This window comes from Frigoribacterium sp. PhB160 (genome assembly GCF_003751785.1).
In the GTDB taxonomy this organism is placed as follows: domain Bacteria; phylum Actinomycetota; class Actinomycetes; order Actinomycetales; family Microbacteriaceae; genus Frigoribacterium.
In genome coordinates, this window is record NZ_RKIE01000001.1 from 170,077 (window position 1) to 226,216 (window position 56,140).

At 71.0% G+C, this 56,140-nt stretch carries 51 protein-coding genes, 2 tRNA genes and 1 pseudogene (2 of these 54 running past the window's edge); 31 read left to right on the forward strand and 23 right to left on the reverse strand.

Features of this window, described 5'->3' with window-relative positions; genetic code table 11:
- Positions 1 to 91, forward strand: partial view of a hypothetical protein gene (locus EDF38_RS00770; protein WP_123353512.1) — the 3' end only. Its footprint begins 1,631 nt before the window's first position; 91 of the gene's 1,722 nt are visible here — the last part of the coding sequence; the start codon falls outside the window, past its left edge; the stop codon is at positions 89 to 91.
- A gap of 118 nt (positions 92 to 209) precedes the next feature.
- Positions 210 to 800: a hypothetical protein gene (locus EDF38_RS00775; protein ID WP_123353513.1), complete on the forward strand. Its 591-nt coding sequence runs from the start codon at positions 210 to 212 to the stop codon at positions 798 to 800.
- A gap of 290 nt (positions 801 to 1,090) precedes the next feature.
- Here the strand turns inward: EDF38_RS00775 and EDF38_RS00780 are convergent, their stop codons facing one another.
- Positions 1,091 to 1,675 carry a GntR family transcriptional regulator gene (locus tag EDF38_RS00780; RefSeq protein WP_123353514.1) on the reverse strand — a complete coding sequence of 195 codons (585 nt, stop codon included), beginning with the start codon at positions 1,673 to 1,675 and terminating at the stop codon, positions 1,091 to 1,093.
- A gap of 52 nt (positions 1,676 to 1,727) precedes the next feature.
- On the reverse strand, positions 1,728 to 2,213 hold the full coding sequence (locus EDF38_RS00785; RefSeq protein WP_123353515.1) for a hypothetical protein: 486 nt from the start codon (positions 2,211 to 2,213) through the stop codon (positions 1,728 to 1,730).
- Between the two features lie 351 nt (positions 2,214 to 2,564).
- Here EDF38_RS00785 and EDF38_RS15685 point away from each other — a divergent pair, with 351 nt between their 5' ends.
- Positions 2,565 to 3,854, forward strand: coding sequence for a hypothetical protein (locus EDF38_RS15685; RefSeq protein WP_148061415.1), 1,290 nt, complete (start codon positions 2,565 to 2,567; stop codon positions 3,852 to 3,854).
- Positions 3,855 to 4,038: 184 nt separating this feature from the next.
- On the opposite strand, the gene arfB is transcribed toward EDF38_RS15685, so the two are convergent.
- Positions 4,039 to 4,461, reverse strand: a complete 423-nt coding sequence (arfB, locus tag EDF38_RS00795; protein WP_123353517.1) for an alternative ribosome rescue aminoacyl-tRNA hydrolase ArfB — start codon at positions 4,459 to 4,461, stop codon at positions 4,039 to 4,041.
- A 159-nt stretch (positions 4,462 to 4,620) separates the two neighbouring features.
- Between arfB and EDF38_RS00800 the strand changes: the two genes are divergently transcribed.
- The 3 genes from EDF38_RS00800 to EDF38_RS00810 all read left to right on the forward strand — a co-directional run bounded on the left by EDF38_RS00800 (position 4,621) and on the right by EDF38_RS00810 (position 6,933).
- Positions 4,621 to 5,307: a histidine phosphatase family protein gene (locus tag EDF38_RS00800; protein ID WP_123353518.1), complete on the forward strand. Its 687-nt coding sequence runs from the start codon at positions 4,621 to 4,623 to the stop codon at positions 5,305 to 5,307.
- Positions 5,308 to 5,408: 101 nt separating this feature from the next.
- Positions 5,409 to 6,077 carry a DUF3090 domain-containing protein gene (locus EDF38_RS00805; RefSeq protein WP_123354925.1) on the forward strand — a complete coding sequence of 223 codons (669 nt, stop codon included), beginning with the start codon at positions 5,409 to 5,411 and terminating at the stop codon, positions 6,075 to 6,077.
- Between the two features lie 67 nt (positions 6,078 to 6,144).
- On the forward strand, positions 6,145 to 6,933 hold the full coding sequence (locus EDF38_RS00810) for an SCO1664 family protein (protein ID WP_123354926.1): 789 nt from the start codon (positions 6,145 to 6,147) through the stop codon (positions 6,931 to 6,933).
- A gap of 34 nt (positions 6,934 to 6,967) precedes the next feature.
- Here the strand turns inward: EDF38_RS00810 and EDF38_RS00815 are convergent, their stop codons facing one another.
- On the reverse strand, positions 6,968 to 9,061 hold the full coding sequence (locus tag EDF38_RS00815; protein ID WP_123353519.1) for a VWA domain-containing protein: 2,094 nt from the start codon (positions 9,059 to 9,061) through the stop codon (positions 6,968 to 6,970).
- Complete coding sequence (locus tag EDF38_RS00820) at positions 9,054 to 10,439, reverse strand: sigma 54-interacting transcriptional regulator (RefSeq protein ID WP_123353520.1); 1,386 nt, start codon at positions 10,437 to 10,439, stop codon at positions 9,054 to 9,056. Before EDF38_RS00820 ends, EDF38_RS00815 begins: the two co-directional genes overlap by 8 nt.
- 63 nt (positions 10,440 to 10,502) lie before the next feature.
- Between EDF38_RS00820 and EDF38_RS00825 the strand changes: the two genes are divergently transcribed.
- The 3 genes from EDF38_RS00825 to EDF38_RS00835 all read left to right on the forward strand — a co-directional run bounded on the left by EDF38_RS00825 (position 10,503) and on the right by EDF38_RS00835 (position 13,977).
- Positions 10,503 to 11,696, forward strand: a complete 1,194-nt coding sequence (locus tag EDF38_RS00825; RefSeq protein WP_123353521.1) for a mannosyltransferase family protein — start codon at positions 10,503 to 10,505, stop codon at positions 11,694 to 11,696.
- A 181-nt stretch (positions 11,697 to 11,877) separates the two neighbouring features.
- Positions 11,878 to 13,347 carry an LCP family protein gene (locus EDF38_RS00830; protein ID WP_233572095.1) on the forward strand — a complete coding sequence of 490 codons (1,470 nt, stop codon included), beginning with the start codon at positions 11,878 to 11,880 and terminating at the stop codon, positions 13,345 to 13,347.
- A 540-nt stretch (positions 13,348 to 13,887) separates the two neighbouring features.
- Positions 13,888 to 13,977: transfer RNA gene (locus tag EDF38_RS00835), tRNA-Ser, on the forward strand.
- Positions 13,978 to 14,054: 77 nt separating this feature from the next.
- Here the strand turns inward: EDF38_RS00835 and EDF38_RS00840 are convergent.
- A complete protein-coding gene (locus EDF38_RS00840) occupies positions 14,055 to 14,714 on the reverse strand; it encodes a Pr6Pr family membrane protein (RefSeq protein WP_148061416.1) in 660 nt (219 codons plus the stop codon).
- Between the two features lie 132 nt (positions 14,715 to 14,846).
- On the opposite strand from EDF38_RS00840, the gene EDF38_RS00845 reads away from it, so the two are divergent.
- The 5 genes from EDF38_RS00845 (at position 14,847) to glgX (ending at position 23,684) form a co-directional block, all read left to right on the forward strand.
- Complete coding sequence (locus EDF38_RS00845) at positions 14,847 to 17,318, forward strand: ATP-binding protein (protein WP_123354928.1); 2,472 nt, start codon at positions 14,847 to 14,849, stop codon at positions 17,316 to 17,318.
- An 81-nt stretch (positions 17,319 to 17,399) separates the two neighbouring features.
- Positions 17,400 to 18,131 carry a response regulator gene (locus EDF38_RS00850; RefSeq protein WP_123354929.1) on the forward strand — a complete coding sequence of 244 codons (732 nt, stop codon included), beginning with the start codon at positions 17,400 to 17,402 and terminating at the stop codon, positions 18,129 to 18,131.
- A 100-nt stretch (positions 18,132 to 18,231) separates the two neighbouring features.
- Positions 18,232 to 20,220 (forward strand): amino acid transporter, encoded by a 1,989-nt coding sequence (locus EDF38_RS00855; protein ID WP_370275472.1) that lies wholly within the window; start codon positions 18,232 to 18,234, stop codon positions 20,218 to 20,220.
- Positions 20,221 to 20,395: 175 nt separating this feature from the next.
- Positions 20,396 to 21,436 carry a hypothetical protein gene (locus EDF38_RS00860; RefSeq protein WP_123353523.1) on the forward strand — a complete coding sequence of 347 codons (1,041 nt, stop codon included), beginning with the start codon at positions 20,396 to 20,398 and terminating at the stop codon, positions 21,434 to 21,436.
- A 199-nt stretch (positions 21,437 to 21,635) separates the two neighbouring features.
- Complete coding sequence (glgX, locus tag EDF38_RS00865) at positions 21,636 to 23,684, forward strand: glycogen debranching protein GlgX (protein WP_123353524.1); 2,049 nt, start codon at positions 21,636 to 21,638, stop codon at positions 23,682 to 23,684.
- Between the two features lie 135 nt (positions 23,685 to 23,819).
- Here glgX and EDF38_RS00870 read toward each other — a convergent pair whose 3' ends face one another.
- The 5 genes from EDF38_RS00870 to EDF38_RS00890 form a co-directional block, all read right to left on the reverse strand.
- Positions 23,820 to 24,116, reverse strand: coding sequence for a hypothetical protein (locus EDF38_RS00870; protein ID WP_123353525.1), 297 nt, complete (start codon positions 24,114 to 24,116; stop codon positions 23,820 to 23,822).
- Positions 24,117 to 24,271: 155 nt separating this feature from the next.
- Entirely contained in the window at positions 24,272 to 25,186 is a 915-nt protein-coding gene (locus EDF38_RS00875) for an aminotransferase class IV (protein ID WP_233572098.1), read from the reverse strand.
- Positions 25,187 to 25,525: 339 nt separating this feature from the next.
- Entirely contained in the window at positions 25,526 to 26,542 is a 1,017-nt protein-coding gene (locus EDF38_RS00880) for an NAD-dependent epimerase/dehydratase family protein (protein WP_123353526.1), read from the reverse strand.
- Between the two features lie 86 nt (positions 26,543 to 26,628).
- Positions 26,629 to 27,597: a metallophosphoesterase gene (locus EDF38_RS00885; RefSeq protein ID WP_123353527.1), complete on the reverse strand. Its 969-nt coding sequence runs from the start codon at positions 27,595 to 27,597 to the stop codon at positions 26,629 to 26,631.
- A 175-nt stretch (positions 27,598 to 27,772) separates the two neighbouring features.
- Positions 27,773 to 28,210, reverse strand: coding sequence for a hypothetical protein (locus EDF38_RS00890; protein ID WP_123353528.1), 438 nt, complete (start codon positions 28,208 to 28,210; stop codon positions 27,773 to 27,775).
- Between the two features lie 241 nt (positions 28,211 to 28,451).
- Here EDF38_RS00890 and EDF38_RS00895 point away from each other — a divergent pair, with 241 nt between their 5' ends.
- Together EDF38_RS00895 and EDF38_RS00900 are read left to right on the forward strand one after the other, a co-directional pair.
- Positions 28,452 to 28,871, forward strand: coding sequence for a VOC family protein (locus EDF38_RS00895; RefSeq protein ID WP_123353529.1), 420 nt, complete (start codon positions 28,452 to 28,454; stop codon positions 28,869 to 28,871).
- Between the two features lie 109 nt (positions 28,872 to 28,980).
- Positions 28,981 to 29,392: pseudogene (locus EDF38_RS00900) on the forward strand (YchJ family protein).
- Here the strand turns inward: EDF38_RS00900 and EDF38_RS00905 are convergent.
- The 4 genes from EDF38_RS00905 to EDF38_RS00920 form a co-directional block, all read right to left on the reverse strand.
- Positions 29,368 to 29,823 (reverse strand): hypothetical protein, encoded by a 456-nt coding sequence (locus EDF38_RS00905; protein ID WP_123353530.1) that lies wholly within the window; start codon positions 29,821 to 29,823, stop codon positions 29,368 to 29,370. The pseudogene EDF38_RS00900 and the gene EDF38_RS00905 sit on opposite strands and share 25 nt — an antisense overlap.
- 40 nt (positions 29,824 to 29,863) lie before the next feature.
- Positions 29,864 to 30,376, reverse strand: a complete 513-nt coding sequence (locus EDF38_RS00910) for a GNAT family N-acetyltransferase (protein WP_123353531.1) — start codon at positions 30,374 to 30,376, stop codon at positions 29,864 to 29,866.
- Positions 30,377 to 30,464: 88 nt separating this feature from the next.
- Complete coding sequence (locus tag EDF38_RS00915; RefSeq protein WP_233572100.1) at positions 30,465 to 31,358, reverse strand: DUF429 domain-containing protein; 894 nt, start codon at positions 31,356 to 31,358, stop codon at positions 30,465 to 30,467.
- Positions 31,355 to 32,065, reverse strand: a complete 711-nt coding sequence (locus EDF38_RS00920) for a response regulator transcription factor (protein ID WP_123353532.1) — start codon at positions 32,063 to 32,065, stop codon at positions 31,355 to 31,357. The genes EDF38_RS00915 and EDF38_RS00920 overlap by 4 nt, the downstream gene beginning before the upstream one ends.
- Before the next feature lie 114 nt (positions 32,066 to 32,179).
- Between EDF38_RS00920 and EDF38_RS00925 the strand changes: the two genes are divergently transcribed.
- The gene (locus EDF38_RS00925) at positions 32,180 to 32,458 is read left to right on the forward strand and encodes a GlsB/YeaQ/YmgE family stress response membrane protein (RefSeq protein WP_123353533.1); all 279 of its coding nucleotides are present in this window, start codon (positions 32,180 to 32,182) and stop codon (positions 32,456 to 32,458) included.
- A 59-nt stretch (positions 32,459 to 32,517) separates the two neighbouring features.
- Here EDF38_RS00925 and EDF38_RS00930 read toward each other — a convergent pair whose 3' ends face one another.
- The 3 genes from EDF38_RS00930 to EDF38_RS00940 are packed head-to-tail and all read right to left on the reverse strand — an operon-like array spanning position 32,518 to position 35,408.
- Positions 32,518 to 33,381: a phosphatase PAP2 family protein gene (locus tag EDF38_RS00930; protein ID WP_123353534.1), complete on the reverse strand. Its 864-nt coding sequence runs from the start codon at positions 33,379 to 33,381 to the stop codon at positions 32,518 to 32,520.
- A 10-nt stretch (positions 33,382 to 33,391) separates the two neighbouring features.
- The gene (locus tag EDF38_RS00935; RefSeq protein WP_233572102.1) at positions 33,392 to 34,813 is read right to left on the reverse strand and encodes an MFS transporter; all 1,422 of its coding nucleotides are present in this window, start codon (positions 34,811 to 34,813) and stop codon (positions 33,392 to 33,394) included.
- A 1-nt stretch (position 34,814) separates the two neighbouring features.
- A complete protein-coding gene (locus tag EDF38_RS00940) occupies positions 34,815 to 35,408 on the reverse strand; it encodes a helix-turn-helix domain-containing protein (protein WP_123353535.1) in 594 nt (197 codons plus the stop codon).
- Positions 35,409 to 35,576: 168 nt separating this feature from the next.
- Here EDF38_RS00940 and EDF38_RS00945 point away from each other — a divergent pair, with 168 nt between their 5' ends.
- The 3 genes from EDF38_RS00945 to EDF38_RS00955 all read left to right on the forward strand — a co-directional run bounded on the left by EDF38_RS00945 (position 35,577) and on the right by EDF38_RS00955 (position 38,087).
- Positions 35,577 to 35,864, forward strand: coding sequence for a hypothetical protein (locus EDF38_RS00945; RefSeq protein ID WP_123353536.1), 288 nt, complete (start codon positions 35,577 to 35,579; stop codon positions 35,862 to 35,864).
- 182 nt (positions 35,865 to 36,046) lie between these two features.
- Positions 36,047 to 36,119: transfer RNA gene (locus tag EDF38_RS00950), tRNA-Arg, on the forward strand.
- A 93-nt stretch (positions 36,120 to 36,212) separates the two neighbouring features.
- Positions 36,213 to 38,087 (forward strand): ATP-binding protein, encoded by a 1,875-nt coding sequence (locus tag EDF38_RS00955; protein WP_255409849.1) that lies wholly within the window; start codon positions 36,213 to 36,215, stop codon positions 38,085 to 38,087.
- A gap of 9 nt (positions 38,088 to 38,096) precedes the next feature.
- Here the strand turns inward: EDF38_RS00955 and EDF38_RS00960 are convergent, their stop codons facing one another.
- Both EDF38_RS00960 and EDF38_RS00965 read right to left on the reverse strand, forming a co-directional pair.
- Entirely contained in the window at positions 38,097 to 39,365 is a 1,269-nt protein-coding gene (locus tag EDF38_RS00960) for a site-specific integrase (protein WP_123353537.1), read from the reverse strand.
- Complete coding sequence (locus EDF38_RS00965; protein ID WP_123353538.1) at positions 39,365 to 39,586, reverse strand: hypothetical protein; 222 nt, start codon at positions 39,584 to 39,586, stop codon at positions 39,365 to 39,367. Before EDF38_RS00965 ends, EDF38_RS00960 begins: the two co-directional genes overlap by 1 nt.
- 135 nt (positions 39,587 to 39,721) lie before the next feature.
- Between EDF38_RS00965 and EDF38_RS00970 the strand changes: the two genes are divergently transcribed.
- Positions 39,722 to 40,168, forward strand: coding sequence for a hypothetical protein (locus EDF38_RS00970; RefSeq protein WP_123353539.1), 447 nt, complete (start codon positions 39,722 to 39,724; stop codon positions 40,166 to 40,168).
- 20 nt (positions 40,169 to 40,188) lie between these two features.
- On the opposite strand, the gene EDF38_RS00975 is transcribed toward EDF38_RS00970, so the two are convergent.
- Positions 40,189 to 40,461: a hypothetical protein gene (locus tag EDF38_RS00975; RefSeq protein WP_123353540.1), complete on the reverse strand. Its 273-nt coding sequence runs from the start codon at positions 40,459 to 40,461 to the stop codon at positions 40,189 to 40,191.
- Positions 40,462 to 40,951: 490 nt separating this feature from the next.
- On the opposite strand from EDF38_RS00975, the gene EDF38_RS00980 reads away from it, so the two are divergent.
- The 4 genes from EDF38_RS00980 (at position 40,952) to EDF38_RS00995 (ending at position 45,942) form a co-directional block, all read left to right on the forward strand.
- Positions 40,952 to 44,266, forward strand: coding sequence for a hypothetical protein (locus EDF38_RS00980; protein WP_123353541.1), 3,315 nt, complete (start codon positions 40,952 to 40,954; stop codon positions 44,264 to 44,266).
- Positions 44,267 to 44,488: 222 nt separating this feature from the next.
- A complete protein-coding gene (locus tag EDF38_RS00985; RefSeq protein ID WP_123353542.1) occupies positions 44,489 to 45,178 on the forward strand; it encodes a sigma-70 family RNA polymerase sigma factor in 690 nt (229 codons plus the stop codon).
- 90 nt (positions 45,179 to 45,268) lie between these two features.
- Positions 45,269 to 45,487 carry a hypothetical protein gene (locus EDF38_RS00990; protein ID WP_123353543.1) on the forward strand — a complete coding sequence of 73 codons (219 nt, stop codon included), beginning with the start codon at positions 45,269 to 45,271 and terminating at the stop codon, positions 45,485 to 45,487.
- Between the two features lie 212 nt (positions 45,488 to 45,699).
- Positions 45,700 to 45,942, forward strand: a complete 243-nt coding sequence (locus tag EDF38_RS00995) for a hypothetical protein (protein WP_123353544.1) — start codon at positions 45,700 to 45,702, stop codon at positions 45,940 to 45,942.
- 508 nt (positions 45,943 to 46,450) lie between these two features.
- On the opposite strand, the gene EDF38_RS01000 is transcribed toward EDF38_RS00995, so the two are convergent.
- Positions 46,451 to 46,945: a hypothetical protein gene (locus EDF38_RS01000; RefSeq protein WP_123353545.1), complete on the reverse strand. Its 495-nt coding sequence runs from the start codon at positions 46,943 to 46,945 to the stop codon at positions 46,451 to 46,453.
- Between the two features lie 564 nt (positions 46,946 to 47,509).
- Here EDF38_RS01000 and EDF38_RS01005 point away from each other — a divergent pair.
- From EDF38_RS01005 to EDF38_RS01025, 5 genes are all read left to right on the forward strand, one after another.
- Complete coding sequence (locus EDF38_RS01005) at positions 47,510 to 47,797, forward strand: hypothetical protein (protein WP_148050059.1); 288 nt, start codon at positions 47,510 to 47,512, stop codon at positions 47,795 to 47,797.
- Positions 47,798 to 47,799: 2 nt separating this feature from the next.
- Complete coding sequence (locus EDF38_RS01010; RefSeq protein ID WP_123353547.1) at positions 47,800 to 48,315, forward strand: response regulator; 516 nt, start codon at positions 47,800 to 47,802, stop codon at positions 48,313 to 48,315.
- A 469-nt stretch (positions 48,316 to 48,784) separates the two neighbouring features.
- Positions 48,785 to 51,007 (forward strand): MMPL family transporter, encoded by a 2,223-nt coding sequence (locus EDF38_RS01015; protein ID WP_123353548.1) that lies wholly within the window; start codon positions 48,785 to 48,787, stop codon positions 51,005 to 51,007.
- A 101-nt stretch (positions 51,008 to 51,108) separates the two neighbouring features.
- Positions 51,109 to 52,287, forward strand: a complete 1,179-nt coding sequence (locus EDF38_RS01020; protein WP_233569066.1) for a sensor histidine kinase — start codon at positions 51,109 to 51,111, stop codon at positions 52,285 to 52,287.
- Positions 52,284 to 52,979: a response regulator transcription factor gene (locus EDF38_RS01025; RefSeq protein ID WP_233572106.1), complete on the forward strand. Its 696-nt coding sequence runs from the start codon at positions 52,284 to 52,286 to the stop codon at positions 52,977 to 52,979. The genes EDF38_RS01020 and EDF38_RS01025 overlap by 4 nt, the downstream gene beginning before the upstream one ends.
- Before the next feature lie 85 nt (positions 52,980 to 53,064).
- Here EDF38_RS01025 and EDF38_RS01030 read toward each other — a convergent pair whose 3' ends face one another.
- The gene (locus EDF38_RS01030; RefSeq protein ID WP_123353550.1) at positions 53,065 to 54,027 is read right to left on the reverse strand and encodes a LacI family DNA-binding transcriptional regulator; all 963 of its coding nucleotides are present in this window, start codon (positions 54,025 to 54,027) and stop codon (positions 53,065 to 53,067) included.
- 128 nt (positions 54,028 to 54,155) lie between these two features.
- Here EDF38_RS01030 and EDF38_RS01035 point away from each other — a divergent pair, with 128 nt between their 5' ends.
- Positions 54,156 to 56,140, forward strand: partial view of a glycoside hydrolase family 2 TIM barrel-domain containing protein gene (locus EDF38_RS01035; RefSeq protein ID WP_123353551.1) — the 5' portion only. Its footprint extends 457 nt past the window's final position; the window shows 1,985 of its 2,442 coding nt (coding positions 1–1,985); its start codon is at positions 54,156 to 54,158; its stop codon lies beyond the right edge, outside the window.

Genomic DNA, 56,140 nt, shown 5'->3' on the forward strand with positions numbered 1-56,140 from the left:
CACAGTGACGGCGACTGGCTACCTGCAGACCAGTTACACGCAGGCAGAGTTCAACGGCCTGCAGCTCATCACCTCCCTCTCGACGAGCTGAGCGATAGTTCTTGGGGCTCAGCGTCGTGCTGAGCCCCAGGCCCGTTCGACGGTCGTGCCTGGGCGCACCAGGCAGCGCTTATCTAGGCTTGGGGAAACCCGACGAGAGGCTGACACCGATGTCCCTGGCAGTTACGACCCGACGCAACTTCGCCGCCCTGGCGGCCTCGACCATGGCAGTGACCTTGCTCCTCGCCGGCACACCCGCTCAAGCCGCCGAAACGGGACCATCGATCAAGGCCACCATCTCCCGCGTCCAAGAGAAGCCCTCCTACTACCGCACCGTGGACGGTATTCGAGAGCCTGTCTACGAACTCGCCGAGGGCGACACCATTCACGTCCGGGCGCGAATGGCCAACAACGGCAGCGACTCGTACTGGGCCATGCGCATGGACTTCGTGACCATCGGTGACGACATCTTCGACACTCCTGACGTGCCCGCGTACATCGAGGGTCCGACGACGAATTGGGGCACGCAGTTTGGTGCTCGCTACATCGGTCAGCAAGGCCCGTACGTCCGCCGAACGATGGTCGTCTACAAGGACGTCGCCCCGGGCGAATCCTCGCTGCTTTCGTACCCGATCACAGTTGACTCGCTGCCCGTAAAGGGCAAGCTGTACAAGGCGCGGTTTGAGAACAAGAGCAGCGTCTCGGACCCCAGCCTGAAGTCGACCGCGACCTCGGAACGCATCTGGATCGTGCGCAAATAGCTCTCCTGCACGCGCGAAACGACAAGCCTCTATCGGCCGCCACCACTCTCAGTAGTGGTGGCGGCCGTTGTCGAGTTGCCATTGTCCGTGGCTGCGTTTGTCGGGTTGGACGGCCATGGGTCAGACGCTAAGGCCGACCACCGTTGTCCCGCACGCGGCAAGCCAGCTTCGGACCGACTTGCCGCGGCACGGTCGAGATCGCCACGTCAGTGTGACGCTCAACGGACATACCGGCTGGTTTGTTCGCGGAGACTGGCCCGCAGGTCACGTCGAGGGGGAGGCCGAAGTTTTTACTCCTCGCAAGCATTCTGCAGCTCTTCCGCCGACGCCACGAGGGCCTTCCAGTCGAAGGCGGAAGCGTCCCGAGGGCTTAGGAACTTGACTCGAGTTCGCAGTGGCTCCTCCGTGCCGACCATGAGTGCGTTCCCGCTGGCGCGAACAAGGTGGCCCTGCACATCGAGGAACAGTCCCGGTGCCTTCAGGTCCCGTGCGGCTGCAGCCTTACGCACAGCCTTGAGGTCGTGCCTTATCTGCTTCCGATCCGCAGCGCTCAAGTTGCCAAGACCCCATTGCCGGCCGAGGCTATGGATGCCTGCGAGGAACTGGCTGGCTTCGGCGTAGAGGTCATCATCGAGAGACGCGACACGCGTGAACCTGTTGGCCTCGATCTCGACGAGGCCGTAGCTCGCGAGCTGCGCGATGGCCTCGCGGATGGGCGTACGAGACGCACCCAACCAAGCCGACAGCTCACTGTCGTTCAGTCGCTCTCCGGGCTCGAGCGTGCCGTCGACGATGGCGGCGAGGATCTGGTCGTAGACGACGTCGCGGAGAAGGCGGCGAGGTCCGGTGGTTTCTTCCCGAGTGGGTACTGGCATGCGCTGATCATAAGCATTGCAGTGTCTAATATGTCAAGCGAATGCTTAAGTTTCAACCGATCTTGGTCCAGGTGCCGCAGCGCTCAGAACTGAACGCGACATCGCCCGGCAGGATCGAAACTACCGCTGGGCCCGATGGCAGATCGTTGGCAATAAGGTCGCTAAAGTCTCCGGACGTGCCTCTTAATCTCGCCCAGTAGCAATCATCGGATCCCGTGTTCCGATATTGGCCGGGCTGGATGTCGGTACCTACGAGGTGCACACCCGAACCGAATTCGTTAGCTTTCTTAGCGGCTTCCGCCGTCCCCACGGCCTGTTCGCGAGCAACAAGCTCGACTTCACGCGCGTCCGCAGCGGCCTGCGCCTTCTCGACTTCATTCGCCGCCTCCTCGAGCTTGCCCTTGGCGACGCGCAGTTCGCTCACCTGCTCGCGCAACTCATCGATGTCGTCGTCCTTGGCCGAGGCGGTGCGATCAAGCCGCCCCTGCAGGGCTGCGTACTCGGGCGTCTCTGTGGCAACCGGCGTGGCGCTGGCCACGATTCCAGCGCCCGCCAAACCGCCGACGACAAGGGCGACGGCAACACAGCAGGCTACAACGGCGTTCCTGCTGGTTCCCAAGTGCGTAAGGCGTGCCTTGACCTGACTGCGAACCCCACGGGCACTCGTTTTCAAGGCGTCCTCATCTCGGTCCACATACATGAGGGACACTACGGTTTAGCTCATTTGGTGTCGACGCCCCAGTACTGGGCCTGTCATTGGTGGTCCCCTCTCCCGCGACCACCAAATACCACCTGGGATAGACCGTTTTCACACACGGAACATCGACCGGGGATTGGTCCGGGCTGTTCGCTCCGATTGACTACTCATATGCCTCACCGTGACGACTATTTGAACGAGAAGCAGGTCACCGTCCTGAAATGGGTCGATGCCGGGGCGGACCCCAATGCATACCCCGAGGGCGATTACGCGCATCGCATCTCTGCGCGGGGCCTCGCTAATCGCGGGTTGGTCGTTATATCTGGGCAGGGATCGACGTGGTCGGCAGCGTTGACGAGCGATGGGCACAAGCGGCTTGCTGACTTGCCACGGAACCCACCGCCAAACGTCAGCGCCGATCTCTTCGCAAGGGTCCTTGCTGCTGGCGGTTCGCTTCTCATTAGCGAAGACGACACGACGAACTACAACGCACTCGTCGAGAACTCGCTGCACAGCCCAAGCCGGCCACACGGTCAGAAGCTCGAGACGAGAAGCGAGGGGCCATGGTTCCGTGCTCGCGTTGTCGAGGTGTACTTGACCGAGTTCCCGCGCGAGCTGATCCAACCTAAGCCGGTGCCTATTGCGGCCCGCCTGCGCAACCCACACCCTGTAGTCAAGGCGTTCAAGTCAAACCCTGATGCCAGCTACGTATCGAAAGGGTCGATGGATCGCGCGGCACGTGTGTACGACGCCATTGCCAAGGAAGCCGAGCAGCGGGGCTACCGGGCACAGGACCGGGAGACATTCCTTCGCGGCCACCAGGTGAGCCTTGGGGCAGGGCACCTGGTGATTACCGCACAGGACCACAATTTCCCCATTGCCGTGCGTGAGATCTCAGGAACGGGCGGGGCGAAGCTGGAGTACCCCGCGAAGTACAAGCAGCCAGCGTGGGTCCAAAATCGCGGCTATGAATTCGTGTCTACGGGCAAGCTCGAATTGCGCATCGATGGCCCCGGGACGCCGTACCAAGGTCAAAAGCTGCGGGAGACACGGCAGCGCTCTATCGAGGACATCTTGCCGGAGGTCTTCGTCACCATCGAAGTTGGTGGCCAGGACGCGAGGCGAGCCGAGAAGCAGCGACAGGTGCGTCTGCTCGAGCGTCAGTCGAGGTGGGAAGCGGCCATGGATGCCGCTAAGGCCAAGCACCGGGCCGTTCAAATTCAGACTTTCATCGCCTCGAAGGCAGAGGAATGGAGGGCCGACCAGGAGCTGTCCAAGTTCCTAGATGCCCTCGAACAGCGCATGCCTGAGATGAGTCCGGAGCAGCGAGACATCGCGGCCACCTGGCTGGGCCAAGGAAGGTCCAACGTTCAAGGCCACAAACTGATCGACGAACTGCCGCCCTTGCAGGTTTTCCTTCCGCAAGCCGGCGAGCTCCGGCAGTACCTCCCGGACGCATTCACCGAGACGCGTCCGAGCTAGGCAAGGCAGCCTCAGTTCCGTGCCCACAATTTGCCCACATGTGAGCGCGGCCCTAGTAAGTCAAAGTTTGCGAAAGGTGGCCAAAAAGCTTGTAAGTGCCGTTCTCTCAGTAGCCCACTGTGTAGCCGCTAGGCGCTGGGCAGGGTTCGAATCCCACGCCCTCCGCCACCGGGCGCGTGACCGGCTAGTCGTCGGTCGGGCGTCGGCGCTGCTTCTTCGTGGCCGAGCGCTCGGTCTTCGCGGTGAGGCGACGACGGTCCGAGCCGCGGGTGCGCCGGGTGGGCCGGCGAGGCGCGGCGTCCGGCGCGAGGCCGGCGGCGACGATCTCGGCGAGCTTCGCGAGGGCCGTCTCGCGGTTGCGCAGCTGCGACCGCTGCTCGGACGACGTCACCGTCAGCACGCCCGCCACCAGCCGACCGTCGAGGCGGGTGAGCAGCCGCTCGCGCTGCGCCTCCGACAGGCTCTCGGCGCGGGCGACGTCCCACGACAGCTGCACGCGGCTGTCGGACGTGTTCACGTGCTGCCCGCCCGGCCCCGACGACCGCGAGAACCGCCAGCCCAGCTCGACCGCGGGGATCGTGAGCGCACGCGTCACGACCAGGTCCATGCGTCAAGACTCGCATGCCTGCCGATCGAGTCGTCGAGCGTCCACGGATCGTCGGCGTCGGCGATCGCGGGCGACGAGACGTGGAGACCGGTCCCACCGCCGAGGGCAGGAGGCGCGCCCCGGCCCAGGACTGTCGGGGGACGTGTCTAGGCTCGCGGCATGGCCACAGTGATCCTCGTGCGGCACGGCCGCACCACCGCGAACGCGAGCGGCGTCCTCGCCGGGCGCACCCCCGGCGTCGAGCTCGACGACGTCGGGCGCGCCCAGGCCGAGCGCACGGGCGAGCGCCTCGCCGCGGTGCCGCTCGTCGCCGTCGTCTCGAGCCCCCTCGAGCGCTGCCGCCAGACGGCGCAGCTCATCCTCGACCGACAAGAGGGCTCGCCCGTCACCCCGGTCGACGACGGCATCACCGAGTGCGACTACGGCGACTGGCAGGGCCGCACGCTGAAGGAGCTCAGCACCGAGCCGCTCTGGGCCACGGTGCAGGGGCAGCCCTCGGCCGTGACGTTCCCGGGCGGCGAGTCGATGGCGACCATGCAGTCACGGGCGGTCGCGGCGATCCGTCGCCACGACGCGGCCGTCGAGGCCGAGCACGGCCCGGGCGCCGTCTGGGTCGCGGTCAGCCACGGCGACATCATCAAGTCGGTGCTCGCCGACGCCCTCGGCATGCACCTCGACCTCTTCCAGCGCATCGCCGTCGGCCCGGCCTCGGTCTCGATCGTCCGGTACGGCACGGCGCGGCCCGAGGTCGTCGCCTCCAACACCGACTCGGGCGACCTGTCGTGGCTGCGAGCCGCCGAGCCCGCCGCTGACGCGGCCGTCGGGGGAGGCGCGGGGCACGCGTGAGCCCCGTGGCCGCACCGGCCCCGGCACGCCCTCCGCGCCTCCGGCCGTGAGACCGCGAACGACCTGAACACCGCCCCCGACCCGCTCGTAGGATGGCCGGCATGCCCACCATCGTCCACGGATTCGACTGGCCCGACCGCATCGTCGTCGGCACGATCGGTCGACCCGGCCAGCGTGAGTTCTACCTGCAGGTCCGCGACGGCGCCCGCGTCGTCAGCGTCGGCCTCGAGAAGCAGCAGTCGGCCGTGCTCGCCGAGAAGATCGACGAGATCCTCGACGAGCTGGCCACCCGGGCGGGCGACGCCCTGAGCATCCCGTCCTCCATCCCGCTCGAGCTCGTCGACAACGAGCCGCTCGACCAGCCCGTCGAGCCCGAGTTCCGCACCGGCGCCATGAGCCTCGGCTGGGACCCGACGACGGCCCAGGTCGTCATCGAGGCCTTCCCGATCATCGAGGTCGACGACGACGACCCCTTCGACGACGTCGTCGGGGCCGACACGGCCACGGGCTCGCCCAGCGACGCCGTGCTCGACGCCCTCCGCGCGCTCGACCTCGACGACGCCGACGTGGAGGTCGAGGCCGTCGAGGCCGACGTCGAGATCGTCGAGGCGCCCGAGATCCTGCGCGTGCGGATCCCGGTCGGCACGGCCCGCGCCTTCGCCGCCCGCACCCTCGAGATCGTCGGCGCCGGCCGCCCGATCTGCCCGATCTGCGGCACCCCGATCGACCCCGAGGGGCACGAGCACGTCGTGCCCGGCCACGACGTCTGACGCCGACGTGACGAGGCCCGACCCCGCGGGGCCGCCCGACGACGCGACGACGGCCGAGCCGACGGCCGTGCCGGCAGCCGAGGGCGACGTCGCTGCCGACGACCTCCTCGACGGCGAGCTCGTCCTCGAGGGCCGCATCGCGGTCGCCTCGAACGACACGTTCCTCGGGCGGATCGGCACGACCGTCGTCGTCTACAAGCCCGTCGCCGGCGAGGCACCCCTCTGGGACTTCCCCGACGGCACGCTCGCCGGCCGCGAGGTCGCCGCGCACCTCGTCTCCGAGTCGTTCGGCTGGAGCGTCGTGCCGCGCACGTGGCTCCGCGACGGCCCGCTCGGCCCCGGCATGGTGCAGCTCTGGCAGGACGTCGACCCCGACGCCGACGCCGTCGACCTGGTCTCCTCCGACGAGGTGCCCGAGGAGGGCTGGTGCACCGTCCTCGACGGCACCGACGAGCGCGACCTGCCCGTCACCCTGATCCACGAAGACAGCACCGCCCTGCGCCGAATGGCCGTCTTCGACGTCGTCGTCAACAACGCCGACCGCAAGGGCGGCCACGTGCTCGCCCTGCCGAACGGGCACCGGCACGGCGTCGACCACGGCCTCACCTTCCACGTCGAGCACAAGCTGCGCACGGTGCTCTGGGGCTGGCTCGGCGAGCCGCTGCGCGACGACGAGCTCGAGGGGCTCGACCGCGTCGCGGCCGACCTCGCCGGCGACCTGGGGGAGGCGCTGCTCGCCCACGTCTCCCCGCTCGAGGTCTCGGCGCTGGCGGCGCGCTGCGACCAGCTGCGGTCGGCGGCCCGCTTCCCGGCGCCCCGCGGCCACATGCCCGCCGTGCCCTGGCCGTTGTTCTAGGCGAGGCCGGCGGCACGACCCGCACCGCGACCGGCTAGCGTCCGGAGCCCCGGCCGCGCCGTCGCCGGCCGCCGCCGGTCTCGTCGCCCGGCCCCGCGCCTCCGCGTCCGGGTCGGCGGTCGTCGAGGTACGAGCCGACCACCGCGGCGCCCAGGTCGTCGGCCTCGGGCGCGACGACCGAGCCGCCGACGCGACGGGCCATCGCCGCGACGAAGCGGGCGAGCCCCGGGTCGTCGCCCAGCCGGAAGATCGTCGTGTGCGCCCCGAGCCGCATGCTCGCGTCGAGCTCGCGCACCGTGTGGGCGATCGTGACGGGGTCGGGCGGGTAGCTGAACCAGACCTCGCCGTCGGGCTCGAGGTGCGACGTGGGCTCGCCGTCGGTGACGACGAGCAGCACGGGCTGCGCCGTCGGGTGCTTGCGGAAGTGCCGGTTCGCGAGCAGCAGCGCGTGGTGCAGGTTCGTGCCCTTGTCCCACTTCGCGTCGAGTCCGACGAGCTGCTCGATGTCCATGACCTCGGCGTGCCGCCCGAAGCCGATCAGCTGCAGGTCGTCGCCGCGGAACCGGCTCGTGACCAGCGTGTGCAGCGCGAGCGCCGTGCGCTTCATCGGCACCCAGCGGTCGTCCATCGCCATCGAGAACGAGGTGTCGACGAGCAGGGCGACGCAGGCCTGGGTGCGGGCCTCGGTCTCCTGCACCTCGACGTCGCCGATCTCGATGCGCACGCCGCGCGTGCCGGGCGACCCGACCCCGCCGGAGGCGCCTCCCGCCTCGGCCGCGGAGGCCCCCGCCGTCCGCGTGATCGCATTCGTCACCGTGCGGGTGACGTCCCACGGCTCGGTGTCGCCGAACTCCCACTCGCGGGTCGCGCCGGAGCGCTCGCCCGCCGCGCCCGCACGCCGCACGTCGCGCGATCCCTGGCGCCCGGTGACGCTCTCCGCGATGTCGCGGAGCAGGGCCTTGCCGAGCTGGCGCATGGCCTTGGGGGTCAGCCGCAGCTGCCCGTCGGCGGCGCGCTTCATCGCCCCGGAGTCGCGCAGGGCCCGCTCGAGCTCCTGCAGCGCGCGGGCGTCGACGGCGGCCTCGTCGCCGAGCTGCCGGGCGAGCGCGTCGAGGTCGAGGTCGTCGAGCTGCGAGCCGGGCTGCGCCTGGGCGAGCTGCTCGGCCAGGTCGTCGAGGTCGGCGACGTCCTGCAGCACGCCCGTGCCGTCGCCGAGCCCGAGTCCGCGCTCGCCGTCCATCGCCTCGGAGCCGCCCCAGTCCTCGCCGGGCCGCAGCGAGCGCAGCTGGTCGTCGAGCCGTCCGAGCTCGGCCATGAGGTCGGGGGATCCGAAGGCCTGCTGCGCGAGGGCGTCGAGCTCGTCGCGCTGCTCGGGCGTCAGCGAGTTGCGGAGCCGCTGGGCCGCCGCGGCCCGACGGGCGAGCGAGTCGAGCAGCTCGTCGACGTCGCGGGGCGCGTCGGGGAAGGCGTCGCCGTGGGCCGCCATGAACTCGTCGAACATCTCCGGCGTGTCCTCGCCGCGGGCGTGCGCCGCGAGCAGCTCGTTGAGGTCGCGCATCATCGCGGCCACCCCGGCGCGGTCGGCGTCGGTGGCCCCCTCGAGGGCCTGCTTCATGCCGGCGAAGCGCTGGTCGAGCAGCTCGCGGCCCAGGAGGTCCTTGATGGCCTCGTAGTCGCGGCGGGCGTCGGGGCTCGTCCAGTCGTAGCCCGCCAGGTCGCTCACGGCCGCGGCCGGAGACGGCGGCAGGCTGTCGAGCTGCAGCTCGGCGAGGGCCCGCACGTCGTCGTCGAGCTCGACGTCGCGGGCGAGCTGCCGACGCTCGGCGAGCACCGCGCGGTCGAGCAGCTCCCTGACCTGCTGCAACGTGCCGTCGAGGTTGTTCTCCCTCGTCAGCTGTCGCCTCTTCTCCGCGACGCGGCGGGCGAGGTCGTCGAGTCCCGGCCGGTCGCGGCCGCCCCGACGGAGGAACTCGCGCAGGGCGCGCTCGGGCGCCGTGCCGGCCATGACGTCCTCGCCGATCGCGTCGAGCGCCTCCCGCACGTCGGCCGGCGGCGCGAGCGGGTCGGGCCCGCCGTCGTACCGCTGGTAGCGGGCGTCGCGAGCCAGCCGCCGGTTCGGCCTAGCCATAGACGGCCTGCCCCTCCCCGGTCTCCTTGCTGATGCGGCGCGAGAGCCAGAGGCCCTCGAGCGCCAGCTCGACCGCCCCGGCGCGCTCGCCGTCGGTCGTCGCCCCGAGGCGCTCGCCGACGACGTCGTAGAGGTCGGACTCGCCGAGCGAGGGCAGCCCCGCCAGCACGTCGCGGGCCGTCACCTGTTCGCCCGTCGTCACCATGACGCCGCTCTCGAGCGCGCTGACGAGCGGGGAGAAGTCGACGCCGCGGAAGTGCGCGCGCACCACCTCGGCCGTCGCGGTGCGCAGCAGGTGGTCGAGGATCTCCTCCTCGCGCCCCTCCTCGCCCGACTCGAACTCGATCTTGCCGCCGAGCACGTCGACCGCGGTCTCGAGGTCGATCGGCCGGGCGACGGCCTCGGCCTCGCCCTGGCGGGCGGCGCGGTGCAGGGCCGCGGCGGCGATCGTCTCCGCGCCCGCGATGGCGAACCGCGCGCTCACGCCGCTCCGCTGGTCGACCGAGGGCGAGTCGCGGAGCGCGCGGGTGAAGCGGGCGAGCACCTCGACGAGCACGTCGGGCACGGCGGCCACGAGGTCGGCCTCCTGCCGGATCACCGCGACCTCGTCGTCGAGCTCGATCGGGTAGTGGGTGCGGATCTCGGCGCCGAAGCGGTCCTTCAGCGGCGTGATGATGCGCCCGCGGTTCGTGTAGTCCTCCGGGTTGGCGCTCGCGACGACGAGCACGTCGAGCGGCAGCCGCAGCACGTAGCCGCGGACCTGCACGTCGCGCTCCTCCATCACGTTGAGCATCGCGACCTGGATGCGCTCGGCGAGGTCGGGCAGCTCGTTGATCGCGACGATGCCGCGGTGGCTGCGGGGGATCAGCCCGAAGTGGATCGTCTCGGGGTCGCCGAGGCTGCGGCCCTCGGCCACCTTCATCGGGTCGACGTCGCCGATGAGGTCGGCGACGCTCGTGTCGGGCGTGGCCAGCTTCTCGACGTAGCGCTCGTCGCGGTGGCGCCACGAGACGGGCAGGGCGTCGCCGAGCTCGGCCGCCCGCTGCCGGCTCGCGGTCGTGATCGGGTCGTACGGGTGCTCGCCGAGCTCGGAGCCGTCGACGACGGGCGTCCACTCGTCGAGCAGGCCGGCGAGGGTGCGCAGCAGGCGGGTCTTGCCCTGGCCGCGCTCGCCCAGCAGCACGATGTCGTGCCCGGCGAGCAGCGCCCGCTCGACCTGAGGCACGACGGTGGTCTCGAAGCCGTGCAGCCCGGGCCACGGGTCGCGGCCCTCGCGGAGGGCGCTCAGCAGGTTGTCTCGGATCTCGGCGCGCAGGCTCTTCTGCTCGTGCCCCGCAGCGCGGAGCTCGCCGACGGTGGTCTCGGGGGGTCGGGTCACGCGGGCGACGCTACGCCTCGACCTCGTGCGCCACCAGGGGCCGGGCCCACCTAGGCTCGGGTCGTGCGCGACGTCATCACGAGGGGGGTGCGCGACGCGCCTCCGGTGCTCGTGGTGCTGGTGCTCTACGCCGTCTCGCGCCTCGTCTCGAGCGCCTGGCTCGGTGGCCTGTTCGCCCTCGCGACGTCGCGCGGGTGGGAGTTCGCGAGCCACCGGGCCGACCCGGGCTTCGCCTCGTTCTCGGGCTCGTGGGACTCCAGCTTCTACCGCACGATCGCGCAGCAGGGCTACCCGACCGAGCTGCCGACCGACGCCGACGGGCAGGTGACGCCGAACCCGTGGGCGTTCCTCCCGGTCTTCCCGCTCGTCGTGCGCGGCGTGGCGACGCTGCTGGGCGTGGAGCTCGCGGGCAACGCCTTCTTCGCGATCGGGGTCGTCGTGGCCACGATCGCCGGAGGCGCGGCGGTCGTCCTCCTGCACCGCGTCGTCGCCGAGACGGTCGGCCCCGCGAGCGCCCTCTGGGCCGCGGCGCTCTTCTGCTTCGGCCCGATGTCGTTCGTGCTGCAGGTCGCCTACGCCGAGAGCCTCATGCTCGCGCTGACCTTCGCCGCCCTGCTCATGATGATCCGGCGGCGGTACCTGCTGATGATCCCGTTCGGCGTCGTGGCGGCGTTCACGCGGCCGGGCGTCCTGGCGCTGGCGCTCGCGCTCGCGGTGACGGCCCTCGTGCGGCTGCGCCGCGAGGGGCGGGGCTTCCGGAGGCGCGACCGGGCCTCCGTCGTCGTGGCCGGCCTCGTGATCGCGGCCGCGGGCCTCGCGTGGTCGCCGATCGCCGACGCCGTGACGGGGCGGCCGGGCGCGTACCTCGACACCGAGCTGTCGTGGTGGGTCGGCTTCGTCGGGCGACGGCACTTCGTGCCGCTGACGCCGTGGTTCGTGATGGCCGAGACCTTCCTCGGCGTCGCGGGGATCGTGCTGGTGGTCGTCGTGCTGGTCGGCGCCGCGTGGTTCCTGACGCGTCGGTCGACCCGGCGCCTCGGGATCGAGGTCGTCTCGCACGCGGGCAGCCACCTGCTCTACCTGGTGGCCGTGTTCCTGCCGCAGCAGAGCCTGCCGCGGCTGCTGCTGCCCGTCGCACCGCTGCTCGGGCACCCCGCGATCGCGGCCTCGCCGCGCCTCCGGACGGCCCTGCTGGCGACGGGTGCGGCCCTGCAGCCGGCGGCGATCGTGCTGCTCTGGTTCGTCGGCTACCCCTGACCGGAGCCTGCCCCCAGAGGAGGGCTGATCGGGCCGGATCCTCCCCAGGACTGAGGCGGGCACCGAGGCGGGTCGCTTACGATGCCTCTCTGCCCGCCCATCGCGCGGGGTCCGTCGCCCGCCGCCGACACCACCGTCGGCCCCGGTCGTCGCGGGCCCGCGTCGACCGAGAGGACTCCGCTTGAGCGACACCCGTGACGACCGCGACCCCCGTGCCGACGGCTTCGCCGACGGCGACCGGCCCGGCTCCGCGCCGGGCTCGGCGCCCGGCTCCGCGCCCGTGAGCGAGCGGCGTGCCGCCGCCGCCGCGTCGGCCCCGACGTCGCGTCGCACGGCCCGCACGGCCGGCACCGGAGGGGCCCGCCACGGCCGCCTGCGCCGCAGCCGGCCCCTCGTCGGGGCCGCCAAGGTGCTCGCCGGCGCGCTCGCCGTGCTGCTCGTCAGCGGCGCCTCGGTCGGGGCCATCGCGGCCTACCAGGTGCGCAGCGACCTCGGCGAGGGCGTCGCCCTGCCCGCGGCGGAGGGGCAGACGGCCGCGCCCACGCAGCAGTCGATCGCGGCCTACGAGGGCGGGTTCAACGTGCTCGTCGTCGGCACCGACAACGACGCCTCGCAGGACGAGTCGGCCTTCGGCAAGCGTGACGCGACGCTCAACGACGTCAACATCCTGCTGCACGTCTCGGCCGACCACACGAACGCGACGGCCGTCAGCATCCCGCGCGACATGGTGGTGCCGATCCCCGCCTGCGCGAAGGAGGACGGCAGCGGCTACTACTCGGCGATGTCGGCCCGACCGATCAACGAGGCCTGGTCGTACGGCGGGCTCAGCTGCGTGGTGTCGACCGTGCAGTCGTTGACCGGCCTCGAGATCCCCTTCGCGGGCATGATCTCGTTCAACGGCGTCATCGAGATGTCGAACGCGGTCGGCGGCGTGCCGGTCTGCGCCGCGACGCCGATCACCGACCGCCACACGGGCCTCGACATCCCCGCCGGCGAGACCGTGCTCTCGGGCAGCGACGCCCTCGCGTTCCTCCGCACCCGCTACGGGGTCGGCGACGGGTCCGACCTCGGGCGAATCAGCAGCCAGCAGGTCTACCTCTCGTCGCTGCTGCGCACCGTGAAGAGCGCCGACACCCTCTCGAGCCCCGCCAAGCTCTACAGCCTGGCCCGTGCCGCGGCGAGCAACATGTCGCTCTCGGAGCAGCTGACCGACGTCACGACGATGGTGCAGATCGGCTCTGCCCTGAAGGACCTGCCGCTCGACGCGGTCAACTTCGTGCAGTACCCCGGCACCACCGACGGCACCGGCGTCTACGCCGGCAAGGTGCAGCCGACGACCGCGGTCGCGACGCAGCTCTTCGACGCGATCAAGGCCGACGTGCCGTTCACGCTGCCCGAGGGCAGCACGGGCATCGGGTCGGAGTCCGCGGCGGCGGCGGGCGACCCCCCGGCGGGAGACGCGGCCGCGGGCGAGGCGGCGACCGGCGACGCGGCCGCCCCGACGGGCGACGCGGCGACCGGCGGGGCCGGGACGCCGACCGGCGAGGCCACGGCCCCGGCGGCCGCGGGCACGGGATCGACCGAGGTCATCTCGGGCCTCACCGGCCAGACCGCGGCGGACCAGACCTGCTCGGTGGCGAACGACGGCTGAGGCCCGGGCTGGGAAGTCGTCCCGGTGAGTAACCAGCTCACCGGGACGACCCGTAGCTCACACGGCGGCCCGAACGCGCGCGCGTGAGGACCCCGCGCTGCCGGGATCAGGGGTACGGCACCGCGGGGGGCGGAGGTCGACGTCAGTGTCGCCAGGCGTGCCCGTCGAGGTCGCCAGGGGGACGATCTCGACCGATGTCGGGTCGGGGCACGTGACGGGCTGGGCGGCGGGACCACGTCCGGCAAGGGAGCGGACGCGACCCGTGCTGTCGGGTCGCTGGTGCCTCCGCCGTCGCCGGCGTCAGGGGTACTCTATGTGTCCGCATATTGACCGACAAGGCGCGGGGTGACCCTAGAACGGGGGGTTCGCGGGTGAACCGGGGGTGGTAGCCCGTTCCCGCCCTCGTCGCGACCCCCCTGTCGCGTCGGCCGCGCGGTCGGGTCGGCCGGAGGACGCAGCCGGGGAGGCGCGGTTCGGCAGATCGCGCGACTCCCGCTATGATCGGGGGTGCGCGTTCGCGTCCCGCACGAGATCACGCATGGAGCCGTCGCATAGTTCGGCCTAGTGCACCACCCTGCTAAGGTGGAGTTCCCTTTGTGGGAACCGTGGGTTCAAATCCCACCGGCTCCGCTGGACTGGCCATGTCGCAACTCTCTCTCGCCAGAGGTGTTGCGGGGTGGCCTTTCCTCATTTCGGGGGGGATGCGCTCATTCCTGGGCGCGTGCGTCGTCCGTGACCCGCGCCTCCTCGACGCCCCCGCGTCCTCGCCGGCCGAGCGCCGTCGTCGCCAGGGCCAGCAGGGCCAGCGCGACGATCAGCGCGAGCAGGTAGAGCGCGACGCCGCCGGCTCCGCCCTGCACCGCCGGGTCGAAGAACGGGTACGGGTAGAAGCCGTCGAGCGAGCCGCGCACGAGGGCGACCGCGCAGTAGACGACCGGCACCGCGACGGCCACGGCGATCGACCACCAGGGCAGCACGCGGCGCCCGGGCGGCGTCACGAGCCAGTCGACCAGCACGGCCACGGGCGTGATCATGTGCACGACGACGTTGACCTGGGGCAGCATGCCGCCGAGGCTGCCGCCGCTCAGCAGCAGGTTGAAGACGAGGCCGATGAACACGAGCGACACCGTCGTCACGGCGCGCACCACCGCCCAGCGCCGGGAGTCGGGCCGCCGGCGGAAGAGCCGCGCGGCACCGACGAGCAGCACGACGACGGCCCCCGTGTTGCCGATGTTCGTGTAGTACGAGTAGAAGCCGACGAGGGTGTCGCCGTAGGCGAGGTTCAGCAACAGCTGTCCGCCGACGGCGACCAGGGCCAGCAGGCCGAACACGAGGCGGTAGACGGCCATGGGCCTCGCGAGCTGCATGGGACGAGCCTAGGCGCGCCTCCTCGTCGCGAGGCGGTGCCGTGCCGGTCGCGGCGCCCGCGGCCGAGACCCTCACGGCATCCTCACGCCGTGCGACCGCGGGCGGGGCCCGGGGGTGCGATGCTGGCGGACATGACACGAGGCAGGCTGCGGGTGCTGCTGGGCGCGGCCCCGGGCGTCGGCAAGACCTACACGATGCTGGAGGAGGGGCTGCGGCTGCGCGCCGAGGGCAAGGACGTCGTCGTCGCGGTCGTCGAGACCCACGGCCGCGCCGCGACGGCCGCCGTGCTCGGCGACCTCGAGGTCGTGCCGCGCCGACGCCTCCGGCACCGCGGGGTCGACCTCGACGAGATGGACGTGGAGGCGGTGCTCGCCCGCCGTCCCCAGCTCGCCCTCGTCGACGAGCTGGCCCACACGAACGCGCCGGGCAGCGCCTCCGAGAAGCGCTGGCAGGACGTCGAGACCCTCCTCGCCGCGGGCATCTCGGTCGTCTCGACGGTCAACGTGCAGCACGTGGAGTCGCTGAACGACGTCGTCACGAGCATCACCGGCGTCGCGCAGCACGAGACGGTGCCCGACCGCGTGCTGCGCTCGGCCGACCAGCTCGAGGTCGTCGACCTCGCCCCGCAGGCGCTCCGCGACCGGCTCGCCGCGGGCGACGTCTACCCGGCGGCCCGCGTCGACGCCGCGCTGTCGAACTACTTCCGGCTCGGCAACCTGACGGCGCTGCGCGAGCTCGCCCTGCTCTGGCTCGCCGACGAGGTCGACACGGCCCTGCAGGCCTACCGCGACGAGCACGGCATCGACCGGCCCTGGCAGGCCCGCGAGCGCGTGGTGGTGGCCCTCACCGGAGGCGCGGAGGGCGACACCCTGATCCGTCGCGCCGCGCGCATCGCGGCCCGCTCGGCCGGCGGCGAGCTCGTCGCCGTGCACGTCAGCAGCCAGGACGGCCTCCGGCAGGGCGCCCCGGGTGCCCTGGCCTCGCAGCGCGCCCTCGTGGAGAAGCTCGGCGGCACGTACCACCAGGTCGTCGGCGACGACGTGCCGCGGGCGCTCGTCGACTTCGCCCGGGGCGTCGACGCGTCGCAGCTCGTCATCGGCGTCAGCCGTCGCGGCCGCTTCGCGACGGCGGTCACCGGGCAGGGCATCGGCGCGACGGTGATCCGCGAGTCGGGGCAGATCGACGTGCACATCGTCACGCACGACGCGGCCGGCCGCGGCTGGGCGCTGCCGCGCATCGGCGGGGCCCTGTCGCGGGGCCGCGTGCTCGCCGGCTTCGGGCTCGCCCTCGTCGTCGGCCCGCTGCTCGCCCTGCTGCTCGTCGGCACCCGCAGCGAGGACTCCATCGCCGGCGACGTGCTGCTCTTCCAGCTGCTCGTCGTCGTGGTCGCCGTCGTGGGCGGCCTCTGGCCCGCGCTCTTCGCCGCCCTGCTCTCCGGGGTGACGCTCGACGTGCTCTTCATCGCGCCGGTCTACGAGCTGACGATCGCCGAGCCCCTCCACCTGCTGGCGCTCGTGCTCTACGTCGTCAACGCCCTGCTCGTCAGCTGGGTCGTCGACCAGGCGGCCCGGCGCAGCAGGGCCGCGGCGCGGGCCGTCGCCGAGACCGAGCTGCTCGCCACGGTCTCGGGCAGCGTGCTGCGCGGCCAGGACGCCGTTCAGGCGCTCGTCAGCCGCACCCGCGAGGCGCTCGGGCTGTCGCGCGTGCGGGTGCTGCAGGGCGACGTCGAGGTCGCCGTCGACGGGGCGCCCGCGAGCGGCGACGCCGTCTCCCTGGTGAGCGCCGGCGAGGGCACCTCGCTCGAGCTCTCCGGCGGCGAGCTGCACGCCGCCGACCGCCGGCTGCTCGCCGTCGTCGCGGCCCAGGTCGAGGCCGCGCTCGAGCACTCGGCGCTCAGCCGCGAGGCCGGGCAGGTGGCCCCGCTCGCCGAGGTCGACCGGATGCGCAGCGCGCTCCTCGCCGCCGTCGGGCACGACCTCCGGCGCCCCCTGGCCGCCGCGACCGCCGCCGTCAGCGGGCTGCGGCAGGCCGACGTGACCTGGAGCGACGCCGACCGCGACGAGCTGCTCAGCACCGCGTACGAGAGCCTCGAGTCGCTCGCGACCCTCGTGACGAACCTGCTCGACGTCAGCCGCGTGCAGGCCGGGGCGCTCGCCGTGACGACGACCGACGTCGACGTCGACGACGTCGTGCTCGGCGCCCTCGACGAGCTGGCGCTCGGGCCGGCCGAGGTCGAGCTCGCGCTGCGGGCCTCGGTGCCGCTCGTGCGGGCTGACCGGGTGCTGCTGCAGCGGGTGCTCGTCAACCTGCTCGACAACGCGCTGCGCTACTCGCCGAGCGGCGAGCGGGTGCGCATCTCGTCGAGCGCGTTCGCGGGCCGCGTCGAGGTGCGCGTCGTCGACCGCGGGCCGGGCGTCCCCGAAGAGCGTCGGGGCGAGATCATGGCGGCGTTCCAGCGCCTCGGCGACACCGACAACGCGGCGGGCCTCGGGCTCGGCCTCGCCCTGAGCAAGGGGTTCACCGAGGCGATGTCGGGCACGCTGACGCTCGACGACACCCCGGGCGGCGGGCTCACGATGGTCGTCTCGCTGCCGGAGGCGTGAGGCGGGGGATCCTCACGGGATCCTGACGCGGGGGAGCCGACCCGCGCCTCCCCGGTCGGGTACGGTCTCGACGTGGCCCCCGTGACGATCCTCATCGCCGACGACGACCCGCAGATCCTGCGAGCGTTGACGGTGACGCTCGGGGCGCGCGGCTACGTGATCCACACCGCGGCCGACGGGCGCGAGGCGCTCGACGGGGTCGTGGCGCACCACCCCGACGTCGTCATGCTCGACCTCGGCATGCCGCGGCTCGACGGGGTGCAGGTGATCGAGGGCATCCGCGGCTGGTCGACCGTGCCCATCCTCGTCGTGTCCGGGCGCACCGACGCGGCGTCGACCGTGCAGGCGCTCGACGCCGGCGCCGACGACTACGTCACGAAGCCCTTCGCGATGGAGGAGCTGCTCGCCCGCCTCCGCGCCCTCGTGCGCCGGCTGGCGCCGGGCGACGACGACGCGCCCGTCGTGGCCTTCGGCGACGTGCGGGTCGACCTCTCGGCGACGACCGTCACGCGGGGCGGGGCGCCCGTGCGGCTGACCCCGACGGAGTGGCGCGTGCTCGAGCTGCTGCTGCAGAGCCCCGGGCGGCTCGTCACGCGCGAGACGATCCTCACGCGGGTGTGGGGCCCGTTCCACGCGAAGGACACCGGCTACCTCCGCCTCTACTTCGCCCAGCTGCGCAAGAAGCTCGAGCCCGTGCCGGCCGAGCCGCGCTACCTCGTGACCGAGCTCGGCATGGGGTACCGCTTCGTGCCCGACGGGGCCGACGGGGCCGACGGCGCGGGCGGGCCGGGGGAGGCGCGGGCCGAGTCCTAACGCGATCCTCACGCGGCCGCCCTGGTGGGCCTCGCGGCACGGGGCTAGCGTCGGAGGGCGCGTGCCCCGTCGTGGCCGCGCGCCGACGAGAGGTCCCGACGTGTCCCGCACCGATGCCCCGCTGAACGACGCCGACGCGCTGGAGCCGAGGCCGGTGCCGGTGCCCGGCCAGCGCCTCCGGAACTGGCTGCTCGACGGGCTGACCGACCAGTCGGGCGCCCACCAGGGGCCGCACGCGGCGACGGTCGAGAAGACCCACTCGTGGTGGCGCGTCATGTGCCTGACCGGCGTCGACTACTTCTCGACGCTCGGCTACCAGCCGGCCATCGCCGCCGTCGCCGCCGGGCTGCTGTCGCCGCTCGCGACGATCGTGCTCGTCGCCCTCACCCTGCTCGGCGCCCTGCCCGTCTACCGTCGCGTCGCCCGCGAGAGCCCGCGCGGCGAGGGCTCGATCGCCATGCTCGAGCGGCTGCTGCCCTGGTGGGGCGGCAAGGTCTTCGTGCTCGTGCTGCTGGGGTTCGCGGCGACCGACTTCATGATCACCATCACCCTGTCGGCGGCCGACGCGACCGCCCACGCGGTCGAGAACCCGTTCACGCCCGAGTGGTTCCACGGCGCCGAGGTGCCGCTGACGCTCGTGCTCGTGGCGCTGCTCGCCGCCGTGTTCCTCCGCGGCTTCAAGGAGGCGATCGGCATCGCCGTCGTCCTCGTCGGCGTCTTCCTCGCGCTGAACGCCGTCGTCATCGCCGTGGCGCTGCTGCACGTGGCCGAGAACCCCGTCGTCGTCGGGAACTGGTGGCAGGCCCTCACCGTGCAGCACGGCAACCCGCTCGTCATGGTCGGGATCGCGCTCATCGTCTTCCCGAAGCTCGCGCTCGGGCTGTCGGGCTTCGAGACCGGCGTCGCGGTCATGCCGCAGATCACCGGCGACGCCGACGACACCCCCGAGCGGCCGACCGGGCGCATCCGCGGCGCCCGCCGCCTGCTCACCACGGCGGCGCTCATCATGAGCTCGTTCCTCATCCTGTCGAGCTTCGTCACGACGCTGCTGATCCCCCAGGAGGAGTTCCAGGCCGGAGGCTCGGCGAACGGCCGCGCACTCGCCTACCTCGCGCACGAGTACCTGGGCAACGGCTTCGGCACGCTCTACGACGTCGCGACGATCTGCATCCTCTGGTTCGCCGGGGCGTCGGCGATGGCCGGGCTGCTCAACCTCGTGCCGCGGTACCTGCCGCGCTACGGCATGGCGCCGCAGTGGGCCCGGGCCGTGCGTCCGCTGGTGCTCGTCTTCACGGCGATCGCCTTCGTCATCACCATCGTCTTCGACGCCGACGTCGACGCCCAGGGCGGGGCCTACGCGACGGGGGTGCTCGTGCTGATCACCAGCGCCTCCGTCGCCGTCACGCTGTCGGCCCGGCGGGCCCGCCAGCCGAAGCGCACCGTCGCGTTCGGCGCCATCGCGCTCGTCTTCGTCTACACGACGATCGTCAACGTGGTCGAGCGGCCCGACGGCGTGCGCATCGCCGCGATCTTCATCATCGGCATCATGGCGGTCTCGCTCGTGTCGCGGGTGCGGCGCTCGTTCCAGCTGCGGGCCACGTCGATCACGTTCGACGACGCCGCCCTCGGCTACGTGCGGGAGGACGCCGACGAGTACGGCAGCCTGCGCCTCATCGCCCACGAGCCGGGCCGCGAGGTCGCCGAGATCTACAAGAAGAAGCTGGCGGCCGAGCGGAAGTACAGCGGGATCCCGCAGCGCTCGCCCGTGATCTTCGTCGAGGTCCACCCCGGCGACTCGTCGAACTTCGAGGAGGACCTCGTCGTCACCGGCCACGTCGTGCACGGCTACCGCGTGCTGCGCGTCTCGAGCGGCGCCGTGCCGAACACGCTCGCGTCGGTGCTGCTGGCCGTGCGCGACGAGACCGGCGTCGTGCCCGACATCTACTTCGAGTGGACCGAGGGCGGGCCGCTGTCGAACATGGGGCGCTTCCTCGTGACGGGGGCCGGCGAGGTGGCCCCGGTCACCCGCGAGGTGCTGCGCCAGGCCGAGCCGAACCGCTCGCGGCGCCCCGACGTGCACGTCAGCTAGCTGTACTGCCGCTGCCCTCAGAACCCCGTTCCGTTCAAAGAACCACGAAGCTTCGTGGTTCTTTGAACGGAACGGGGTTCTTGCTCGGCCCTCCCCAGCTGGGCCTGGTCCGCGCGCATCCACACCGGGGAGGCGCGGTCCGAGACCCCGAGGACTGCGCCGTCAGGCTCGGCCCATGTCGTCGCCGGATCCGTTCCTCGTCCGCCTCTTCTTCGCCGCCACGCACGGCGACGGGGCCAAGGAGACGCTGGCGCTCCGGAGGGGGGCGGCCAGCGGAGAGCTCGTCCGGCTGCACCGGGGGGTCTACGGCGAGAGGGCCGAGGTCGAGCGGCTCGACGCGCGTGGGCGGCACGTGGTGCTCTGCCGGGCCGTCTCCGCCGGCCTCGACCCGTCCGCCGTCGTCTCCCACGCCTCGGCCGCGGCGGTGTGGGACCTGCCGAGGATCGTCGACCCGGACGACGTCGTCGACGTGGTCGATCCTCGGCGGGAGCGCGTGCGGCGATCGACGCACCTCCGCCGCCGCCCCGGGGCGGTGCCGGACCACGACGAGCGGCGGGTGGGAGACCTCTCGGTGACGTCTCTCGAGAGGACTGCCGTCGACGTGGCGCTCACCGCCGGCTTCGCCGCCGCCGTGCTCTGCCTCGACGGCGTTCTCCGGCGCCTCGTCCTCCCGCGGGGTCACGAGCACGGGCTCGGCACGGACCGCCGGCTGCAGGAGACGCGAGCCGCTCTGTCGTCGCGCCTCGGCGGCGAGGGCAGGCGAGGAGGGGTGGCGGCCCGCCGGGCCCTCGCCTTCGCCTCTCCCTGGGCGGAGAACGGCGGGGAGTCGCTGCTGCGCCTCGTCCTCCACGAGCTGGGCGTGGGGGAGATGAGCCTGCAGCGGGAGTTCCGGCGCGACGGCCGGCTGGCCGGGCGGGTCGACGTGTTCCTCGAGCAGCACCGCACGGCGGTCGAGCTCGACGGGTTCGTCAAGCTCACCGACCCCGAGATGCTGGGCGCGCGCTCGCCCGCTGCCGCCGCTCGCGATCAGAACCGGCGCGACCAGCGCCTCCTCATGGTCCCGGAGGTCCGGCACGTGGTGCACTGCGAATACGGCGACATCGTGGTGCCCGAGCGGCTGGCCGGCCTGCTGGTCCGGGCCGGGGTCCCGCTCGACCCGCGCCGGATCCAGGCCGCGGTCCGCGCTGCTGCCCGACGCTTCGCTGCGCACCCGTGAGCACGTGTGGCGGGCTGAGAACCCCGTTCCGTTCAAAGAACCACGAAGCTTCGTGGTTCTTTGAACGGAACGGGGTTCTTTACGGCGGTGCCAGGCAGCCGGGCCGGGCGGCGCACCGCGCGGCCGCGGCCGGGGCGGGGTACAGCGGGCTGGGCGCTCAGCTTGGCCCGCGCCTCCGGGGGTCCTGTATGTCTGGGTGATGACCGCTTCCCGCTCCCTGCCCTACCCCCTCGGCGTCACGCCCCTCGAGGACGGCGGCGCCCACGTCGCCGTGTACTCCGAGACCGCCGACCAGATCTGGTTCTGCCTGTTCGACGACGAGGGCTCCGAGACCCGTCACGAGCTCACCGAGCGCACCGGCCACGTCTTCCACACCGTCGTCGAGGAGGCGCGCGTCGGCTCTCTCTACGGCCTCCGCGTCGCCGGCCCCTGGGACCCCGCCGCGGGCCTCCGCCACAACGAGGCGAAGCTGCTGCTCGACCCCTACGCCACCGCCCTGCACGGCCGCTTCGACTGGGGCCAGGCCGTCTTCGGCCACGACATGGACGAGCCCGAGGCCCGCGACGACACGGACTCGGCCGCGGCCATGCCGCGCAACGTGATCGCCGACCGCGACTTCGACTGGGGCTCGGACGAACGTCCGCTCACCGCCCTCGAGGACACCGTCGTGTACGAGGTGCACGTCAAGGGCTTCACGCGCCAGCACCCCGACGTGCCCGAGGAGATCCGCGGCACCTACGCCGGCCTCGCGCACCCCGCCTCCATCAAGCACTTCACCGACCTCGGCGTCACCGCCGTCGAGCTGCTGCCCACGCACCAGTTCGTGCAGGACAGCCACCTCGAGGAGAAGGGCCTCCGCAACTACTGGGGCTACAACTCGATCGGCTTCTTCGCGCCGCACGACGAGTACGCCTCCGAGGCCGCCGGCACGCGCGGCGGCCAGGTCGCCGAGTTCAAGGCGATGGTCAAGGCCTTCCACGAGGCCGGCCTCGAGGTGTGGATGGACGTCGTCTACAACCACACCGCCGAGGGCAACCACATGGGCCCGACCATCTCGTTCAAGGGCATCGACAACGCGTCGTACTACCGCCTGGTCGAGGGCGAGGAGTCGGCGTACTTCGACACCACCGGCACGGGCAACAGCCTCAACGTCAGCCACCCGGCGGCGCTCGGCATGATCATGGACAGCCTCCGCTACTGGGTCACCGAGATGCACGTCGACGGCTTCCGCTTCGACCTCGCGACCACGCTGACCCGCCAGGGCGGCGAGGCGAGCGAGCACAGCGCGTTCCTCACGCTCATCCACCAGGACCCGGTGCTCCAGAGCGTCAAGATGATCGCCGAGCCCTGGGACACCGCGGGCTACCAGGTCGGTGGCTTCCCGGCCGACTGGTCGGAGTGGAACGGCAAGTTCCGCGACGACGTCCGCGAGTTCTGGAACGGCGAGCCCGGCGTGCTGTCGACCTTCTCCGACCGCGTGCTCGGCAGCCCCGACGTCTACGAGGACTCGCGCCGCTCGCCGCTGTCGAGCGTCAACTTCGTCACCGCGCACGACGGCTTCACGCTGGCCGACCTGACGATGTACGCCGAGAAGCACAACGAGGCCAACGGCGAGGACAACGCCGACGGCGAGAGCGACAACAAGTCGTTCAACGGCGGCGTCGAGGGCCCGACCGACGACGGCGCCGTCAACGAGTACCGCGACCGCCAGCGTCGCAACTTCCTCGGCACCCTGCTGATCAGCGCCGGCGTGCCGATGATCCTCGGCGGCGACGAGATCGCCCGCAGCCAGGGCGGCAACAACAACGCGTACTGCCAGGACAGCGAGATCTCGTGGTTCGACTGGGAGCGCGCCGACCGCGACCTGCTCGCCTTCACGACCGAGCTGATCACCCTGCGTCGCGAGAACCCCGCCCTGCGCCCGGACTGGTTCCGCTACGCCCCCGAGGTCGAGAGCGACGACCACGTGCAGGTGCGCCGGGCCGACGACCACTCGTTCTCGAGCGGCGACTGGCAGCAGGGCGAGAACAAGGCGATCACCTTCGTGCTCACGCACAAGGACGCCGACGCCTTCGCGTTCCTCACCAACGGCTCGACGAGCGTCGTCGAGTTCCAGGTGCCCGAGGCCCCGCACGCCGAGTGGGAGCTCGCCTCGTCGAGCGATCCCGACCAGCAGGTCGAGGGTCCGGTGACGACGCTGCTCGTGCGGGACGCGAGCTTCACGCTGCTGCGGTCGCGCGCCTCCTGACCGGTTGATCGACGGCGGGCCGTCGTCCTGGGCGACCGGGGCGGGGGCCCGTCGGCGAACGAGAAGGGCGGGCCAGCTCCAGCGGAGCGGGCCCGCCCTTCTCGGCGGTGCAGGTGGGCGCAGGGCCCGGGCGGATCAGGCGGAGGCGAGCTGACGGCTCGGCGCGACGAGGAAGTCGGCGTAGGTCGGCTCGGCGGGGACGACCGCGGCGCGCGGCGCGACGGGGGCGACGGCGACGGGGGCCAGGCGCGGCGCCGCGGTGAGGCGACGACGCTTCGGGTAGGTCTCGATGCGCACGGCGGGCACGTGGGCCTCGCGGAGGTAGTGGCTCGGGCTGGTGACGTCGGTTCGCGACCGGACGTGGCGGACGAGCTGCTCGGCGGTGAGGCCGGTGAGCTGGTGAGCCGTGAGGGGGCTGGTCTGGCTGGTCATGTCGTCTCGTTCCTGTCGGCCCTGCTGCTGACTGAGGTGACTTCGTACTGGTCTGCACCGCCGTGAACCGGTGCGAGAACATCATGGCACCAGATGCCTAGATCGCCTAGCTACATGGGTGAACTGTTCGCCTCACGGACAGTCCCGCCCCGGCGTCAGCGGCGGCGAGCCTCGAGTGCCTCGACCAGCTGCGCCGTCAGCGCGGCGTCGACGGGCACGGCCGCGCCGTCGAGCGTCGTGATCGGCGCGATCTGGCGACCGCTCGAGACGAGCCAGAGCGCGTCGGCCGACGACAGCTGCCCGATCGGCACGAGCTCTTCCGACACGGCGTGCCCGAGCTCCGTGAGGATCTCGAAGAGCGCCGCCTGCGTCGTGCCCGGCAGGATGCCCTGGTCGGTGCGCGGCGTCACGAACGCGTCGCCGAGCCGGAGCACGAGCGACGCCGACGGGCCCTCGAGCGCGTAGCCGTCGCTGCTGACGAACACGACGTCGTCGGCCCCGCGTCGCGCCGCCTCGCGCAGCACGGCCTTGTTGACGGCGTACGAGAGGGTCTTCGCGCCCTGGAGCAGCCACGGCGAGGTCTCGGCGACGTCGTGCCGGTAGCCGCGGTCGAGAGTGACCACGGCGATGCCGTCGCGGCGCTCGGCGTCGTGGTCGGGCAGCACCTCGGTGCGCACCCAGGCCGTGGGGCGGCCGTCGCCGCCCTCGATGCCGCGGGTGACGACGAGCTTCTGCAGCAGCGGGGCGTCCGACCCGTGGCGTCGCGCGCCCTCGAGGCAGGCCGACCGGATCACGTCGAGGTCGAGCGCGGGCAGGTCGAGCATCGCGGCCGACCGTGCCAGGCGCCGGAGGTGCGGCTCGAGCGCCTGCACCGCACCGCCCACGACGCCCAGGCCCTCGAAGATCCCGTCCCCGCGGGTGAGGCCGAGGTCGGCGACGTCGATCTGGGGTTCGTCGGCCGGGACGACGCGCCAGCCCGTCTCGCCCGGCGCGAGGGGCGGGTCGTCGAGCGTGACCCGGTCGATCATGACGAGCACGGGCGGCGGGGTGGGGGTGGTCGTGTCGGTCACGGGGTTCCTCGGGGTCGGGCGGCCGGGCGACCGGTCGGCCGCGGGGGATAGCTAGACGAACTCGCTAGGCAAACTAAGCAAAAGAGGGTCTGATCAGGCCATTCTGGGGTACGTGAGCCCTGGCGCCTTCCAGTTCCGAGCGCGTACCGTGGGACACGAGCCAGCCCTTCGAGGCAGGCCGTGGTCTCCCGTGTCGGTGCGGAGCTTCACACGCAGGGGCGCCGCTGCGGGAGACCACCACCGCAGGGTGCCCCACGGTGCGACGACGAGGTCGCCCGTGCGGGCAGTCCGCGCAGGCAGCCCGTGCAGGCGGCCGCCGCCCGAGCCGTGGCCCGCGCCTCAACCCGAGAGCGGGTGCGAGCCGTCGTGCCACGTGCGGGTCGCGATCGCCCGGGCGAACGACGAGAGCGTCTCGTCGGAGGTGTGGCGCGGCGACCAGCCGAGCACGCGCCGCGCCTTCTCCGTCGACATGACGGGGATCTTCGCGGCGATGTCGAGCCAGCCGGGCTCCGTCGGCTGCAGGCGGAGCAGCCACGTCACGAGCGCCGCGGTGCGGAGCACCCGGTACGGGACGGGCAGCACGCGGGTGCCGAAGGCGCGGGCGACGCGGTCGGGGTCGACGACCGGCTCCGCGGCCAGGTTGAACGCGCCTCCGGCCCTCTGGTCGATCGCCCGCCAGAAGGCGTCGGCGACGTCGTCGGCGTGGACGACCTGCGAGACGAAGCGCGGGGCGAGCGGGAGGAACGGCAGGCGGTGTCGCTGCATCCAGCGCGTCGGGACCCAGCGGCCGAGGAAGAGGCCGACGATCTCGCTGGCCGCGGCGGGCTGGAAGACGAGTCCCGGGCGCATGCGGGTGAGCGTGACGTCCGGCCACCGCTCGGCGAACTGGTCGAGCAGGCGCTCGTTCGTCGCCTTCTGCTTCGAGTAGCTCGAGCGGCGGACGCCCTTGGTGCGCCAGGTCTCGTCGACGCGGCGGCCCTTGGGGCCGCGGCTGTAGGCGCCCACCGACGACGCGGTGAGCACGTGCGGCACGCCGGCCCGGACGGAGGCGCGCAGCACGTGCGCCGTGCCCGTCACGTTCGTGCGCCACATCGCGTCGCGGTCGTGGCTCGGCTGCAGGGCCCAGCCGAGGTGCACGACGGCGTCGGCCCCACGGAACGCGTGCGCCAGCTGGTCGACCGCGGCGTCGTCGCCGATGTCGATCGAGTACCACTCCATGCCGCCGTAGGGCGGGGTGGCCGATCGCGGCGACCGGCGCGCGACGCCGACGAGGTCGGTGACGGAGGGCTCGGCCTGGAGCCGGGTCAGGAGGGCCGTGCCCAGGTTGCCCGTGGCTCCGACGACGACCACGCGCATGGGCGTTCTCCTTCTCGCTGCTGGCTGGGTGGTGCTCGTGCTGGTGCTTCGTGCTGACGGTGCTCTGTGCGGCACCTGGGAGGAGCCTACGCCGGGAGGCTGGGGGCTCCGACGGCGGGGCCGGGCGCACCGGCGGCCGCGGCGATCGCGAGCACCTGGTGCTCGTCGAGCGTGAACACCTCGTCGCCGTCGCCCGGCCCGGCGACGCGCACCGGCGTCGAGCGCACGCCGTCGCGCGCCGTGGCGCCCGGGCCGGTGACGGGCAGCAGGTCGACGACGACGAAGCCCGAGCCCCGCACCGCGCGCTCGGTTCCGACGGGGGCGGCGACGTCGGTGTCGTTCGCGACGGCGGGCGCCACGACCACGGGGACGCCCGCCGCCGACCCGACGACGTGGTGGTGGTAGTGCCCGGCCAGGACGACGCGGACGTCGGTGTCGGCGATCGTGGCGGCCAGCGCCTCCGGGGCCTGCAGGGCGAGCGACTCGTGCAGGGTCGTCGGGGCGGGCAGGGGCGGGTGGTGCAGCACGAGCACGGTGCCCTGCTCGGCCGGGGCGGCGAGCAGGTCGCGCAGCCAGGCGAGCTGGGCGGGACGGAGCTCGCCGTAGCCGGCCCGGGGCACCGACGTGTCGAGGGTGACGACGCGCCAGCCGTCGACGACCGTGACGCCGTCGATCGGACCGGCCTCGGCGGGGGCGTCGTCGTCGTCCGCGGCCGTGTTCACGTTCTCGGACGGGGCGTGCCCGTCGCCGAGCTCGGCGGCGAAGCCCGCGCGCAGGTCGTGGTTGCCCGGGGCGAGCACGACGGCGACGCCGCGCGGCCCGGCCCAGGCCGCCAGCCGGTCGCGGAGCAGGGCGTAGGAGGCGCGGCTGCCGTCGTCCGACAGGTCGCCCGACCCCACCAGCAGCCGCACCCCCTCGACGCGCCCGGCCTCGGCGAGCACGAGGTCGAGCGCCTCGGTCGTGTCGACGACGCCCTGGTGCAGGGCGCCGCCCGCGAGCAGGTGGGTGTCGCTGAGGTGGACGACGCGGAGCGCTCCGGGGGGCAGGGGCTGCATGCGGCCGACCCTACCGGCGGCCGCGGGCCGCGGTGCGGTGGTTGCGGCCGCTGCGGGGTGCGGGTGCGGGGTGCGCGGGTCGCGTCATGTTCCGGGCGTCACGTCGCGCCGTGACGCGACGTGACGCGCAGAACGTGACGCCGTGCGCCGTCACGCAGGGGCAGCGGCCCGCGCCTCAGGTCGCGAGGTCGTCGAGCGGCACGAGGCGGGCGTCGAGCCGGGCGCCCAGCGCGGCGAACATCGACGACACGACGGCCCACTGCTCGTGCGAGGGGTTCGTCGGCTCCACGTAGAGGCCGTAGAAGCGGCGGCCGAGGGCGAGCGTCTCGAGCAGCACCGTGCCGGTGTCGTCGATCATCTGCGTGCCGTCGCGGCGGAGGTCGGCCGGCACCACGACGTCGCCGGAGACCGTGCGGAACCCCGCCGCGACCAGCGCGCGGCTCGTCTTCGCGGCCGACAGCCGGGGCAGGTGCGACCCGGCGCGGCGCCGGGCGCGCAGCGAGTCCGACCGGTCGACGACCGGCTCCGCACCGCCGAAACGAGCGCGGACGTGCGCGAACACGAGCTCGGGTTCGCGGACGGGGTGCGCACCCCGGGGGTCGTCGACGGTCATGTCGTCAGCGTGGCAGCCCAGGGTGCTCTCGGGCGACGCCCAGTTCGGGTAACCCTCCGACGGGGGAGGGCGGGTGCCCCGCCCCGTCTCGCCCCGCCCGTCCCGGCCCCGCCTCAGCCCGGCCCGGCCCGGGTCTGGCTCAGCCCGGCCCGGGTGCCCGCCCTTCCCCGCGGGGCGCGTCGCTGCCATGATGCGTGCGAGACGCGGCACCCGCCGCCGCCTCGTCGATCGAGGAGGATCCATGGCCGTCCAGCTCACCGCCTACCTGGCGTTCCGGTCCGAGACCCGTGAGGCGCTCGGGTTCTACGCGGAGGTGCTCGGCGGCACCCCCACCTTCAGCACCTACGGCGAGTTCGGCGTCGGCACGCCGGCCGAGGCCGACAAGGTCATGCACGGCCAGCTCGTCACGCCCGACGGCATCACGCTGATGGCCGCCGACCGCCCCGACGAGGTGCCGCTCGAGAGCGAGAACGCGATCTCCCTGTCGCTGAGCGGCGCGGCCGAGGACGGCGACCGGCTCCGCGCCGCCTTCGACGCCCTCTCCGCCGACGGGCGGGTGCACGAGCCGCTCGCCGCCGCGCCCTGGGGCGACTGGTTCGGCATGACCGACGACCGCTACGGCCTGCACTGGATGGTCAACATCGCCGGCGCGGCCGCCTGAGGCGGGGCGGGGGCGTGGCGGGCGCGCCCCGGCGGCCGACCCGCGCCTCCTGCCCGCCGGAGGCGCGGGTCGGCCGACCCCGCCCGCCCGCTCTGCGACGATGGTCGCCATGACCCCCGTGGACGACGCCGCACGCTGCCCCTGCCTCAGCGGCCTGCCCTGGGGCGAGTGCTGCGGCCCGCTGCTGCGCGGCGAGCACGCGGCACCGACGGCCGAGCGGCTGATGCGCAGCCGGTACTCGGCCTTCGTCGTGCTCGACGCGGCGTACCTGCTCGGCCACCTGGCACCCGTCGACGCGGCCGGCAGGGCTCGAGCTCGACGCGGGGACGAGGTGGTTCCGGCTCGACGTCGTCCGCACCGAGGCGGGCGGGCCGCTCGACGACCGCGGCGTCGTCGAGTTCGAGGCACGGCACCGCGGGCCCGACGGGGCCGAGGTGCTGCACGAGACGAGCCGCTTCGTGCGGGAGCGCGCGGGCGGACCCGAGCGACGCTGGCTCTACGTCGACGGCGTCGTGGCCTGACCCGCGTCGGGCGCCTGCCCTGCCACGGGAGCCGTCCCGGGCGCCGTCCCGGGCCAGCCGCCCTGCGCCATCTGCTCGGTCCACGCGGCCGCGTGCCCGAGTGCCGTCGCCGCCTCGACGAAGGCTGAATGGGCCCGGGCAGCGCCGATCGCGCCGCCCTTGACCGCGGCGAGCCCGAGCTCGCGCGAGATGCGAGCGACGAGGCGGTCGTGGTCGTCGACGAAGTACTGCACGTACAGCACGACGTGGAACCCGCGCCCGGCCAGCCCGCCGACGAGCAGCGAGGCCGCGAGGCTGCCGCGCACCGCCTTGGTCGTGCCGTTCGGCATCGCCTCGAGCCGGTAGCCCTCGTGCACGAGGGCCTGGTCGATCAGTCGGCGGGCGTCGTCGTGCGGGCCCGAGAAGAAGTAGTCGTAGCTGCTGTCAGCCATGCCGCGCCCCCGGTCGTCGTGACGCCCGGCGACGTCGGGCTCACTGTAGCGGCAGGCGCAGCTCGACCTCGCGGGCCGTGCGGTCGAGCACGTAGGGCACCGTGACGCCGGTCGGCTCGAAGCCCCGCTTCCGGTAGAAGGCGATGGCGCGGGGGTTCGCCTCGTGCACGTGCAGGGTGAGCGACGGGCCCTCCGAGCGGGCCCAGTCGACGACGCCGTCCAGCAGCGCGTCGGCGACCCCGGCGCCCGAGCCGCGGTGCGACGGCCGCACGAAGACGCCGACGAGCATCGGGGTCGACGGGGAGTCGAGGTAGCCGCCCATCGTGCCGACCCACTCGCCCGTCTCGTCGTCGACCGCGGCGAGCAGCACGCTGTGCGGCGCCTGCCCGCGGGCCCCGCGCGACCGCCACTCGCCCTCGTCGTGGCCGAGTCCGTCGTCGAGGGTCTCGCCGAACGCGTGCGGGGTGTCGCCGAGGGCGGCGAGCCGCAGGTCGCGGATCTCGCGCCAGTCGTCGGGGGTCGTGCGGCGGATCGTGACGGTGCGGGCGGTCATCGGCCCAGCGTGCCAGACGGGGGAGGCGCGGTGCCAGCGGTCGAGGTCGCCCCGACTCGCGCGGCCCCCGCGCCCACGGCCCCCGCCCTCACGGCAGCGCGACCGGCGGCAGCGCGACCGGCGGCAGCGTGACCGGCGACGGCTCCCGCCGCTGCTCCGGCCGGCACGGCGCGAGGATCGTCGCCCGCCGCCCGAGCTCGTCGGGCTCGGTGCCGTGGCCGAGCACCTGGAGCCGCTCGGGGGCCTGCGCCCGCATCGACGCGGTCCACGCGCAGAGCAGGGCGTCGAGCAGGTCCTCCCGGTGCTTGTAGGCGCGGTCCACGAGAGGCGAGGGCTCGTCGAGGAGGAGACCCGACACGGGGTGCGACCCGAGCCGCAGGCCGAGCCCCGGGGGCGTCGTCGCGGCGGGGCCGCCGGCCGCGCGGTCGAGGCGCACGAGGAGGTCGTCGCAGGCGGCGGCGCGGGACGCACGCCGCGCCTCCGGCGGGAGGGTGAGGTCGGGGCGCTTGTAGCGGGGGCGGCGCTCGTCGTAGCCGAGCTCGGGGGTGCCGACCAGGGTCGTGTACGGGTAGCACTCGAAGTACCCGGCGACCCCGGCGGGCAGCGGTGCGACGCCGTCGTCGAGCACGAGGCCGGCGGCCGCCAGGCGCTCGCCGAGGGTGCGTCCGCCGAGCCACGGAAGGGAGGCGCTGCTCGCGTTGGCCGCGACCTTCCAGCGGCCGTAGGCGCGCGCCACCTCGCGCTCGCTCGCCCGCATGCCCGTCGCGTTCGGCACGAGCACGGGCGCGTCGATCGCGACGACCGAGCCCGGAGTCGTCCAGCGCAGCACCCACTCCGTGACCGCGTCGACCCCGCGCGCCCAGCCCGCGTCGAGCACGGTGCCCTCGGCGTCGACGACCGCGAGGCCGGTCTCGTTGGCGGGCCGCCCCGGCGTCGAGTCGCGCCAGGCCAGGTCGACCCCGACGAAGCGCCTCACGGTCACGGCCCGCCGAGCCAGTGGTCGATGCGGTGGTGGTCGGGCGTGAAGCCGTTCTGCACGCCCCAGAGCACGGCCTGCGTGCGGCTCGTCGCGCCGATGCGGCGGTAGACCGAGCGGATGTACGACTTCACCGTGTTCGGGCTGAGGTATGTCAGGGCGGCCACCTCGGCGTTGCTCTTGCCCTGCGTGATCAGCGCGAGGATCTCGCTCTCGCGGTCGGTGATGCCCTCGCGGCGGCCGGGCCAGTCGAGCCCCGGCGCGCTCGGCATGCGCGGCCGCGTCTCGCTGACGACGAGCTCGCCGCGGTGCACGGCCTCGAGTGCCTCGACCAGGTCGCGACCGCCGAGGGTCTTCGAGAGGTAGCCGTGCACGCCCTGCGCGAGGGCCGCCTCCACGAGCTCGGGGTGGAAGTTCCACGTGTAGACGACGACGCGGCGCGCGGCCGGGTTCGCGACGAGCGCGGCCAGCTCGTGGTGGTCGGACTCGGGCTGCGCGAACGAGTCGTAGAGCACGATGTCGACGCTGTCCGAGAGCGACGTCGTCGCGTCGATCTCGGCGACCGTGACGCGCTCGCGGTACCGGTCGAACATGTGGGCGAGTCCCGTCAGCACGACGTCGTAGTCGTCGACCAGAGCGACGGTGATCGCCCCGGGAGGCGCGGGTCGGCCCTCGGGGGAGGCGTCGGTGGGCGGGGCGGTCGGGTCGGGCATGGCCTGAGCTTCCCACCCCTCGGGGTGTGTCGGCACATCCCCAGGGGTGCTCTGCTGTGCCAGGCGACACCGCGGCACCGCCGGTGCCGGTCGCCCACCCGGAAGGACACCACCATGATCGGTCTCATCATCAGCCTGCTCGTCATCGGCCTCATCGCGGGCTTCGTCGCGAGGGCCGTCGTGCCGGGACGTCAGAGCCTGTCGATCGCCATGACGATCCTGCTCGGCGTCATCGGCTCGTTCGTCGGCGGGCTGCTCGGCTTCCTGCTGTTCCAGCACGACCCGACCGACGGCTTCTTCCAGCCGGCCGGCATCATCGGCTCGATCATCGGCGCCATCGTGGTGCTCGTGATCTGGGTCAGCGTCTCGGGTCGCCGCACGGCTCGTCGCTGACCGACGGGTCCGGCCCGGGCCCTCACGGCCCGGGCCGGCGTCGCGGCCGACCGCGGCGGCTACGCGCGGCGGTCGAGCTTCCAGGCGATCCAGGCGGTGACGAGCACGACGCCCGCGGCGGCCAGCCGCGCGCCCATGAGCATCCCCTCGCCGCCGGACGAGGTCGTGAGGCTCATGTCGCTGCCGATGCCGATGCCCCACACCGCCCCCGAGAGGGCGAGGCAGACGACGAGCGCGAGCCCGATCACGATCGACGTGAGGGCGTGCGCCTTCGGGCCGACGACGTCGGTGCGCCGGGGCTCACGGGCCCAGCGGGCCGCCCCGACGCGGACGAGGCCGAGCCAGAGCAGCGCCACCGCACAGGCGCCGACGACGTCGCTGCAGCGGTGCCAGCCGTAGGCGACGGTCTGCTCGGCGACGACCGCGGCGAAGCCCGTGCCGACGACGAACACGAGGGGTCTCGCGTGACGGCCGAAGGCCGTCATGAGCGCGAGCATGACCGCGACCGCGATGGTCACGTGCCCGCTCGGGAAGCTGTTGGCGTAGACGTCGCCGCTGAGGTCGGGCCGGGGGGCGAACTGCTTCAGCACCTGCGTCGTCAGGGTCGCGCCGACGATGAGCACGCCCGACTGGACGGCCGCGGCAGGTCGTCGACGCACGAGCGCGACCGACATCGTCAGGGCCACGACGAGCAGCACCGCCGAGGGCGAGATGGCGTCGAGGGCGCTGCCCGACTGCAGCAGGGTGTCGTCGCCGACCGAGCGCAGGATGCCGTCCTCGACCGACTGCCCGGCCGTGGTCAGCACCGCCGCGACGTAGACGCCGGCCAGGGCGAGGCCGCTGAGGCTGGACAGCACGACCCACTTGCCCGCCACGCGCCGGCGGACGGCCGGGGTCGCGGAGACGAGGGTCGAGGCAGTCACCTCCCCATGGTCACGCACCCCTCCTGGACGCGTCCTCCCGAGGGCCTGCCGAAGAGCGGAGAACCGGCGGACTCACAGGAGCCGCAGAGGAGGCACCAGGGGTCTCGGCGGCAGGGGCGCGTTCCATGAGCCGCCACGCGCCTCCGGAGAGGGGGGTCAGCGTGACCGCGACGTAGACGACCGCGACCGCGGCGAAGCAGGCCGCGAGGCCCACGAGGTCGGCCGAGACGCCGCCGAGCACCGCCCCGAGCGGGATGCCGGCCCACGCCCCGGCGGTGACGAGGCCGAAGACGCGGGCGCGCATGTGCTCCGGCACGCGCTCGAGCTGCACCGCCCCGAGGATCGGGTTGATCGCCCCCGCGGCGAGCCCCGACAGCGCGGTGGCGGCGACGAGCCAGGGCAGCGGGGCGCCGAGGGCGAAGGCGGCCGACGACGGCCCGCCCGCGAGGGCGAAGCAGATCGCGAAGGTGACGCGGCGGGGCATCCGGTGCGCGACGAAGCCGAAGCCGACGCTGCCGACGAGGGCGCAGCCGCCCATCACCGCGACGAGCAGGCCGAGGTCGGCCGCGCCGCCGAGGCGGTCGGCCGCGTAGAGCGGCAGCAGCGTGGCCGAGCGGGCCGAGTCGAGCAGGTTCGTCACGAGCACCAGGCCGACGAGGAGGCGCATGAGCGGGTCGCGGACGACGAAGCGCGCTCCCTCGCGCAGGTCGGACCACCAGGAGGCGCGGGCCGGCTCCGCGCCGCCGGCGCCGCCCTGGGCTCGTGGCGACCTGCCCGACGCCGGGTCGCGCGGCACCAGCGCCCCCGTCAGCGCCGCCGACACCGCGAACGAGCCGGCGTCGACGAACAGCGTCGCCACGGGGCCGACCGTCGCGACGAGCAGGCCCGCGACGGAGGCGCCGACGAGCTTGGCCAGGCGCTCGCTGCCGTCGAGGAGCCCGACGCTCTGCTCGAGCCGCACCCCGGCCGCCGTGCTGAGGCGCGGCAGCATCACGCGGCGGGCGGTCTGGCCGGGGGTGTCGAGCAGGCCGCCGACGAAGACGAGGGCGAGCAGCGCCCAGAACGGCAGCCCGACGGTCAGCGCGAGGACGGGGAGCGCGAGCACGGTCGCGCCGCTGACGAGGTCGGCGACGACGGCGGCGCGACGGTGGCCGACGCGGTCGACGACGACGCCGCCGAGCGGCCCGCCGATGATCACGGGCGCCGTCGCGAAGGCGGCGGCGACGCCGACCTCCACGCCGGAGCCGCCCGAGCCGAGGACGTAGAAGGGGACGGCGAACGAGGTGACCACGTTGCCGGTCTGGGAGACGGCGTGGGCGGCGAGCAGGGCCGTCAGCGCGGTGCGGGGGCGGGCGGGGGCGGAGGTGGGGTGCGCCTCCGGGAGGACGGGGGCCCCGTCGTGCCGGGGGAGGGCCGGCTCGGGCGTCGTCACCTCAGGCCTCGGGGGAGCGGTACGCCTGGTAGACGAGCGTGACGCGCTCGGCGGGGGTGCGGGTGTCGGGGGCGGCGGTGCGGCCTTCGCCGACCGCGCGCCAGCGCTCGGTCAGGGCCTCGAGCTCGGCGCGCAGCTCGGCCAGCTCGGCCGCGGTGAGGCGCAGGGTGCGGTCGCCGCTGGCGGCTGCGGCGACCCACTCGCGGGGCAGGGCGGGGACCGACTCGAGGTAGCGGTCGTAGTTCGCCGCATAGAGGTGCGCGATGGTCCGCTGCATCGCCGTCGAGGCGGCGGCGGTGGCGGGGTCGTCGAGGGCGTCGGCGGGCTCCCACGTGGTGAGCTCGGACGTGGCGCGCCACCAGCGCTCGCGGCGGTCGGTGCCGGTGCCGGGCGCCTCCTCGATGAGGGCGATGCTCGCGAGCTTGCCGAGGTGGTAGCTGATCGTGCCCGGGGCCTCGTCGACGCGGTCGCCGAGGTGGGCCGCGGTCTGCGGTCCGTGCTGGCGCAGCAGGCCGAGCAGCCGGAGGCGCGTGGGATGCGCGAGGACGCGGAGCGACGCGGCGTCGGTGAGGCGCGTGGCGCGATCGTGGGTCATGCGTCGACCGTAGGTGCACAAGGAGCATTGCGCAAGAGTCGTTGTGGTCTTGGTGGACGTGGCGCTTCAGGCGGGTCTCGCGTCGCGGTCCGGCGGGCATCCTGGGAGGCGCGTCGGCGGGGCGGAGCATCGTGGGGCGACCATGACCCGAGCCACTGGAGGCACGCCATGACCAGCACGAACCAGAACGAGCCGCAGCAGGGCGGCGTCACCGACGAGACCGCCGAGTTCGGCGACCGCGCCCGCGTGCCCGTCGCGGGCAGCACCGAGAACCACGGTGCCGTCGAGCAGCCGGTGTCGCCGGGCACCGACGACGAGCCCGACCACCTCACGGGCCGGGAGGCGACGGGCGACATGCACGACCGCACCGGCACGGTCGACTCAGGCGACGTCGACGAGCTGCTCGGCGAGCGCGAGGACCGCGACGACGACCACGAGGGTCCGCGCGCGCCGTAGGTCTCGTGCTCGGCCGGCTCGTCCAGGGCGACGGTTCGTCATGTGTCGCTACGCGGGGTCTGGGTCGCTCGTGGGCCCCGCCGTGCCACAGGTGACGAGGGCTCGGGCTGCTGTGGGGGCCTCGATTCGCGAGGGCGCGCGTGGTCGTGTACAGTTTCCCTCGGTCATTCGGCCGGAGAAATGCGCCTGTAGCTCAACGGATAGAGCATCTGACTACGGATCAGAAGGTTGGGGGTTCGAGTCCCTCCAGGCGCACAGAACACAAGGAAAGGCCCGGTCTGAGACCGGGCCCTTTGCCTTTTCTGGCCTAACTCGCCCTAAACTTGCCCTAAACGACTCGTCGTGACAATGCCTCGTTTTGTGGCCCAGTCGCGGCGAGCAAAGGTGCTCCTTGGGGGACGCTTGAGACTAGAAGCGGTAGCTGTCAAGAACTTCCGTGGCTACACGGATGAGCAAGAAGTGCTCATCGGGGACCTTACGACCATCGTCGGCCGGAACGACGTGGGCAAGTCGACCATTCTCGAAGCCCTGGCGATCTTCTTCGGCAGTGAGGTCGTCAAAGCCGACGCGGGTGACGTGAACGTCGACTCTGACGCCCAGGAGTTTGAGGTGACCTGCACCTTCAGCGAGTTGCCGGAGAAGATCGTGCTCGATGCCCAAGCGGAGACGTCGCTCAAAGATGAGTTCTTACTGACGGAAACAGGACGCCTTCGTGTCCGCAAGCGATGGACGTGCTCCGGCGCTAAGCCCAAGGAGGAGGTCTTCGTCGTCTGCCATCACCCGGTAGACGACGACCTGAATGACCTACTTCTGCTCGGCAACGCAGCCTTGAAGACACGGCTGGGCAAACATCTGGAGCCAGCTGACTCTGCGGAAGTGAACAAAGCGAGCAACCCGGCGATGCGCAAAGCGCTCTGGGCCTCCGAAGCGGAACTGGTCCTCGAGGAAAGAGATGTTCCCGTAAGTAAAGAGGACTCCAAGCGCATCTGGGAGAGGCTTGCGCCGCTGCTCCCTCACTTTGCGCTCTTCCAGTCGGATCGGTCGAGCCGCGACTCGGACAGCGAAGTTCAAGATCCGATGAAGCTTGCCATCACGGCTGCCCTGGCAGAGAACGACGTCCAGCAGGCCTTGGCCGGCGTCGTCTCGATCGTGAGGGAAAGAGCGACCGAGCTGGCGACGCGGACGCACGCGGCCCTCGAAGAACTAGATCCGGAACTCGCCGATGGTCTGGTCGCCTCGTTCAAGAACGATCCCCGGTGGTCGTCTCTCTTCGGCGTGACGCTCGAGGGTAGGAATGGAATTCCGATCAACAAGCGAGGCAGCGGTGTGCGCCGACTCGTCCTCGTGAGCTTCTTCAAGGCTGAGGCGCAGCGTCAGATCGAGGAGGGGTCGAAGAGGAGCGTGATCTACGCCATCGAAGAGCCCGAGACGTCCCAGCACCCGCGCAATCAGAAGATCCTTCTCGAGTCATTCCAGGAGATGGCCCAAAGTGAGGGTTGTCAGGTACTACTGACCACCCACAGCCCAGGTTTGGCAGGCCACCTCCCGACGGAGAGCCTTCGCTTCGTGGCGAGGAACGAGGACGGCACTCCCCAAGTTCGACCGGCCAACGAGGACACGTGGGACCGAATCGCACAGGAGCTCGGCGTTCTGCCCGATGACCGAGTTCGAGCCCTAGTTTGTGTGGAGGGGCCGAACGATGTCGCTGGGTTGAAGGCTCTAAGTGGTGCGCTCTGCGATGGCGGAGAGTCGCTCATCGACCTACGGACTGACAACCGCTTCGCATTCGTGCTGCTCGGTGGTGGCACACTGCACCAGTGGGTGTCGGAGCGTTATCTCAAGGGCTTCGGGCGCCCTGAGTTCCATCTTTACGACAACGACGTGTCCAGTTACCAGAAGGCGGTCGACCAAGTAAATAGTCGATCAGATGGTTCGTCAGCGCGTCTGACCACGCGCCGGGAATTGGAGAACTACCTGCATCCGGATGCGATCACGTCTGCCCTTGGTGTGACCGTGAGTTTCGGGCCAACCGATGATGTGCCTGCGCTCGTCTCAGCGGCAATGAAGGCCGACCCCAACCTCAAACCAGTCAAGGCGCAAACTGCCAAGCGGTACCTCGCGGAACGGGTGTTTCCCACGATGACCCACAGTTTGCTCATCGAGGCGGGTGGAGCGGACGAGGTGCGCAATTGGATGCAAGCCCTGCAACAGATGGCGAAATGAGCCCGACGCTCACGAAGTGACGCACGGCCGTCGAATCACCTCGGCGCCGGGAGCAAAGGCGTCCAGAGTGGCTCGGACGTCGGCCTTGAGCTCGGCTCGCTCGACGTACGAGGCCTGGGTGATGACCGTGTTGGAGTGACCCAGGATGCTGCTGGCAGCCGCAAGCCCCTCGTGCTTGTCCACCGCCGTCGCGACTGTCTTGCGGAGGTCGTGGAGGACGAAGTACTCGACCCCGGCATCGTCGAGAGCCTTCCTCAGCGCTCGATAGATGTTGCTTCGCGAAAGAGGCTTGCCCGACTTGGTGCAGAAGACGAGGTCACTGTTCGGGTTTCGAGGCGCTTCTGCGAGCCGGGTACGCAGCCATTCCGGCAAGCGGACGGCGCGCATGCTCGACTTCGTCTTCGTCCGTGACTGTCGGTGCAGGCCCGTTCCGTTGTTCTGGTCGTTCCTCACCTCGACGGTCGTTCCGAGCACCCGCAGGGTTGGCTCTTCGCCCTCAAGGTCGAGGTCGATCCAGCGCAGAGCGAGCGCCTCGCCGATGCGGAGTCCTCCGCCGCCCAACATGGTGTCGATGATGAGGTCGACAGGCACGCTTGGGGTCGGGCCGCCGCGTCCGGGCTCGGGTCGCATGTAGCGAGCAACTGCGTTCCGAATGCTTTCAAGCTCAGTGGCACGGAGAGCAGTTGGGGTACTCGTCTTGGGCTTGATGGCGTCTGTGGCGCGGGCCGGGTTGAACGGAACGAACTGCTTCTTGTGCGCGTAGCCGAAGACGTTCATGAGCAGGCTGCGGAGGGAACGGGCCTGTGAGATCTGCCCACGTTCGACGAACTCCTGGAGGAAGTCGTCGAGCTGCACGATGCCGATGTCACGGATGTCCTCGTCACCGAAAGCTGGCTCCAGGTGAAGCCGCAGCAGGTCTCCGTAACGAACCCGGCTCGAGATGGCCAAGCCCTCACCCTGCGACGCCCTTAGCCAGCGGTGGGCCACATACGAGAAGGAGCGGCGGTCACGTGCGCGCTTGGCGTCCTCGGCCGCTCGACTCTCTTCCTCAGCTTGTTCGATGGACTGCTTCGCACGCGCCTCGCTGGCCGCTTTGCGTTCTTCGAACTTGTCTTTCAGTGCCCTCTTGGCATCGGAGGGCGAGGTGCCCTGTGCGGAGACGCGTGTCGTCACGGTCAGGGAGTCTCGTATCGTCGCGGTCGCTGTCCACTTGTTCTTAGCCAGCTCCTCCGTTCGGATGTGACCGTAATGGCCGACTCCGAGCGCCTTCCTGCCCATCAGCGCGTTCCCGAGTTGGTGGCGATGCAGGCGTCGCCATCGGAGCGCCGGTAAAGAACACGGCGTCCTACCGTGAAGCCGACTGGGCCGTATCCAGGCTTGCCCTCGAGTCCCTTGAGCCGCCAAGACCTGACCGTCGAGAGGGTCACGTGGAATTCACGGGCGAGGTCGTCTGCGGTGAGGAGGGTTGTTGGCCGGGGGGCTTCGAGGATGGTGGACATGTCTTCGTTCCTGGTCGAGTTCTGCCGACGGGCGCCGGCTCGCCAGCACCATGCGCGGCAGGTCGCGACTTGTGTTCCATCGGCGCTGCCACGGCTCTCCGGAGCACCAGGCGTCTCGCCGCGCATGACGTGGGCATGCAGAAGTCATTCCTTCATGCCAGTGGTCCTGGCTCCCGTGGTGAGGTTCTTACCGGTACGTCCGAGCAGATCGTCGAGGCGCTCATCGGTCTGCACTTCGGGGAAGGCGTCGACCGGCCGACCGCGATGCGAGCGATCGCCGTCGTGGCAGCGACCGAGTTCCAGGCGGAGTCGATGCAGCGGGCGTCGTGCGCTGGCACGTTCTCGCTCGACGGGTGCACGATGGCAGAGATCGACCGACTCACCAGAGACCGGACCATCCCCGACCGTGACCCGGCCCCGTGGCTCCGCCGCGACGTGCCCCTCGTTCTCGTCCACCCCGGCACCGAAGGGTGGCAGCCTCCCCAAGGAAACGTCATGACTCTCCAGCATCAGACGGCATCTGCTCTCCTGTTGAGCCTTGCCCGAAGTGGCTACCTGCGGGTGGGCGCCATCTCGATCTGAGGTCTGGCGCCCACGGTGGGTCAGGCGCGCGTGCTGGCCTGGCGGCGTCGGGCCGCGCGCTCCGCTCGGGCAGCCTCCTCGCGGTCCTCCCTGCGGTCTGCCCGGATCCGGTTGATGCTCGTCGTTCCGAGCTCGAGGCCGTTGCTGCTGAGGGTGAGCTGCAGGTCAGCAGCCGTGAGGTCGTCGTCGTCGAGGAGCCGAGCGAGGTTCTGGCGCGACACTGGGTCCAGGGTCCTGACGAACTCCTGGAACTTGCCGGCGTAGCGGCGGCGGCGGATGGGCTGTTCGAACATGCTGTTCTCTTCCTACGTGTTGCGCCATCGAGGGGCGCGGATGAGTCTCTTGTGAAGACGAGGGGCTTCTTCTCCCTCACCCCATCAGATGGGTCACGATCCGGCAGAAGTTAAGCCGCCACTCGAGATTCCTTGGCTTGCATGAGATCAGGCCAGCGGTCCAGGGCTGGGGCACGGCTTGGCCAGCACCTGGGGCAGCGTCAAATTCCCGTGAAGTCAGGCCTGTTATCGCTTCTCTTCTCTCCAGACCAGCAGATCTAGAAGCAAGAGCCGCGCTCCGCGCTTCGCGGGTTCCCGCCCGCCTGCCGCTGTTGTTCCGGTCACCTGCCCCAGGCGGTCGACAGTTGGCTACCCCCCCCGTATGCCGTGTTGGGTTCGGCCCCCGAAAGAAAGATGAGTCCGGCGCTTAACTTTCCGTCGTTCGTGCCCCCTTTCCCTTGTGTGCCGCCGAGTGGCGGTGCCCCGGAGACGGGATCACAAGGGATCGACCATGGGGGAAACCACCACCGAGAGCATGGCTCTCAACGAGCAGGACTGGGCAGCGCAGCACGCTGCGATCTGGGGCAGCCACGACTGGCCCACAGGCACGGTCATGAGCATCTGCAGCCAGGCCGTCGACAAGCTCACCGGCGTCAAGGGCGCCTTCCGAGGAATCGCGGCCGTCCCCATCAGTGACGCATCAGCTGCCTGGGACGTCCTGGCGACGGCCGCGAGCATGGGCGACAACGTCTGGGTGGGAGTCGGGGGACTCCGCCCCAGCTTCGGGCCGGGACGGGGCAGGAAGGCCGACGTTGTCGCCTTGCCTGCGTTGTTCGTTGACATCGACTTCAACTCGGGCAGCCACTCCGCCGGCGACAGGAACCCGACGAAGGAACAGGCGCAGCGATGGATCGATGCTGCTCCGCCGGCAACCGTCAAGGTCTTCACCGGAGGCGGCGTCCACCTTTACTTCGTCCTCGACGACCTCCTCGACCCGCACACCCCCGACGGCGCCGCCCTGCTCGAGGCCCACAAGAAGTTCTGGATGCAGCTCGCAGGCGAGGACGTCCTCAACATCGACGCGGGAGTCCTGGCCGATGCCGCCCGCATCCTGCGCCCCGCCGGGACCTGGAACGCGAACCAGGGCCGGCGCACCCGGCTCGAGTTCGCGGACGGCCCCCGCTACTCCACGACCGAGCTTCTGACCCGCTATCCAGAGGCGTCACCGCTGAAACCCCGACGGACGAAGACCCGGGGCACTGAGCCGCTGCCCGCGGCGGCCGGTTCGACTCCCGGGACGTCCGAGCGTGTCGGTGACCGCTTCGCGCTGACCGTGCCAGTGAGCGTCTTCGCCGAAGCGGTCTTCGGTGCCGACGAGCGCCCCCAGAACGGACTGACGTTCCCCGGCCCCGACGGGGATCTCGGGCCGCTGGACTCAGCCCGTATCTACCGGGCCAGGAACGGTGAGCCGGAGCGGCTGACCATCTTCGACACCGCGATCCAGAGCATCTTCGGGCTCAATGGGCAGAATCACTCCTGGTCGTCCTTCGACCTCCTCGCCCACGCCTTCGGCGGCCCCACGGGGTACCGGAGGGCTGCTCGCCTGGTCGCAGACGGCGAACGCGGCGGGACCTGGCCGCTGCCGTTCTTCACCAGCCTGCCCGCCGTGCTCGCCCCTGACGTGCTCCGCGCGTTCGGCATCACGCCAGCGCCGCAGACAGTCTCGCTGGCGCCAGCGCCAGTGACGCCCGTGGCGACCGTCACCGGGCCGCAGGCCGTTGTTCTGGCACCCGTGGGGGCGTGGGCTGACGACGCTGCCGAAGCCGCCGACGAGGCTGCGCTGCTGGACCTCCTCGGCCCGACCTCCACGTCGACCCCGGCCGCGGCGGAGGCGCCTCTGACCATCGCTCGTGCCGTGGCCGACCGTGTACCCGCCCGGTTCGAACTCGAGGACGGACTACGCGCCTACGTCTGGGACGACACCGCCTCAGGGGAGACCCGGCACGGCATCTACAAGACCGTCCGCTTCCAACTGCCCGATCTGACGCACGGGGAACGCCTCGAGCGCATCAGCAGCTGGGTCGCGTTCAAGAGCCGCAAGACCGAGCAGCTCACCGTCGACACACAGGGCCGGAAGGTCATCGCCGCCGAGGCCAAGGTCACCGTCACCCTCGCGAGGTCCGACGGACGGGTGCGCACCCAGGCGGGCTTCACCACTGCGGAAGCGCACTCCGCGAAGACAGTCGTCGACCGCCTCGACGTCGGCGTCAGCCTCCCCATCAGCACCGTCGCCCGCGAGCAAGTCGGCAACGCCCTGCGTGAGCTCGGCACCGACGGTGGCACCGACGTCGTCGAGGCCTACGGCACTCTCGGCTGGCTGAAGCCCGACGGCGGGGGATGGACCTACCTCGCGCCTGCCGGATCGGTCAACGCCCAGGGAACCGTCCCGGGCTTCACCGTCGGCAGCCCACCCCGAAGCGAAGAGGACTCCCTCCTCGAAGCGCAGCTCGCCTACGGCTTCCCCGACCTCCCCTCAGACGCCACCGCCATCCGGACGGCGGCGTCGGCCATCCCGGCGTTCCTCGCCATCACGCCCACGAGCCACGCCGCGTTCGCGATGCTGGGCCTCGCCTTCGCCGCCCCGCTGGCACTCTCCGAGCGGACCAGCGTGTTCCTGGTCAGCCCGCCGGACGCGGGCAAGACGCAGCTGCTGCGCGCCTTCCAGGCGTTCCTTACGGGCAACGCCTACCTCTCCTCGTGGACGGGTTCTTCCCTGCCGAGCGCCACTGCGCTCGGTGCATCCATCACCGCCAAATGGGCGCGTCACGCTGTCAGCATTCACGACGATTTCAGGGTCCCCCAGGACCGCCGCAAGGCCGACGTCGTCAACCTCGCCGTCGCGAACGTCGTCCAGGCCAGCTACGGAGGTGCTGGTTCCGGGGCGAAGTCCACCGTCGACGGCGGACTTAAGACCGCCTCCGAAGCCGAGACTTGCGCCATCATCTCCGGTGAAGCCCTGCCCGGCGGAGGAGTCGGTGTACTCTCCCGCATCCTCGCCATCGACCTCCCACCCGGAGCCGTCGCGATGACGCCCCGAGACGCATCCCCCTTCGACACCTTCCGCGAGGCGCACCCGGCTGCTGCTCAAGCGCTCTACGGCACCTACATCCGCTTCCTCGCCAGCCGCCTCGACACCGCCGGCAGCCTCCGCCAGTTCCGAACCACGAACGAGCGTCTCCGAGCTGAGAACGCACCCAGGGCGGGCCGCTCCGCGAGCAACGCCTCCGTCGTCGGCGCCGGCTGGACGATGCTCCGCCTCTTCGCCGAGACCGCCGGCTTCGCCGACCTCATCCCCACCCAGGAGGACGTCGTCAAGGCGCTCGACGACCTCGCCGGGGCCAACACAGCCCTTGTGCTGGACGCGAACCCCGCGCAGGCCATCGTCAACGCCGCCCGCGACACCATCGCCTCGAAGACCGGTCACATCGCCCTGCACGACGGCAGCATGCCCACCGGGGAGGAAGCGACTCGCCTCGGCTGGCAGTGGACGGCCCGTACGGCGACCGCTGGCGTCTACGAGCCCACCCGTTTCGAGGTCGGCGTGCTCTCTGAGGACCGTCAGTACGTCGTCCTCCGCAACCAGGCCGTCACGGACCTCAAGCGGCGAAACCCCGCCCTGGAAGGCCTGCCGATGGGGCAGCTCAACACCGGCTTCCTCAGCCTCGTCAAGGACGGCACGACCCCGGGAAGCAAGGCCCCCAGGTCCATCGCGGGCGAGACCCGCCCCCGCGGCTACGTCCTGCCCGCCGCCGCCTTCGACCTCTGACACCCAACCTGCCGCATGCCCAACCGGTAGGAGCACCCGCGTCCTACCGATGAAAGGAACACCTCATGACCTGTCACCTCAACTGGGGCCAGCCCAGTCCGAGGCCGCCTCCCGGAACCACTTTTTCCGCCGCATGTCTTCCAGGCGCAGGCCACAAAGCGACCGCCACCCGGCGAATCGTCCGGCCGGTAGAGCGAACGCTCGCCCACCTCAGGACGCATCGTGGCCACCACTTTCCTCTCCACCGCCCGAACCCTCACAAGCCAGCAAGAAATGGACTTGGCCAGGCGCATCGCCGCCGGCTCACGGCAGGCGGCCTTTGAGCTTGCCGGTTCAGTCGGCCCACTCATCCGCTCGCAGGCACGTCGAGTCGCGGCTTCGCACCCGACACTCGATGCCGACGACCTGGATATGCGCGGCTGGCTGGGAGCGGCGAAAGCAGTCGCCCACTTCGCGCCCCAGCAGGACGGCACGAGCGAAGAAGAGGTGCGCCACCCCCAGTTCCCTGCATTCGCCGCGCCCTACGTCCACGCCGAGCTGATGGACGAGGTGCGTCGCTACGCGACCCCCGTCGTCATCCCTGAGCACGTCTTCAAGGCCCGAAAGGGACGCGACGCCGCCTCGGCCGTCATCCTGCCGTGGCTCCGTGCCATCTCGCTCGACGGGGCCAAAAGCACCACGGAGCTTGCCGCTGAGGACCAGGCTCAAGTCATCAGCAGCATCGATGTGCGGCGGGCCATCGGGCAGCTCCCCGACAAGCAGCGCTACGTGATGCTCCGCATCCTGGAAGACGCCCCCGCAACGGACATCGCAGTGGAGTTGGGCGTCGGTACTGCACGCGTCTCCCAGCTCCGCAGTAGCGCCGCGGACTTCCTGCGGGAATCTCTCGCAACATATCGAGCCGCGGCCTAAACATTGTCGCCTCCTTGCCCCATCTACCCATCAGACGCCCCAGTAAGGGGTGCTCGACACCCACCGGCAAAACGCCAGAAAGAGGTAACCATGAACATCACTCGAGCGACCTGCATCTACTGCGACATCCTGCTCGCCACCGTCGAGGCCGACGACGAGCTCGAGGCCGAGGGGCACACCCCACAGCTCGACGGAGCAGCAGGAGACGAGGTCCGTGCAGCAGCCGTCACCATCCGAACCGCTCGGACCTACCTCGCGACGGACCACGAAGGCGCCGACTGCCCCCACCGCGAACTCATCGGCGAATGACGACGCACGCCGAACCGAACCAGTCCCCAAGTCACGCTTCCCGCTCTGGGACCTGGCGTCACAGGGAACTCGTCCTCGCCGCCGCCGCCGCCATCCTCGACCACCGCAGGAGCAGCGACTACGCCTGCCGGTGCAGCACATGCGACGCCATCGTCGCTGCAGCAGACCAGCTGATCTAGACCGCGCAACACCACAACCAACAGGAGAACCACATGCCCACAAAGACCAAGGCCGACATCGAGGCTGAAGCTGCACTGTTCAAGTACGAGCGACAGATCTACCTCCGCCGGAGGCTCGGTGACTACACCTACCCCGGGCTCACCCCCGAGCGGATCGAGGAGCTCCTGGACGCGGCCCACATCGTCCGTCAGCTGAACGCGGAGGACGCCTTCAGAGCTGAGCGCCGAGCGGCTCGGCGGGACCTGGCCCGAGCGCGGGCCGCGATGGCCTCGTAGCCGCTCGGCCAACTGTCGTGAGTCCACCTGGTCGGACACCCTGCGACCCCGGCTCGCAACGACGCCGCCCCATGTCGATTGCCGAAATGATGGGCGGCGTCGTCGCGTCGTTGTACGACTGTGCTGGTGCTTAAGTCGCCCGCCGACGACGCCGTGACGAGAGAGCAGCTGTCACACACGTGGACCGGGCTTCCGGCCCGCGGGAACTCGGCTTACGCACCTTCTGCTTCGCAGCGCGAGGACGACGATCTCCTCGAGTGCTTGCCCAGGATCACGACGTGAACCAGCCGGTTGCGCAACAGCCGAGAAGCACCTTTGTCGGACACTCGTCCATCGCGCGGGAGACCAACCGTCCACCGCCTCCGAGGTGACGCAAACGTCGGAACACACTCTTTCGGCACAGCGCGACTTCGGATGAGCTCGACAGACACGAGAATCGCCCACCGGCTCTGAGGCGCTGGCAGCCCCTTCACTCTGCCTTATGCCCTCCTCAGCTCGCGCGCCTCCGTCAAGAGAGAACAGGCAAGCTGTAGCCGTCCACGGGACGCATCACGAAGCCAGCAGGTAGGCGCCCCCACGTGAGCCACGAGAAGAACACATCCACACACGTCGCGGGGTCCAACAGTACGTTCGGGTCGGCAACCGAGGCGTGCGGCCAGACGTCACCCGCACGCGTCACGACAACCGGTTCGGCACACGGTGCGCCACCCGGGGCGACGATCCCCACGCCACTGTCGAAGCCCACCTCGACAAGTAGTGGAGTGCGGCTGCCGCCCGTGCATTGAGCCCACCGATACGTGTAGCTCATCTTGATGGCGGGTTCCACGATGAGGTAGCCGGCACGCGCTGAACCGACCCGGTCGACGAGTCGACGCACGCCTGGCCATCGCGTAACGCCGTCTGAGGCCGGGAACCGCCATTCGACGTCAGTCTCCGCCGCCTCGCCGACAGCCACAAGCTCGAGGTCGCGGAGATTCGATTGAAGGGTGAGGTGCATCTCCATCCATGCGCGGCTAGTCATCTCCCGATTGGCTTGAAACCAAGTGCTCATCGACGTTCGACGCTGAACTCTAGAAACGTCCCATGGCCTTCAGGGCCCTGAACTCGGAGACGTGGGTCCGTCCCACCGGGCCGCACGGATCTCAGTTCTCCCTCGGCGACCGCCGAATCCAGGCTCGTGAAGCACTGCCGGCGCTTGTGCTTCTGGGCCTGCAGGGGATGGCAGCGGTCGACTTGAGGCGCTCTTTCTCAGGTCCAGTGCCGAGGACGGTGGCTATCCGAGGCATCCGGTGAAACGTCACTCGCCCTCGTCCCGACGACCGGCACGGCTGACGACACGCCAGCCGCAGCGACAACCCCCGTATCGCTGTAGAAGCCGACGCTCGACGAGGGCCGAACGTCGTCGCTGCCGCAGGGCGAGGGATCCAGTGCCCGAGGCGTCCGACACCGAGCTCGAGACGTACTCCGAACGGAGTACGTGTTCCTGGTCTCATGGCACGACGCGGAGGCGAGCCAAGTCCGCGAACCTTGGACGAACCAAAAGCCGCAGCCACTCGAGGAGACATCGATGACCACCATCAGCCACACGTCCGCCTACTTCGCCCCCGTCGCGGCCCGCACCGCGGCTCAGCAGATCACGACCACCCCTCGCCGAGCCCGCCGCGACCGCTGGCGCATCATGCGGACTGCGCTGACCCCGGCACGCTGGGCCCTCATCGTCGTCTGGGTCCTCTCGCTCGTCGTCGGTCACGTGGTCTACGCGATCGGCCTGGCGGTGCTTGCTCTCGTTGCCGCCATGACGAATCAGCCCAGCCAGGTGCACTCGACTGCGTCCGGCGAGCGAACGGCTTCCTGACGATGATCGCCGAACACGGTGATCTGATGGCACGTGTGTCGGTTCCCAGCGGAGACCGACTTCGTGAGTCTGGGTGGGGCACGCGTGCTCTGCGCATCCTCGTCGTCGATGAAGAAGAACCGATCACGCGCTTGCTGGAGATCGCGCTGCAGCTCGAGGGCTGGTCGGTCGAGTCGGCTGCGTCCGTAGAATCGGCCATCGCCATGATCGAGGAGCAGCGTCCTGACGCTGTCGTGCTCGACATGATGCTGCCGGACGGGAGTGGCGTCGAGGTCGTCCTCGAGATGCGTCGACAGGGGCTTGAAACCCCCGTGGTGTTCCTCACTGGTCGGTCCGACCTCGACGATCGTCTCGATGCATTCGGGGCCGGTGCTGACGACTACATCACCAAACCATTTGCGCTCGAGGGCGTCGTCGACAAGCTTCGCGGCCTGTTCCGGAGTCAGGGCAGGGCAGGTGCCTCGACGATCGGCAAAGACTCGTCAACAGGCTGGCGGAAGAGGGAGGGGACTTCGTGACGCCCAGGTCGCTGTGGGGGCTTGCCTCGAGCTGCCGCGACGCGGTGGGAGCAGACCAATGGTCCGTGCGCATCGAGGGACCAGAGCTCGTTCTGGTCGCGGCGATCTGATGGCCCCCGTCAGTCATTCTCCAGGTACCGACGGCAGGCCTGCACCGCACGTGGACGCCACCGGGGAAACGCCGACCGAGCCGATCGACATGATCCCGCTCCTTGCCGAGTGACGGCCGCTCTCCGCTTCGAGCACGGGCGATGGCCCGACACCACGAGCCTCCACCGCGCCGGTGGGGGCTCTTGATGTTTCGTAGGGGCGGGACGGCTCCATCCGCCAGCGCCAGGACCTACTCCATCTGGAGTACACGGGTCGATCCCGACAGACGACGGCCGGGTCATCGGATCGAGAAACGATGGGGTCATCCCGGGGTGAGCAGACCCTGGCCCCCCACCTCTCTCGCTCTCAAGGAGTCCGCATGTCCCTGTTCCTCTCCCGGATCGGGCGCTTCAGCGCCCGGCACCGGTTCATCGTCACCGGCATCTGGCTGGTCTTGTTCGCCGCTCTGATCGGGGCGTTCGCCATCGGTTCGACTCGCGACAAGCCGGAGGCAGCGGCACAGACAGCATCATCGTCGACCGCGGCCTCGGAGACCCTCGACCGGCTCGCGACCGAGTTCCCCTCCATGGGTGGCGCGCAGGACCCTGCGGCGGACTCGCTGCAGCTGGTGTTCGAGGCACCCGCCGGCAGTTCCGTCACCGACCCTGCCACCTCGGCCGTCGTCACCGACACCCTCTCCGACGCCGCGAAGCTGCCCGGTGTCGCTGCGGTCACGAACCCCCTGGACCCCGCTGCGCCGTACATCTCCTCCGACGGTTCCGTCGCCGTCGCGACCCTGTCCTATGGGGGCCTCGGCGACACCGCCGACAAGGAGGCCGACTACGCCGCCGCGCTCGACCTGCAGGAGTCGGCCACCGGCGACGTACGCGTCGAACTCGGCGGCAACCTCCTCGAGACCCAGGCTCCCGAAGCAGGCATCGGCGAGGCCGTCGGCGTGATCGCCGCCCTGCTCGTGCTCGTGCTCACGTTCGGGTCGCTCTTGGCAGCCGGCGCCAACCTGCTCGTCGCGGCCTTCGGTGTCGGTCTCGGCACGGTCGGCATCCTCACCTACGGCGCGTTCTTCCCCATGGGCGACAACACCCTCATCCTCGCTGCCATGCTCGGCCTCGCCGTCGGCATCGACTACAGCCTGTTCATCCTCAGCCGGTTCCGCTCCGAACTGCGCGACGGACGCAACGTCGAGGACGCCGTCGCTCGCTCTGTCGGCACGGCTGGTACCGCGGTCGTCTTCGCCGGGCTCACCGTGATCGTCGCCCTGGTCGGGCTCGTCGTGGTGAACATGCGGGCGATCACCGAGATGGGAGTCGCCGCAGCGGTCGCCGTCGCGATCTCCGTCCTGATCGCCCTGACCCTCCTGCCCGTGCTCATGCGCACCCTCGGACGCCGTGCCCTCCCTCGACGCGAGCGCCACCTCCGTGAGACTGCACGACTCGCGGACGAGCCCGCCCGCCGTGGTTTCCTCGCCGGCTGGGCCCGCACGGTCGTGAAGCACCCGGTCCTGGCCGTGGTCGCCGGCGTCGTCGTCCTCGTCGTCGTCGCCCTGCCCACGCTGAGCATGAAGACGGCGTACAACGTGCCCGGCGGCACCGATCCAGAGTCCACCGAACGTGCCGCGTACAACCTGGTCCTCGACGAGTTCGGTGGCGTCCAGAGCCCCCTGATCGTCCTCGCCGAGGGCACGGACATCGCCCAGGACGCCGCAGCCACGGCCGCAGAACTGAGCAGCCTCGACGGGGTCCAGTCAGTCACCCCTGGTCAGATCGCCGACAGCGGCGACGCCGTGATGTACACGGTCATCCCGACGGGCAGCCCGATCGACGACGACACCATCGACCTCGTCTCGGCGATCCGCGACGACACCTCCGTGAGCGGCGTCACCCTCGAGGTGACCGGTGAGGCAGCCATCTACATCGACGAGTCGGCCGCCCTCAACCAGGCCTTGATCAAGTACGTCATCGTGATCGCGGTGCTCTCGCTCGTCCTGCTGACCGTCATGTTCCGCTCGTTGCTGATCCCGATCGTCGCCACCCTGGGCTACCTCCTGTCGCTCCTGGCGTCCTTCGGCGGCAGCGTCGCGGTCTTCCAGTGGGGCTGGCTCGATGCCATCATCCCCGCCCCCCAGGGCGACCCGATGCTCAGCCTGCTGCCCATCCTGCTGGTCGGCGTGCTGTTCGGCCTCGCGATGGACTATCAGGTGTTCCTCGTGTCCCGCATCCAGGAGATGCACTCGAAGGGCATGACCCCGAAGGAGGCGGTGGTAGCCGGGTTCAGCAAGTCGGCCCCCGTTCTCGTGGCGGCTGGCACGATCATGACCGTGGTCTTCGCCGGGTTCGCGTCGAGCACCATGGCGATCGCCGCCTCCATCGCGTTCGGCCTCGTCGTCGGAGTGCTGGCCGACGTGTTCATCGTCCGACTCGTGCTCATGCCGGCAGTGCTCTCTCTGCTCGGAAAGGCCGCGTGGTGGCTCCCGGCCTGGTTGGACCGCATCATCCCGCGTCTCGACATCGAGGGCCACGCCCTCGACGCTCACGACGCGGAGAGCCCGGCCCGCACGCCGGATCGCGAGCTCGTGGACGCCTGACCCCGCTGGCCCAGGGCACGCCGGACCTCTCCACCGAGGCCCGGCGTGCCTCGCGCATGACGACAGATCCGACCGAGACAGGACAGGATGACACCGTGACGATGGACAGTGCTGAGCAGTACCTCCGGCCCGAGCCCTGGTACCGCCGACCTGCGACCCTGGACAGGACCGCGTTCGTCGTGTCGCTGGCCGCCCTGGCGGGAGAGACCGTGCACTTGCTGGGCACGTCCTCAGCGGCTCCCGTGGGCGCCTGGTTCGCGTTCGCGCTCGCGGGGGTCGGGGTCATCGTCGCGCGCCGATCCGCCTGGGCAGGGCTCGTCTTCGTCCTCGGCGGGGCGTTGACCAGCGGTCTCGCCGGGTGGGACCCGATCACCTTGTGGACCATCGCGGTCTTCACCGTGTTCTCCGCCACCGTCCGCGGTGTCTCGGCCGTCAGGAGTGGTCTCGTGACCGCGCTGGTGACCGCACTGTCCGAGGCTCTCGCGCTCTCGTTCCAGATCGCCCAGCCCGAGGTCACGCTGGCGGCCGCGACGTCGATCGCCGGCGCGGCCGCGGGCAGCGCCCTGCTCAGCCAACACCGCTACTGGCGCTCGCTCGAAGAACGCACCAGGGACGCCCTGCTCACGCGTGAGGCCGAGGCCGACCGCCGGGTCGCGGAGGAGAGGCTCCGGATCGCGCGGGACCTGCACGACGTCGTCGGCCACGAGGTCGCCATCGTGAGCATGCACCTCGGCGTCGCCGAGGTCAGCCTGCCCTCGGGGGCGGACGCCGCCCGACGAGCTCTCGCAGACGCACGCATCGGGGTGCAAGCCGTTCTCCACGAGACGCAGGAGATCCTGTCGCTGCTCCGCGCCTCCGGCCCGTCGTCGGACGACGACACCCGACCGGCTCCCGGCACCGCGGGACTGGAGGCGCTCGTCGCGTCGTTCGAGGGCACGGGCCTCGACGTCCGGGCACGACTGGCATGCCTGCCTCCTGGTCTCGACGCGACCATCGACACCGCCGTGTACCGGATCGTGCAAGAAGCACTGACGAACGCGCTCAAGTACGGCAGGGGCACGGTCGACCTAGACGTCCTCCTGGTGAACGCGACCATCACCATCCGTGCGCGGAACGACCGGCGGACCGACGTCGTCGTCGCCGGGAGGCGTGCCGGGCTGGGCCTGGTGGGCATGACCGAGCGGGCTCGCAGTGCGGGCGGAGACGTGGACGTCGCCGCCGACGAGGCGACCTTCACGGTGACCGTGACCCTGGACATCGACGGAAGGCACGACTCATGATCGACCACCCCATGCCGGGCGGCAGCAAGGCTCCCGTGCGCGTGCTCATCGTCGACGACCAGCTGATGATCCGACTCGGGCTGCGGGGGATGCTCGAGGCGAGCGACGGTACGGAGGTCGTGGCCGACCTGGAGGACGGCCTGCAGGCAGTCGACTACGTCAAGGAGCATCCTGTCGACCTCGTGCTGATGGACATCCGCATGCCGGGCATCGACGGCGTGGAGGCGACCCGACGCATCCGTGCCGACGAGGCGACCGCCGATGTCAAGATCCTCGTCCTGACCACGTTCGACAACGACTCCGTCGTCATAGCGGCCCTGCGCGCCGGAGCGAACGGCTTCCTCAGCAAGGGCGTCGGTCCGACGGAGCTGATCGCCGGGATCGTCGACGTCGCCCAGGGCGGCGGCGTGCTGTCGGCCAGGGCATCCGCGGCCCTGATCGAGCAGGTCGCACAGACGGCATCGGCTCCCGTCGACGAGGCTCTTGCAGCGACCTTCGACCAGTTGACGCCCCGCGAGCGCGACGTCGTGATCGCGGCGGCCTCAGGCCGAGACAACCAACAGATCGCCCAGCAGCTGTTCGTCTCGCCCTTCACCGTCAAGACCCACGTCGCGCGAGCCATGATGAAGGTAGGCGCACGAGACCGGGCCCAACTCGTCGCTCTCACCTACCAAGCCGGGTTGATCCGCTGAGTCGTGGTACGACGAGTCTGTGTCCGAGGATGCCAGCTCTTCGCCGAGGGCTGCGTCTCTGGTGCTGGCCTGGGGTCCGGAGACGTCACGTCGTCCCGCCAGCGATGAGCTCGAGCGAGAGTTCGACCGAGCTGCCCGGAGAGCCGTGCTCGGCCCGGTCGATCGTCGCCAAGATCGACGCCACAGCTCCCCGAGCGGCTGCTGCCATGTCGTACTGGACCGTCGCGAGCGCTGGCTGCGTCAGACGCGACAGGGGCGTGGCGTCCATGCCGATGACGGCGAGGTCGCCGGGGACGGACCAGCCCTGGGACGTCGCGACCGAGAGGAGCGCGGTCGCGACGTCGTCGTTGTAGCACCCCACGGCGACGCCTCGGTCACCGAGGTCGTCGAGGGCTCGAGCCGCCGACCCAGGGTCGATGTCGAGATGGACGATGATCGGCTGGGGCAGTCCCCGAGACACTGCGACCTCGGCGAACGCCGCTTCACGATCGGCACCGAACGGGTCGCGGCGGGCGTCCTCGAGGTGGGCGTAGGCGAGGCGTCGGTGACCGCGAGAGACGAGATGTTCGGCCTGCAGCGTCCCGATCTCCCGGTTCAGCGGGCTGCGACTCGTCGTGCCGGGATCGATGGCGTCGACGCCCCGTGCGGCCAGCAACGCGCGTTCGGCCTCGGAGAAGGAGGTCAGCGACAGCACGGCACGTGGCTGGAGGCTCGAGACGAGGCTGTCGAGCACCTCGGTCGAGGGCGTCGAGAGACGCAGGACCAAGGTGAGGCCGCGACGGGCCAGCTCATCGGTCAGCGACTCGAAGACCGTCTGCAGGTTGCCGCCGAACGTGGTGTCGGGGATGAGCGCGACCACCACGTCGCTCGAGCCCCGAGCCAGGGCTCGGCCGGCAGCCGAAGGGCGGTACCCGAGGTCGGTGACGGCTCGGAGAACGCGGTCGCGCGTCTCTGCGGTGAAGCGAGCGCCTCGCCCGTTGAGGATCTGGCTGACCACCGCTCGCGAGACGCCCGCGTCTCTGGCGACGTCTTCACTGGTGACCGGCACGCCTGCTCCTCCGTCTCGGCTGTGACGATGTTACCGAGAGTTGACAGGCCCGGAGAGCCGTGGTTGAGTCGGTAACGCGCGATACCTCGCGATGACGACGATGTTCTTGGAGGCTCCCCGTGGCTGTCATGGTTCTCAACGACGGCTGGTCGTTCCGGCGCAAGGTCAGTGCCTTCGCCGAACTGGGCGGGGCGGGAGGCGCGTGGACGGACGTGACGCTGCCGCACGACGCGCAGATCGCCACCACCCGCGAACCCGATCTGGCGAACGGGGCCGCGCCCGGCTACTTCGCCGGAGGCGCATGGGAGTACCGCAGGCAGCTCGAGGTGCCGGAAGAGGCGGCGGGCCAGCTGTGGGCTCTCGAGTTCGACGGCGTCCACCGCGATGCCATGGTCTACGTGAACGGTGCCCTGGCCGGACAACACGCGTTCGGCTATTCGCGGTTCGTGGTCCGGATCGACCCCTGGCTCCGACACGGTGAGGTCAACACGATCGCGGTGCACTGCCGCACCCACCAGGACAGTCGTTGGTACACGGGGGCCGGCATCTACCGCGACGTGCGCCTCATCGTCAAGGACGCCGTTCACCTGGCCGTCGACGGTGTCACGGTCACGACGCCCGACGTCGATGCTGATCGCGCCCTGGTCGAGATCGCCGCTGTCGTCGAGAACTCCAGCACGACCACACGCACGGTGCGGCTGTCGTCCTCCCTCGATGAGGCGGGTCTGGCCGAGGTCGCCTCTGACAGCTCTCCGGTGACCCTCCTGCCGGGAGAGCGCGCCACGGTCCGTCACCGGCTTCTCGTGTCCGACCCCGCCCTGTGGAGCGTCGAGCAGCCCTCCCTGTACACCGCGCGCCTGGCTCTAACCGACGGCGATCGTCGCCTCGACGACGAGGTCGTCCCTGTCGGCATCCGCACGTTGCAGGTCGACGCCCGCCGCGGCCTCCGGATCAACGGCGAGCCTCTCGTGCTCCGAGGCGCGTGCATCCACCACGACAACGGGCCTCTCGGTGCGGCGTCCATCGCACGCGCTGAGGAGCGCCGGATCGAGCTCCTCAAGGCAGCCGGCTTCAACGCCGTCCGCAGCGCACACAACCCGATCAGCACCGCCCTCCTCGCGGCCTGCGACCGGCTCGGCATGCTCGTCATGGACGAGACCTTCGACATGTGGACCTCGAGCAAGAGCGACTTCGACTACGCCTCCGACTTCACGCAGTGGTGGGAGCGCGACGTGGAGGCACTCGTGGCCAAGGACCGCAACCACCCGAGCGTCGTGATGTACTCGATCGGGAACGAGATCCCCGAGACCGGGGCGATCAGCGGCGGCGTCTGGAGCAGGCGGCTCGCCGAGAAGGTCCGGTCGCTCGACCCCACCCGCTTCGTCACCAACGGGATCAATGGCTTCGTCTCGGTGCTCGACATGGTAACGGCAGGCATGGCACAGCAGCGCCAGGCGATGGCCTCGGCCGAACCTCAGGCCGGAGGCGGGGTGAACGCCATGATGACCCAGGTCGGCGACATGATGAACCAGATCTCGGCGTCACCACAAGTCAGCGAGCGGACCGAGGAGTCGTTCTCGGTCCTCGACATCGCAGGGATGAACTACGGCGACGGTCGCTACGAGCTCGACGCACAGCGGTTCCCGAACCGCGTCATCGTCGGCAGCGAGACGTTCCCCTCCCGCATCGCCCGCAACTGGGAGCTCGTCGAGCAGCATGAGCACGTCATCGGTGACTTCACCTGGGTGGGCTGGGACTACCTGGGGGAGGCCGGCCTCGGCGGGGTCAGCTACCCCGACGGTGCCACGGCGCATGCCGCGGCCAAGGCGTACCCCTGGCTCGCGGCGTCCAGTGGCGATCTCGACATCACCGGCCACCGGCGCCCCGTCTCGTACTACCGGGAGACCGTGTTCGGTCTCCGGTCCGAGCCGTACGTCGCCGTGCAGCGGCCGGAGCGGCACGGACAGCCGGTCCAGGGGACGCCGTGGTCGTGGAGCGACGCCCTACCCAGCTGGAGCTGGGAGGGGCACGAGGGGACACCCGTCACCATCGAGGTCTACAGCGACGCCGACGAGGTCGAGCTCGTGTTGGACGGCACGTCGCTCGGCAGGTC

Coding starts and splice junctions, on each gene's coding strand:
- EDF38_RS00895 (WP_123353529.1), top strand. CDS start 28,452: ATGGCCGTCCAGCTCACCGCCTACCTGGCGTTCCGGTCCGAGACCCGT.
- EDF38_RS01025 (WP_233572106.1), top strand. CDS start 52,284: ATGATCGACCACCCCATGCCGGGCGGCAGCAAGGCTCCCGTGCGCGTG.
- EDF38_RS00940 (WP_123353535.1), bottom strand. CDS start 35,408: ATGACCCACGATCGCGCCACGCGCCTCACCGACGCCGCGTCGCTCCGC.
- EDF38_RS00975 (WP_123353540.1), bottom strand. CDS start 40,461: ATGTTCGAACAGCCCATCCGCCGCCGCCGCTACGCCGGCAAGTTCCAG.
- EDF38_RS00805 (WP_123354925.1), top strand. CDS start 5,409: ATGCCCACCATCGTCCACGGATTCGACTGGCCCGACCGCATCGTCGTC.
- EDF38_RS00775 (WP_123353513.1), top strand. CDS start 210: ATGTCCCTGGCAGTTACGACCCGACGCAACTTCGCCGCCCTGGCGGCC.
- EDF38_RS00885 (WP_123353527.1), bottom strand. CDS start 27,597: ATGCAGCCCCTGCCCCCCGGAGCGCTCCGCGTCGTCCACCTCAGCGAC.
- EDF38_RS00840 (WP_148061416.1), bottom strand. CDS start 14,714: ATGCAGCTCGCGAGGCCCATGGCCGTCTACCGCCTCGTGTTCGGCCTG.
- EDF38_RS00800 (WP_123353518.1), top strand. CDS start 4,621: ATGGCCACAGTGATCCTCGTGCGGCACGGCCGCACCACCGCGAACGCG.
- EDF38_RS00945 (WP_123353536.1), top strand. CDS start 35,577: ATGACCAGCACGAACCAGAACGAGCCGCAGCAGGGCGGCGTCACCGAC.
- EDF38_RS00815 (WP_123353519.1), bottom strand. CDS start 9,061: ATGGCTAGGCCGAACCGGCGGCTGGCTCGCGACGCCCGCTACCAGCGG.
- EDF38_RS00995 (WP_123353544.1), top strand. CDS start 45,700: ATGCCCACAAAGACCAAGGCCGACATCGAGGCTGAAGCTGCACTGTTC.
- EDF38_RS00925 (WP_123353533.1), top strand. CDS start 32,180: ATGATCGGTCTCATCATCAGCCTGCTCGTCATCGGCCTCATCGCGGGC.
- EDF38_RS00905 (WP_123353530.1), bottom strand. CDS start 29,823: ATGGCTGACAGCAGCTACGACTACTTCTTCTCGGGCCCGCACGACGAC.
- EDF38_RS00890 (WP_123353528.1), bottom strand. CDS start 28,210: ATGACCGTCGACGACCCCCGGGGTGCGCACCCCGTCCGCGAACCCGAG.
- EDF38_RS00965 (WP_123353538.1), bottom strand. CDS start 39,586: ATGTCCACCATCCTCGAAGCCCCCCGGCCAACAACCCTCCTCACCGCA.
- EDF38_RS01010 (WP_123353547.1), top strand. CDS start 47,800: ATGATCGCCGAACACGGTGATCTGATGGCACGTGTGTCGGTTCCCAGC.
- EDF38_RS00780 (WP_123353514.1), bottom strand. CDS start 1,675: ATGCCAGTACCCACTCGGGAAGAAACCACCGGACCTCGCCGCCTTCTC.
- EDF38_RS00970 (WP_123353539.1), top strand. CDS start 39,722: ATGCAGAAGTCATTCCTTCATGCCAGTGGTCCTGGCTCCCGTGGTGAG.
- EDF38_RS00955 (WP_255409849.1), top strand. CDS start 36,213: ATGCCTCGTTTTGTGGCCCAGTCGCGGCGAGCAAAGGTGCTCCTTGGG.
- EDF38_RS01005 (WP_148050059.1), top strand. CDS start 47,510: ATGACCACCATCAGCCACACGTCCGCCTACTTCGCCCCCGTCGCGGCC.
- EDF38_RS01015 (WP_123353548.1), top strand. CDS start 48,785: ATGTCCCTGTTCCTCTCCCGGATCGGGCGCTTCAGCGCCCGGCACCGG.
- EDF38_RS00980 (WP_123353541.1), top strand. CDS start 40,952: ATGGGGGAAACCACCACCGAGAGCATGGCTCTCAACGAGCAGGACTGG.
- glgX (WP_123353524.1), top strand. CDS start 21,636: ATGACCGCTTCCCGCTCCCTGCCCTACCCCCTCGGCGTCACGCCCCTC.
- EDF38_RS00845 (WP_123354928.1), top strand. CDS start 14,847: ATGACACGAGGCAGGCTGCGGGTGCTGCTGGGCGCGGCCCCGGGCGTC.
- EDF38_RS01000 (WP_123353545.1), bottom strand. CDS start 46,945: ATGGAGATGCACCTCACCCTTCAATCGAATCTCCGCGACCTCGAGCTT.
- EDF38_RS00920 (WP_123353532.1), bottom strand. CDS start 32,065: ATGCCCGACCCGACCGCCCCGCCCACCGACGCCTCCCCCGAGGGCCGA.
- EDF38_RS00990 (WP_123353543.1), top strand. CDS start 45,269: ATGAACATCACTCGAGCGACCTGCATCTACTGCGACATCCTGCTCGCC.
- arfB (WP_123353517.1), bottom strand. CDS start 4,461: ATGGACCTGGTCGTGACGCGTGCGCTCACGATCCCCGCGGTCGAGCTG.
- EDF38_RS00960 (WP_123353537.1), bottom strand. CDS start 39,365: ATGGGCAGGAAGGCGCTCGGAGTCGGCCATTACGGTCACATCCGAACG.
- EDF38_RS00910 (WP_123353531.1), bottom strand. CDS start 30,376: ATGACCGCCCGCACCGTCACGATCCGCCGCACGACCCCCGACGACTGG.
- EDF38_RS00870 (WP_123353525.1), bottom strand. CDS start 24,116: ATGACCAGCCAGACCAGCCCCCTCACGGCTCACCAGCTCACCGGCCTC.
- EDF38_RS00860 (WP_123353523.1), top strand. CDS start 20,396: ATGTCGTCGCCGGATCCGTTCCTCGTCCGCCTCTTCTTCGCCGCCACG.
- EDF38_RS01020 (WP_233569066.1), top strand. CDS start 51,109: ATGGACAGTGCTGAGCAGTACCTCCGGCCCGAGCCCTGGTACCGCCGA.
- EDF38_RS00880 (WP_123353526.1), bottom strand. CDS start 26,542: ATGCGCGTGGTCGTCGTCGGAGCCACGGGCAACCTGGGCACGGCCCTC.